Annotated in this window: 45 protein-coding genes, 1 tRNA gene and 1 pseudogene; 18 read left to right on the top strand and 29 right to left on the bottom strand. The window is 56.9% G+C overall.

Features of this window, described 5'->3' with window-relative positions; all coding sequences use genetic code 11:
* Positions 1 to 16: 16 nt before the first annotated feature.
* From BLW10_RS09115 to BLW10_RS09095, 6 genes and pseudogenes are all read right to left on the bottom strand, one after another.
* Positions 17 to 478, bottom strand: coding sequence for a Uma2 family endonuclease (locus BLW10_RS09115; RefSeq protein WP_091334104.1), 462 nt, complete (start codon positions 476 to 478; stop codon positions 17 to 19).
* The gene (mobB, locus tag BLW10_RS14285; RefSeq protein WP_245709297.1) at positions 466 to 1,002 is read right to left on the bottom strand and encodes a molybdopterin-guanine dinucleotide biosynthesis protein B; all 537 of its coding nucleotides are present in this window, start codon (positions 1,000 to 1,002) and stop codon (positions 466 to 468) included. The genes BLW10_RS09115 and mobB overlap by 13 nt, the downstream gene beginning before the upstream one ends.
* Positions 997 to 1,848, bottom strand: a pseudogene (locus BLW10_RS09110) (prephenate dehydrogenase); the annotation flags it as partial. The pseudogene BLW10_RS09110 and the gene mobB, both read right to left, overlap by 6 nt.
* 2 nt (positions 1,849 to 1,850) lie before the next feature.
* Positions 1,851 to 2,960 carry a histidinol-phosphate transaminase gene (gene hisC, locus BLW10_RS09105; protein WP_091334102.1) on the bottom strand — a complete coding sequence of 370 codons (1,110 nt, stop codon included), beginning with the start codon at positions 2,958 to 2,960 and terminating at the stop codon, positions 1,851 to 1,853.
* Between the two features lie 51 nt (positions 2,961 to 3,011).
* A complete protein-coding gene (gene pheA, locus BLW10_RS09100; protein ID WP_091334110.1) occupies positions 3,012 to 4,115 on the bottom strand; it encodes a prephenate dehydratase in 1,104 nt (367 codons plus the stop codon).
* Positions 4,116 to 4,158: 43 nt separating this feature from the next.
* Positions 4,159 to 5,328, bottom strand: coding sequence for a phosphoglycerate dehydrogenase (locus BLW10_RS09095; protein WP_091334101.1), 1,170 nt, complete (start codon positions 5,326 to 5,328; stop codon positions 4,159 to 4,161).
* A gap of 277 nt (positions 5,329 to 5,605) precedes the next feature.
* Between BLW10_RS09095 and BLW10_RS09090 the strand changes: the two genes are divergently transcribed.
* Positions 5,606 to 6,160, top strand: a complete 555-nt coding sequence (locus BLW10_RS09090; RefSeq protein WP_091334099.1) for a Spy/CpxP family protein refolding chaperone — start codon at positions 5,606 to 5,608, stop codon at positions 6,158 to 6,160.
* A gap of 190 nt (positions 6,161 to 6,350) precedes the next feature.
* On the opposite strand, the gene pssA is transcribed toward BLW10_RS09090, so the two are convergent.
* On the bottom strand, positions 6,351 to 7,097 hold the full coding sequence (gene pssA / locus BLW10_RS09085; RefSeq protein ID WP_091334098.1) for a CDP-diacylglycerol--serine O-phosphatidyltransferase: 747 nt from the start codon (positions 7,095 to 7,097) through the stop codon (positions 6,351 to 6,353).
* Between the two features lie 107 nt (positions 7,098 to 7,204).
* Between pssA and hoxE the strand changes: the two genes are divergently transcribed.
* Together hoxE and BLW10_RS09075 are read left to right on the top strand one after the other, a co-directional pair.
* Positions 7,205 to 7,717: a bidirectional hydrogenase complex protein HoxE gene (gene hoxE / locus BLW10_RS09080; protein ID WP_091334096.1), complete on the top strand. Its 513-nt coding sequence runs from the start codon at positions 7,205 to 7,207 to the stop codon at positions 7,715 to 7,717.
* Positions 7,718 to 7,725: 8 nt separating this feature from the next.
* Complete coding sequence (locus BLW10_RS09075; RefSeq protein WP_091334094.1) at positions 7,726 to 8,847, top strand: glycosyltransferase; 1,122 nt, start codon at positions 7,726 to 7,728, stop codon at positions 8,845 to 8,847.
* On the opposite strand, the gene BLW10_RS09070 is transcribed toward BLW10_RS09075, so the two are convergent.
* Genes BLW10_RS09070 through BLW10_RS09060 form a run of 3 tightly spaced genes read right to left on the bottom strand, consistent with a single transcriptional unit; the run spans position 8,813 to position 10,746 of the window.
* Positions 8,813 to 10,126, bottom strand: a complete 1,314-nt coding sequence (locus BLW10_RS09070) for a capsular polysaccharide export protein, LipB/KpsS family (RefSeq protein WP_091334092.1) — start codon at positions 10,124 to 10,126, stop codon at positions 8,813 to 8,815. The genes BLW10_RS09075 and BLW10_RS09070 overlap by 35 nt on opposite strands.
* Positions 10,127 to 10,157: 31 nt before the next feature.
* Positions 10,158 to 10,439 (bottom strand): helix-turn-helix domain-containing protein, encoded by a 282-nt coding sequence (locus BLW10_RS09065; protein ID WP_091334089.1) that lies wholly within the window; start codon positions 10,437 to 10,439, stop codon positions 10,158 to 10,160.
* Positions 10,429 to 10,746, bottom strand: a complete 318-nt coding sequence (locus BLW10_RS09060; RefSeq protein ID WP_091334087.1) for a type II toxin-antitoxin system RelE/ParE family toxin — start codon at positions 10,744 to 10,746, stop codon at positions 10,429 to 10,431. Before BLW10_RS09060 ends, BLW10_RS09065 begins: the two co-directional genes overlap by 11 nt.
* A 177-nt stretch (positions 10,747 to 10,923) precedes the next feature.
* Between BLW10_RS09060 and BLW10_RS09055 the strand changes: the two genes are divergently transcribed.
* Positions 10,924 to 12,171 carry an O-antigen ligase family protein gene (locus tag BLW10_RS09055; protein ID WP_091334085.1) on the top strand — a complete coding sequence of 416 codons (1,248 nt, stop codon included), beginning with the start codon at positions 10,924 to 10,926 and terminating at the stop codon, positions 12,169 to 12,171.
* A 140-nt stretch (positions 12,172 to 12,311) separates the two neighbouring features.
* Here BLW10_RS09055 and BLW10_RS09050 read toward each other — a convergent pair whose 3' ends face one another.
* Both BLW10_RS09050 and BLW10_RS09045 read right to left on the bottom strand, forming a co-directional pair.
* The gene (locus tag BLW10_RS09050) at positions 12,312 to 13,301 is read right to left on the bottom strand and encodes a response regulator (protein WP_091334083.1); all 990 of its coding nucleotides are present in this window, start codon (positions 13,299 to 13,301) and stop codon (positions 12,312 to 12,314) included.
* 3 nt (positions 13,302 to 13,304) lie between these two features.
* On the bottom strand, positions 13,305 to 16,391 hold the full coding sequence (locus BLW10_RS09045; protein ID WP_091334081.1) for a response regulator: 3,087 nt from the start codon (positions 16,389 to 16,391) through the stop codon (positions 13,305 to 13,307).
* A gap of 182 nt (positions 16,392 to 16,573) precedes the next feature.
* Between BLW10_RS09045 and BLW10_RS09040 the strand changes: the two genes are divergently transcribed.
* The 3 genes from BLW10_RS09040 to BLW10_RS09030 all read left to right on the top strand — a co-directional run bounded on the left by BLW10_RS09040 (position 16,574) and on the right by BLW10_RS09030 (position 20,303).
* On the top strand, positions 16,574 to 17,758 hold the full coding sequence (locus BLW10_RS09040) for a cation diffusion facilitator family transporter (protein ID WP_177169036.1): 1,185 nt from the start codon (positions 16,574 to 16,576) through the stop codon (positions 17,756 to 17,758).
* A 320-nt stretch (positions 17,759 to 18,078) separates the two neighbouring features.
* A complete protein-coding gene (glnA, locus tag BLW10_RS09035) occupies positions 18,079 to 19,482 on the top strand; it encodes a glutamate--ammonia ligase (protein WP_091334076.1) in 1,404 nt (467 codons plus the stop codon).
* 77 nt (positions 19,483 to 19,559) lie between these two features.
* Positions 19,560 to 20,303, top strand: coding sequence for a HesA/MoeB/ThiF family protein (locus tag BLW10_RS09030; RefSeq protein ID WP_091334074.1), 744 nt, complete (start codon positions 19,560 to 19,562; stop codon positions 20,301 to 20,303).
* 36 nt (positions 20,304 to 20,339) lie between these two features.
* Here the strand turns inward: BLW10_RS09030 and BLW10_RS09025 are convergent, their stop codons facing one another.
* From BLW10_RS09025 to crcB, 8 genes are all read right to left on the bottom strand, one after another.
* Entirely contained in the window at positions 20,340 to 20,765 is a 426-nt protein-coding gene (locus BLW10_RS09025) for a putative toxin-antitoxin system toxin component, PIN family (protein WP_177169035.1), read from the bottom strand.
* The gene (locus tag BLW10_RS09020) at positions 20,762 to 21,019 is read right to left on the bottom strand and encodes an AbrB/MazE/SpoVT family DNA-binding domain-containing protein (protein ID WP_245709295.1); all 258 of its coding nucleotides are present in this window, start codon (positions 21,017 to 21,019) and stop codon (positions 20,762 to 20,764) included. The genes BLW10_RS09025 and BLW10_RS09020 overlap by 4 nt, the downstream gene beginning before the upstream one ends.
* An 89-nt stretch (positions 21,020 to 21,108) precedes the next feature.
* Positions 21,109 to 21,546 carry an SUF system Fe-S cluster assembly protein gene (locus BLW10_RS09015; protein WP_091334072.1) on the bottom strand — a complete coding sequence of 146 codons (438 nt, stop codon included), beginning with the start codon at positions 21,544 to 21,546 and terminating at the stop codon, positions 21,109 to 21,111.
* 48 nt (positions 21,547 to 21,594) lie between these two features.
* Entirely contained in the window at positions 21,595 to 22,896 is a 1,302-nt protein-coding gene (sufD, locus tag BLW10_RS09010; protein ID WP_091334070.1) for a Fe-S cluster assembly protein SufD, read from the bottom strand.
* Positions 22,893 to 23,645 (bottom strand): Fe-S cluster assembly ATPase SufC, encoded by a 753-nt coding sequence (gene sufC / locus BLW10_RS09005; protein ID WP_091334068.1) that lies wholly within the window; start codon positions 23,643 to 23,645, stop codon positions 22,893 to 22,895. The genes sufD and sufC overlap by 4 nt, the downstream gene beginning before the upstream one ends.
* A 170-nt stretch (positions 23,646 to 23,815) precedes the next feature.
* Positions 23,816 to 25,261, bottom strand: a complete 1,446-nt coding sequence (gene sufB, locus BLW10_RS08995; protein WP_091334064.1) for a Fe-S cluster assembly protein SufB — start codon at positions 25,259 to 25,261, stop codon at positions 23,816 to 23,818.
* Between the two features lie 131 nt (positions 25,262 to 25,392).
* Entirely contained in the window at positions 25,393 to 25,722 is a 330-nt protein-coding gene (locus BLW10_RS08990; RefSeq protein WP_091334062.1) for a DUF190 domain-containing protein, read from the bottom strand.
* 58 nt (positions 25,723 to 25,780) lie between these two features.
* Positions 25,781 to 26,167, bottom strand: coding sequence for a fluoride efflux transporter CrcB (crcB, locus tag BLW10_RS08985; protein WP_218139710.1), 387 nt, complete (start codon positions 26,165 to 26,167; stop codon positions 25,781 to 25,783).
* Between the two features lie 114 nt (positions 26,168 to 26,281).
* Between crcB and BLW10_RS08980 the strand changes: the two genes are divergently transcribed.
* From BLW10_RS08980 to ntrC, 3 genes are all read left to right on the top strand, one after another.
* Entirely contained in the window at positions 26,282 to 26,800 is a 519-nt protein-coding gene (locus tag BLW10_RS08980) for a DUF4124 domain-containing protein (protein ID WP_091334060.1), read from the top strand.
* A gap of 148 nt (positions 26,801 to 26,948) precedes the next feature.
* On the top strand, positions 26,949 to 28,031 hold the full coding sequence (gene glnL / locus BLW10_RS08975) for a nitrogen regulation protein NR(II) (protein WP_091334059.1): 1,083 nt from the start codon (positions 26,949 to 26,951) through the stop codon (positions 28,029 to 28,031).
* On the top strand, positions 28,028 to 29,452 hold the full coding sequence (ntrC, locus tag BLW10_RS08970) for a nitrogen regulation protein NR(I) (RefSeq protein ID WP_091334057.1): 1,425 nt from the start codon (positions 28,028 to 28,030) through the stop codon (positions 29,450 to 29,452). The genes glnL and ntrC overlap by 4 nt, the downstream gene beginning before the upstream one ends.
* Positions 29,453 to 29,604: 152 nt before the next feature.
* Here the strand turns inward: ntrC and BLW10_RS08965 are convergent.
* From BLW10_RS08965 to rpsU, 5 genes are all read right to left on the bottom strand, one after another.
* A tRNA-Ile gene (locus BLW10_RS08965) sits at positions 29,605 to 29,680 on the bottom strand.
* A gap of 55 nt (positions 29,681 to 29,735) precedes the next feature.
* Positions 29,736 to 31,607 (bottom strand): RNA polymerase sigma factor RpoD, encoded by a 1,872-nt coding sequence (gene rpoD, locus BLW10_RS08960; RefSeq protein ID WP_091334056.1) that lies wholly within the window; start codon positions 31,605 to 31,607, stop codon positions 29,736 to 29,738.
* A gap of 188 nt (positions 31,608 to 31,795) precedes the next feature.
* Positions 31,796 to 33,544: a DNA primase gene (gene dnaG / locus BLW10_RS08955; RefSeq protein ID WP_091334054.1), complete on the bottom strand. Its 1,749-nt coding sequence runs from the start codon at positions 33,542 to 33,544 to the stop codon at positions 31,796 to 31,798.
* Between the two features lie 20 nt (positions 33,545 to 33,564).
* Positions 33,565 to 34,011 (bottom strand): GatB/YqeY domain-containing protein, encoded by a 447-nt coding sequence (locus tag BLW10_RS08950; protein WP_091334052.1) that lies wholly within the window; start codon positions 34,009 to 34,011, stop codon positions 33,565 to 33,567.
* 139 nt (positions 34,012 to 34,150) lie between these two features.
* Positions 34,151 to 34,366, bottom strand: coding sequence for a 30S ribosomal protein S21 (gene rpsU / locus BLW10_RS08945; protein WP_091334051.1), 216 nt, complete (start codon positions 34,364 to 34,366; stop codon positions 34,151 to 34,153).
* A 145-nt stretch (positions 34,367 to 34,511) separates the two neighbouring features.
* On the opposite strand from rpsU, the gene tsaD reads away from it, so the two are divergent.
* Entirely contained in the window at positions 34,512 to 35,540 is a 1,029-nt protein-coding gene (tsaD, locus tag BLW10_RS08940; protein ID WP_091334049.1) for a tRNA (adenosine(37)-N6)-threonylcarbamoyltransferase complex transferase subunit TsaD, read from the top strand.
* Here the strand turns inward: tsaD and BLW10_RS08935 are convergent.
* Both BLW10_RS08935 and plsY read right to left on the bottom strand, forming a co-directional pair.
* Positions 35,491 to 36,651: a PAS domain-containing sensor histidine kinase gene (locus BLW10_RS08935; protein ID WP_091334048.1), complete on the bottom strand. Its 1,161-nt coding sequence runs from the start codon at positions 36,649 to 36,651 to the stop codon at positions 35,491 to 35,493. The genes tsaD and BLW10_RS08935 overlap by 50 nt on opposite strands.
* 20 nt (positions 36,652 to 36,671) lie before the next feature.
* The gene (gene plsY / locus BLW10_RS08930) at positions 36,672 to 37,292 is read right to left on the bottom strand and encodes a glycerol-3-phosphate 1-O-acyltransferase PlsY (RefSeq protein ID WP_091334046.1); all 621 of its coding nucleotides are present in this window, start codon (positions 37,290 to 37,292) and stop codon (positions 36,672 to 36,674) included.
* 49 nt (positions 37,293 to 37,341) lie between these two features.
* Between plsY and folB the strand changes: the two genes are divergently transcribed.
* On the top strand, positions 37,342 to 37,701 hold the full coding sequence (gene folB / locus BLW10_RS08925; RefSeq protein WP_091334044.1) for a dihydroneopterin aldolase: 360 nt from the start codon (positions 37,342 to 37,344) through the stop codon (positions 37,699 to 37,701).
* A gap of 109 nt (positions 37,702 to 37,810) precedes the next feature.
* Here the strand turns inward: folB and BLW10_RS08920 are convergent, their stop codons facing one another.
* Positions 37,811 to 39,283, bottom strand: coding sequence for a 2Fe-2S iron-sulfur cluster-binding protein (locus tag BLW10_RS08920; RefSeq protein WP_091334043.1), 1,473 nt, complete (start codon positions 39,281 to 39,283; stop codon positions 37,811 to 37,813).
* 265 nt (positions 39,284 to 39,548) lie between these two features.
* Here BLW10_RS08920 and BLW10_RS08915 point away from each other — a divergent pair, with 265 nt between their 5' ends.
* From BLW10_RS08915 to BLW10_RS08890, 6 genes are all read left to right on the top strand, one after another.
* The gene (locus BLW10_RS08915; protein WP_091334041.1) at positions 39,549 to 40,178 is read left to right on the top strand and encodes a MotA/TolQ/ExbB proton channel family protein; all 630 of its coding nucleotides are present in this window, start codon (positions 39,549 to 39,551) and stop codon (positions 40,176 to 40,178) included.
* Entirely contained in the window at positions 40,175 to 40,603 is a 429-nt protein-coding gene (locus BLW10_RS08910; RefSeq protein WP_091334040.1) for an ExbD/TolR family protein, read from the top strand. The genes BLW10_RS08915 and BLW10_RS08910 overlap by 4 nt, the downstream gene beginning before the upstream one ends.
* Positions 40,600 to 42,357, top strand: coding sequence for a lipid A export permease/ATP-binding protein MsbA (gene msbA / locus BLW10_RS08905; RefSeq protein WP_091334038.1), 1,758 nt, complete (start codon positions 40,600 to 40,602; stop codon positions 42,355 to 42,357). The genes BLW10_RS08910 and msbA overlap by 4 nt, the downstream gene beginning before the upstream one ends.
* Positions 42,358 to 42,518: 161 nt before the next feature.
* Positions 42,519 to 42,809: a BrnT family toxin gene (locus BLW10_RS08900; protein ID WP_091334037.1), complete on the top strand. Its 291-nt coding sequence runs from the start codon at positions 42,519 to 42,521 to the stop codon at positions 42,807 to 42,809.
* On the top strand, positions 42,809 to 43,018 hold the full coding sequence (locus tag BLW10_RS08895; RefSeq protein ID WP_091334022.1) for a hypothetical protein: 210 nt from the start codon (positions 42,809 to 42,811) through the stop codon (positions 43,016 to 43,018). Before BLW10_RS08900 ends, BLW10_RS08895 begins: the two co-directional genes overlap by 1 nt.
* A gap of 124 nt (positions 43,019 to 43,142) precedes the next feature.
* Positions 43,143 to 43,376 (top strand): TA system antitoxin ParD family protein, encoded by a 234-nt coding sequence (locus BLW10_RS08890; protein WP_091334020.1) that lies wholly within the window; start codon positions 43,143 to 43,145, stop codon positions 43,374 to 43,376.
* A gap of 232 nt (positions 43,377 to 43,608) precedes the next feature.
* Here the strand turns inward: BLW10_RS08890 and BLW10_RS08880 are convergent, their stop codons facing one another.
* Positions 43,609 to 44,244, bottom strand: coding sequence for an SH3 domain-containing protein (locus BLW10_RS08880; RefSeq protein ID WP_091334018.1), 636 nt, complete (start codon positions 44,242 to 44,244; stop codon positions 43,609 to 43,611).
* Positions 44,245 to 44,455 lie beyond the last annotated feature (211 nt).

The raw sequence follows: 44,455 nt of genomic DNA, 5'->3' as shown, positions 1-44,455 counted from the left end.
CGCAATCTCGAATCACCTAGACCCACAGTGATTCAAGCTCTAGCGTCAATTCAATAAAGGGCGGTGCTTGCACGCGCTCTACGCCGCTGGCCTGAAGCACCGCACGCCACGCGCCAGCTTCCAGCGCATAGACCTCTAGCGAGTGTTCGAGCGGATCGACCAACCAGACATGCGCGACACCATAGTGCGGCATCCGCTCGCGTCGCCAACCAGCGAGATCGGGAACGGCAACCACTTGATCGCGCACGAAATGCACCTCGGGTTCGACCAGAATCCACCAACCGCCGGGGCCATCCTCGCCATCATCGTAGCCACGCCCAATAGTGCGGTCGAGACGCACCGCCGCCCGACCGTGCGGCCCAGTCGGGCGCGGTTGGGTGTGAAGCTGTCCGGCGAGCAGTTCGCCCGTCAGCCCGTCGGGGAGCGCGGCGAGCTGTTCGTAGAGTGTTAAGGAATCGGCAGCAGCTAACGCGGACATCTGGTTATAAATTCCATCAACCCATCCAAATCCGCCAACGAAAATACCGGCGGATGCGGCATAACCGGCGGCGGATCGTCAGTGACGAGCGCGATGATTTCAGGATCGTTCGGATATAAGGGCGGCTGACCCAATGCTGCACGATAGACCTCAATTTTGCGATAGTGCGCGTGCTTAAATCCCTCAACCAGCACCAAATCGAGCCGCTCGCGCTCGAACCGTGCCAGCATGGATTCCAGATCGGGATCTGTGCCTTTTTGCGTGTTCTCGACCTGCAACGCCCAACGCTCACGCGAGGCTAACAGCGTTTGCGCCGCACCCGCTGCCCGCAGTTCATAGCTATCTTTGCCGGGGCGATCCAGATCAAAACGATGATGCGCGTGCTTGAGATACCCGACGCGCTGCCCGCGTGCGTGCAATGCGGCAACTAAGCGCCGCAGCAGCGTCGTTTTGCCGCTGCCGCTCGGGGCGACAAATCCCACCACCGGAAGCTGCGCGGGTGCCGACGAGCGCGGCGGCGCGATTGAACGGTCGCGGGCGGCACGGGCGCGGGCAAAGATTTCATGCAATTGCTCGCCATCAGCGCGGCGGATGCTCTCGGCAAGATCGGTCATTTCGATGCTAAATCGCGCCAGCATCGCACTGAGCGCCTCGCGGTTCGCCAGACAGATGTCGCGCCACATCACCGGATTGCTGGAAGCAATGCGCGTAAAATCGCGGAAACCACCGGCGGCATAGCGGAAAATCTCATCATTTTCGCGCATCCGCGCCAGCGCATCGACCAACCCAAACGCCAGCATGTGCGGCAGATGACTGGTCGCAGCCAACACCTCATCATGATGCGCAACTGACATTTCCGTCACCTCGGCCCCGCACGCCTGCCACATCGCCGTTACCCGCGCCAGCGCATCGGGATCGGTCTCGGGCAATGGGGTCAGAATCACGCGGCGTTCGCGGTAGAGTTCAGCAAAGGACGCCTCAACGCCACTGTGTTCGGTGCCCGCAATCGGATGTCCGGGCACCAGACGCGGCGGCACGGCACCGAACACCGCTCGCGCATCTTCGATGACGCTGCATTTGACACTGCCCCCATCGGTGATGATCGCTTCGGGGTCTAAACTGTCACGCATCGCCGCCAACGCCCCGCGCATCGCGCCGAGCGGCACGGCTAAAAACACCAGATCCGCCCCGCGCACCGCCTCAGCCGGATCGTGGGTGATGTGATCGACCACGCCGAGCGCCCGAGCGCGTTCAAGATTCGCCAGCGAGCGCCCACAGCCGACAATCTCGCCGACTGCGCCCGCTGCCCGCAGTGCGCGTGCCAGCGAACCGCCGATCAGTCCGACCCCAATGATTGCCAGACGCTCGATCCTCACGCCAGCACATCCTCAAAAGCAGCGATAAAGCGGGCGTTCTCCGATTCCAGCCCAATGCTGATGCGCAAATGATTCGGCATCCCATAATTAGCCAGCGGGCGCACGATGACACCGCGTTTGAGCAGCGCATCATTGAGTGGCGCAGCCGGTCGGCCACAATCGACGGTCACGAAATTGCCGACCGACGGAATGTAGCTCAGGCCGAGTCGGGCAAAAGCGGTCGTCAATTGCTTCATGCCGGCTTGATTCAGCTCGACCGAGGCCCGCACATGCTCGCGGTCGTTGATCGCCGCCGTCGCTGCTACCTGCCCCAATGCGTTGACATTAAACGGCTGGCGCACACGGTTGAGCAGATCGGCGATACGTGGATCACTGAGCGCATAGCCGATGCGCAATGCTGCCAATCCGTGTGCTTTAGAGAAGGTGCGGGTGACGATCAGATTGGGGAATGTCTCAACCCAGTGTGTTGCATTGGGAAATTCCGGATCGGCAACATATTCGGTATAGGCTTCATCGACGACGACGATGCAGCGTTTTGGCAGCGAGCCGATGAACGATTTGAGCGGCCCGGCGGCTAACCAGGTGCCGGTCGGATTGTTCGGATTGGCGATCCATACTACGCGGGTGGCATCAGTGACCAGCGCGGCCATTGCGGTTAAATCGTGTCCAAAGTCACAGGCTTGCGCCATTCGCGCTCTAGCTCCAACCGATTGAATCGCCAGCGGATACACAGCAAACGCATGTTCCGAAAACACGGATTCGGTCTCGGGTTGCAAAAACACCCGCGCAATCAGATCGAGGACATCATTGGAGCCGTTGCCCAGCGTCACGGCGGCTGGTGACAGACCGTGATAATCAGCCAGCGTGCGGCGCAGCTCAAATCCGGCCCCATCGGGATAGCGGCCTAACTCAGACAACAACGCCGTCATGGCCTCGCGTGCGCGTAGCCCTGGCCCTAATGGATTTTCGTTTGAGGCCAGCTTGACCGAATCACGAATGCCGAGTTCGCGTTCCAGTTCCGAGACAGGCTTGCCGGGGACATAGGGCGTGAGTCCGGCAATCCAGGGTGCAGCGAGCGAAATAAACGGGTTTTCAGCTTGACTCATCAGCGAAATATCCAAATTTTCAAAAAGATGTTCGAGCGCAAAACTGCGCTTTTAGAGCACCGCAACCGGATACGACCCCAGCACTTTCAACAACAGCGCCTCCTGTTCAAGCGTCTGCAAAGCGTCGCTGACGGTCGGATCCTGACGATGACCGAGAATATCGACAAAAAACACATAATCCCAGATGCCGCGCCGCGACGGGCGCGACTCAATGCGCGTCATGCTCAGACCATGCGCCGCGAGCGGTGCGAGCAGCCGATGTAGCCCACCGGCCTGATTTTTACACGCAAGCAAGAGACTGGTTTTATCTTGACCGCTTGGCGGCGCATCCTGCTTGCCGATGACCAGAAAGCGCGTGGTGTTGCTCGGCTCGTCCTCGATGCACTCGGCGAGCACGTTGAGCTGATAAATCTCCGCCGCTTGCAAACCGGCGACGGCTGCCGCGTCGGGATCGGACACCACCAGCCGCGCCGCTTCTGCATTGCTGCTCACTGGCAAGCGTTCGGCGGTGGGGAGATGGCGGTCGAGCCATTCGCGGCATTGCGCCAGCGATTGCTGATGCGAATACACCCGCCGAATGCTGGCCAGATCGGGCGCGGTGCTCAAGAGCTGCTGATGCACGCGCAAACAGACCTCGCCGATAATCCGCAGCGGCGAGCTGATAAATGAATCGAGCGTATGGCTGACCACGCCTTCGGTTGAGTTCTCGACCGGCACCACGCCAAAATCACAGGCACCGGATTCGACTTCACGAAAAATCTCATCAATCGCCCCGAGGGCGTGAGTGATGACCGAATGCCCAAAATGCTTGATCGCGGCGGCCTGGGTAAAGGTACCGGCTGGCCCCAAAAAGGCGGCGGTGAGGGGCCGTTCGAGCGCCAAACACGCTGACATGATCTCGCGGAACAGCCGCGCCACCTCTTCATCATCGAGCGGCCCGCGATTGGCCGCTTTGATGCGCCGTAGAACGGCAACCTCGCGTTCGGGGCGGTAAAACTGCACGGCACCGCCCTGAGCACCAGTCTTAATGTGGGCGACCTGCTGGGCGCAGCGGGCACGCTCGCTAATCAACTGCAAGATTTCGAGATCAATGGCGTCGATGCGGTCGCGCACCGCTGCCAGTGCCTGTTGCTCTGAGTTGCCGTGCTCGCTCATGGCTTTTTTGCTCTCCTCATCGCTCACCTGCTCGCACCTGCACTCAACCACCGAGACAGCGCACCGAGAGCACGCCATCAATCGCCCGTAACCGCGCCAGCGTCGCTTCGGGGCACGGCTGATCGACATCAACTAAGGTCACGGCGACATCGCCCCGCGAGCGGTTGAGCATGTCGATGATATTCAGCCCAGCGGCGGCCAGATCGGTCGAAATCTGCCCGAGCATATTGGGCACATTGCTGTTGACAATCGCCAACCGCTGACCTTCGGTGCGCGGCAACTGGATGTCAGGGAAATTGACCGAATTGCTGATATTGCCATCTTCCAGATAATCGCGGATTTGATCGGCGACCATGATCGCGCAGTTATCCTCGGCCTCGCGGGTCGAAGCGCCCAGATGCGGCAGGGTGACAATGCGCGGATGATCTTTGAGGCGATTACTGGGGAAATCGCAGCAATAAGCGTAGAGTTGACCGGAATCGAGCGCGGCAATCACTGCTTCATCATCGAGAATACCTTGACGCGAAAAATTCAGCAGTATCGCGCCTTTGGGCAGAATGCGGATGCGCTCGGCGTTAATCATGTGGCGCGTTTGCTCAGTGAGCGGCACATGAAAGGTTACAAAATCCGCGCGCGTGAGCAGATCGTCGATGCTCAGGGCTTGCTTCACATCGCTGGCTAATTGCCACGCCCGCTGCACCGTGATCGTCGGGTCATAGCCGATGACGTGCATTCCGAGGGCGCGGGCGGCATTGGCGACCTTGACGCCGATTGCGCCCAGCCCGACGACGCCGAGCGTGCGTCCGGGTAGCTCAAATCCAGCGAAGCGTTTTTTACCGGCTTCAACCGCTTCATTGATCGCGGCATCATCGCCCTGCAAATCGCGGGAGAATTGCCAAGCTTGAGCGATATTACGCGCTGACAGTAGCATTCCAGCGAGCACCAATTCTTTGACCGCATTGGCATTGGCACCCGGGGCATTAAAGACCGCGACGCCGCGCTTGGTCATCTCGGCGACTGGCACATTATTAGTCCCAGCTCCGGCGCGTCCGATAGCTTGGACGGATTCGGGAATATCCATGTCGTGCATTTTGGCCGAGCGCACCAAGATCGCATCAGGATGGGCGATCTCGGAGGCGATTTCATAGCGATCACGCGGCAGCCGTTCCAAGCCGACCACAGAAATATTATTGAGCGTCTGGATTTTGAACATACGGGGTTGTGTCAAGCTCTGAATGGTGAGTGGGGGGAGCAGCGACCAGCAAACAGCAAACAGCGATACTAGCAGCAACTGCCAGCGGCTTGCAGTCCGCCCGCGCCAGCAGGTTCACGATCTTTGCCCATTCGCTGCACGGCAGATGCCCAATCTGTCAGTAAGCTGTCTGTCATCGGAGCCGCACCGCTCCTCACTTGGGTCAGCCGCTGTCAAGTCTCAGGCATGGCCCCATTATCAACCTGTTTGATTCCATCAACACCCAGAGGTCTACAGCATGAACCGTTCACTGATGCAGATGCGTCGTCCGGCTACTCAGGCGGCATTTGGTTTGATTCTCAGCGCCGCGCTGTTGAGCGTCGCACCGGCACACGCCTGTCCGAATGGCCCGGACGGACACGGCCCGCGCATGGATGTTGGCGCACAGGTCGAAACCATGACCAAGCAATTGAATTTAACCGAAGCGCAACAGCAGCAAGTTCGCGCTGTGCTGGAGAAAACCCGCGAAGCGCAGATGCAGTTGCGCCAGCAAAATCGCGTCCAGATCGACGCGATTCTGACCGATGAGCAAAAGGCCAAGCGCACCGAGCGACAGGCGAAAGCGGTCAATCGTCAGGTTGAGCGGATGACCGACCGGCTGGATTTGAGCAGCGAGCAAGCCGATCAGCTCAGAGCGTTATTCACCGAACAGCGCCAAACGCACGCGCTATCACCGGCACAGATGCACGAGAAGTTATCCGCTATTTTGAGTGCCGAGCAACTAGCGGAATTTGAACAAGGGCGCGGTAATGGCCAGCGCGGTGGCTCCGGGCACGCGGGCTGTAATTATTAAGGCGATTTTTAATCAATCAACCTAAATGATCCGGTTCATCCTGTCTATCATTCTTAACTGAATTTTTAGACAGGATGAACAAGATTTAACAGGATTGACAGGATTGATTAAATTATTATTTTAATTCTGTTAATCCTGTTAATCCTGAATCATCCTGTTAATCCTGTCTAATTTCTAATAATTGCTGTAATTATTCGCGCTGACGGCGTTCGCGGTTATGTCTGAGCCGGAGCAGTGTCCACAGCGGCCCAGAAATCGCGTAGGTCAACGCCATTAAAAACAGAACCAGCGGCGGATGAATATAGATCACGGCAAAGCCGAGCATCACCGCCACCGCTAATAAAAACGGCACGCGCCCCTGTAAATTGATCTGCTTAAAGCTGAAATAGCGGAAATTGCTCACCATCAGCAATCCCGCACCTGCGGTTAAAAACGCCGCCAGCCATGATACATCCTGCCCGGCAATGCCGAAATCATGCGCCGTCCAAATGCCCATCGCAATAATCGCAGCGGCGGGCGGACTGGCTAATCCTTGAAAATAGCGTTTATCGGCAATTCCGACTTGGGTATTAAATCGCGCCAAGCGTAGCGCAGCGGCGGCGGTGAAGATAAATGCCGCCAGCCAGCCGACCTTCCCTAATTCCCCCAGCGCCCAATGATAGGCCACTAGCGCCGGTGCCACGCCAAACGCGACCATATCCGACAAACTATCGTATTCGGCACCAAAGGCGCTTTGCGTATTGGTTAAACGGGCGATGCGTCCATCAAAACCGTCGAGCAGTTGCGCCGATAAAATGGCAATCGCTGCCGCTTCAAATCGCCCCTGGGTCGCGGCAAGCACGGCATAAAAACCGGCAAAGAGTGCAGCGGTCGTAAACAAATTGGGCAGCAAATAAATGCCGCGTCGGGTTTTGCGTGGAGCCGGAGTTTCGTCCATAGTATTCGGTATCGGTTAGCGAAGAGCGCGTGACGCGACATCATAGCAAGCCAGTCAGCCAGCCGCTGTCGTCCCCGCCGCTCAGAATATGGGTTTTTTATACGCTTATGACACAGCCGCCCGCCAGACCGCCCCTGCCCAGCGATGACAAACGCTGGAAGCTCGTCAATGCCACCATGCGCCGTCACGGTTATGCCGGTCATGCGCTGATTGAGACGTTACATAGCGTGCAAAATGCGTTCGGGTATCTCGACGATATCGCACTGCGCTTTGTGGCCGCTTCGCTCGACTTGCCGGTGAGCAAGGTGTTCGGCGTGGCGACCTTCTACCATATTTTTCAGCTCAAGCCGAAGGGTGCGCATCGCTGTGTGATTTGTACCGGTACCGCCTGTTATATCAAGGGCGCGAATAGCTTGATCGCCGGATTGCAGGCGCAATACGGCATCAATCCTGGCGAGACCACCGCCGATGATCGGCTGTCGCTGCTGACAGCACGCTGTGTCGGCGCGTGCGGCTTGGCACCAGCCGTTGTGGTCGATGGTGAGGTGTTGGGTAAGCAGACGGTGACCACGCTTGCGACCTATCTCGACACGCTTGGCACCGCGCCGCAATCGGCCTAGCGCCCGCCATGTCTGCCCCGCGCATCGCCGCGTTGTTTTCCACTTCCGGTCATAGCGGCGTGGATCGCTTGGCGCGGCAGTTGTTGCCGACGCTGGTACGGCGCGGCTATGCCGTCGATCTGCTCAAAGTGCGGGCGCATGGGCCGCATCTCGAACAGGTCGCCGACGCCCCGCGCATCATTGATCTCGGTACCGCGCACACGCTGTTGAGCCTACCGGCGGTGGTGCGCTATCTGCGCCGCGAGCGGCCAGCGGTGTTATTAGCCGATAAAGATCGCGTTAATCGGCTGGCGCTCGCCGCCCGCGCATTAGCCGGCACGCCAACGCGCCTGATTCTGCGTTCGGGGATCACCATTTCGGTTGATCTGGCAGCACGCGGTGCGCTCGAACGCTGGGTGCAGCGGCAGTCGATGGGCAAGCTCTATCGGTTTGCGGATGGCGTGCTGGTGCCGAGTGTCGGGGCCGCTGATGACATGGCGACGTATACCGGATTGGCGCGTGCGCATATCCACGCTCTCCCGCCGCCGGTGGTGCCTGCGGCCTTGTTCGACACCCCCCAACCGCGTCCCGATCATCCCTGGTTTGCGCCCGCTGCACCGCCGCTGATTCTCAGTGTTGGCGAGCTGAGTGCGCGGAAAGATTTTGCCACCCTGATTCAGGCCTTTGCCCAGCTTCGCGCCCAGCAACCGGCGCGGCTGATGATTCTCGGCGATGGGCGACAGCGTGAAGCCTTGCTGACGCTGGCAGCCGAGTTGGGCGTTGCCGAGGATGTCGCGTTGCCCGGCTTTGTGCCGCAGCCCTATGCGTATATGGCGCACGCGGCGCTGTTCGCGTTCGCCTCGCGCTGGGAAGGCTTGGGATTTGTGCTAATTGAGGCACTCGCAGTCGGCACGCCGGTCGTCTCGACCGACTGTCCGAGCGGGCCGCGTGAGATTTTAGATCGTGGGCGCTTTGGCCCCTTAGTTCCGGTCGGCGATGCGGCAGCATTAGCCGCAGCGATGCGGGCTACGCTCGCCAATCCAGTGCCGCGACCGCTGCTCCAGCAAGCAGCGCGACGCTTTGAGATCGAAACCGCGACCGACGCTTATCTGGCGATTATGGGCTTGCCGCCGACGCCAAGCGGTCGCTGATCGCGTCGGCGAATTGCTGCACCGATGACGGCGAAAAATCACGCCAATGCGCCCGCACCAAGCCCTCAAAATAGAGAAAATGCAGATAACGGGCGATAAATTCGCTATCGGGCGGCGTATTGAGCGCATGCTGAAGTTGCGTCAACAGCGCCTCACGCTGCCGCACTGGATGCACCAGCCGTTCATGCACATAAAGATTATCACCGAGCGTGACCACTGGTTTGCCGAAGATCAACGCCTCGATACCGACCGTCGAATTGATCGTCACCACCGCCTCAGCGCGTTGCACCAGCGTGCGCACATCGCCGCCACCGATCCACACCACTGCGGGCAGTTCGGCAGCAATAGGGTCATAGTCGGTTTTATTGAGATCCGCCGGATGCAGCTTGACAACCAAGCGGCGCGGTGGATCCAACGCCTGCACCGCCTGCGCCAGATCACGAATCGCCAGATCGAGTCGCGCCCCATAGAGCGGCGAATGCAGTTGTAATTGACTGTCTTGACGTACCTGAAGCGGAAAAAACACGAATCGCTCCGGTAATGCGGGGATCTGGCGCGGAATGCGGCGATTCAGCCGCACTGACGGGGAACGCGCCCGCCAATCGCGCCCCGCTTGAATCAGATAAGCCAGCGGCGAGGCCCGCACCCAACCGCCCGCCGGCGGACACTGTGGCGGCGGCTGACCAGCGCGATAGGCGGTCAGCACCGTATCCAATTCGTGCTGATGCGCGGGGCTAATCGGGCGCGTGGCAATAGCGTCGGCGTGTTCGGCCAGCCGCTGCGTGAGGCTGGATCGCGCATTGACGCCGAGCGCATCGAGCTGCAAGGTATTGGGCAGATAGCCATTTTCGGCAAACAGCACCGGCACATTCTGTGCTCGCGCTAACTGGGTGGCACTGGCGGCGGCCAGCCCAGAGCCGTTCCAGCACACCACGCCGGCTGGCTGAAGATCGGCAAAGAGTGCGGCCAGATCGCGGGCTAAATGCTGAAAAACGGGAGCATCGCCCGCGACCAGCGCCCGATCCGACGGCTGGCGCAACTGCGCCTCCAATGCGGCGCGATCCAGATGCGGAAGCGCGGCGGCGTGCGACGGCGTGCGCCATTCATGGCGGGCGGGATAGCATTCGCCGTGCAAACGCCGCAAGATACTGCGGCTTTTAACACGCGGTGCAAAAAAAACGGCGCGATAAGCTGGCGCTAAACCAGCGCCGACCGCCGCAAAGTATTGCGCTAGATTCGGGCCGGGGTCGATAAAAACGATGGCAGGGGCTGGGTTCATCGGTGTTAATTTTTCTAATCCTGCGCAAACATTAGATTAATTCACGCAAGGCTTCGGGATGATATTCAGCAACCTTAAACAAAGTCTGCGCCGCTTTACTCGGGCGGCGGCGTCCTTGTTCCCATTCTTGCAGGGTACGCACCGAGACACCAAGCAATTGGGCAAATTGCGCTTGCGATAAACCAGTTTTATGGCGTGCTTGTGCAGCGGATGAATACACAACAGTTCCCTGACCGGCTTTTAATTGGCGAATTGAGGCTAATAATTTTTCGCCAATTTCTTCGCCGGTGATAGTATCAGTGTTAGTGGACATCAATCAATTCCTCACGAATTGCTTTCAATATATGCGCTGGGATCGAACCGCGTTCTGTTTTGGCATAGATCACCAACAAATAAATCAGGCCATTCTCAAGCCGATTGTAATAAATTACCCGTGTTCCACCACGTTTTCCCATACCAGAACGTATCCAACGAACCTTGCGGCATCCGCCGGTATTTGGGATAACATCACCTGCCAGCGGATGAGCCGCCAGCCACGCACAAAAAGCACCGCGCTCAGCCTCAGACCAGATTAAGCGGGCATCTTCAGTAAACAGCGGTGTTTCGATAATTGTATACACAGCAATACTGTACGGCTAAGACGGATAAAAAGCAACTGGTCAGATACAGCTATTTGATCCGTTTCGCGCATGTTTTCTGGTCACAACGCTCCAGCTTCGTGACCACCTAATCAAATTAACTCAGATCAAATTTTATTTGATTCTGACAGACACCATTCTTCCAGACATCACCGAATCATGCATACTGTTTTTGATTTTTCTGGTTTAACGCGCCGCTTAACAGCGTTGCAACATTCTCCGCGCTGGCCAGCCATATTGATTGGACTATTTTTATTGCTCTTTGCCGTTCACGAAAGCTATCGCTTTGTGCTGGCAGTGCTGGCAGTCATCGGCTTGGTGCTCTGGATACGCAATCGCCAGCAGGCTTGGTCAAGCGGATTTAAATGGTATCTGGCGCTGTTTCTCTGTCTCTGGATTCCGATGCTGATTTCAGCCGTCGATGCCGAATCAGTGCGCTCAACCTTATCTGTCAGCCTGCGGTATTTGATTTATCTGCTGGCCGGTTATTTCATTATTGAGCGGCTGCCGCTGCGCTCACGGGCCGATACTATTCTTGCGGTTGTCTTAGCAATTTTGCTCTTCTGGATGGCAGATGGGATACTGCAACTGATAACCGGAGAAAATCTATTTGGCCGCAAAAGTTTTGAAGGCAATCGTTTAACTGGAATGCTCCCCGGCGTAAAACTCGGAATTGTTTTAGCAATTTTTTCGCCGGTGTTTTTTTATGGGCTGCATCGCTTTAATCGTGTGATCCCAGGGCTGTGGCTGATGCTGATTCCCTATTTTATTGTGATTTTGTATGGCGGAAGTCGCGTTTCTTGGATGCTCTTGGCGCTCGGTGTTGTGCTCTATTGGCTGGCATTGGGAGCGCAAACTCTGTGGTTTGATCGGCGGCGGGTGCTGATTCTGCTATCGCTGATTATGGTTGTCAGTCTCGGCAGTTTGCTGCAATCGGATTGGTTGCGCGACCGCGTAACCCAACTCTCTGGTTTGCTGTCGAATGATTATACGGCGTTTAATGTTGCCGTCAGTGATCGGCTGCCACATTGGTTAGGTGCGGCGCGGATGTTTGAGCAGAATCAAATCAATGGCATCGGTGCCAATGGCTTTGCTGATGCGTATTCACACTATTCGGGCGGTGATCCAATTCATCGCAGTCAGCCGCATTTATTCGTGCTTGAAGTCGCGGCTGAAACCGGCATTATTGGCTTAAGTGGCTATGCAATATTTTGCGTGCTGCTCTTAATGTTAATATGGCGCTTAAAACGTCAAGGTCAAGATGCGGTGCTGCCCTGGGCACTGACGCTATTTTTAGCTGCTTTTCCGTTGAGTGCCTCATTATCACTCTATGCGCATTTTATATCAGCGTTGATTTGGTATCTGGCGATGGTAGTCTGTGCGCTGCTTGTTGAGCGGCAAGGTTAGCTAAAATTGAAATAACATTTAGACAGGATTAACAGGATGTTTCAGGATGAACAGGATTTTTTTAGTTTTGAGCAGTACACACTGCATCGTGTTAATCTTGAAACATCCTGTTAATCCTGTCTAAAAATTTTAACGATGCTTTATGCACCCTCGCGCCGTTCCCATTCTGCTTTAATTTCCAAAATACGCGGTAAAATTTCGATAAAACACGTCATTAAACGCGGCTCGAATTGCTCACCGCTTGATACCTGCATGGTTGCCAACGTCTGTTCAATCGGCCACGCTTCTTTATAGGGGCGCTTCATCGTCAGTGCATCGAATACATCGGCAATGGCTACAATTCGCGCTGATTCGGGAATCGCTTCACCACTTAAGCCGTGCGGATAACCGCCGCCATTCCAATGCTCATGATGACAGAGCGCAATTTCAGCGGCGAGTTGAAAAATCGGCGCATCACTGCTGACTAAAATGTCATGCCCAAGCTGACTATGGGTGCGCATGATCGTCCATTCATCGGCATCTAATTTACCGGGCTTGCGCAAAATTGCATCAGGAATGCCAATCTTGCCAGTGTCGTGCATGGGTGCGGCTAATTCCAGCAATTCACAGCGCGACGCTGACCAACCAATCGCTTCAGCCAGTGCGCGTGCATACGCAGCCATGCGCCAAACGTGCATTCCGGTATCACTGTCATTGTAATGACCAGCTTTCGCCAGCATTGCCAGCGCATCACGATAGCTTTTATCAAGCTGTTTGGCTTGCACCAGTGATAAATGTGCCCGCACCCGTGCCCGCACAATGCCGGCACTCACTGGTTTGACTAAATAATCAACACAGCCGACCTCAAATCCGAGTTCTTCATCATCAAGTTCGGAGAGTGCGGTCACAAAAATCACCGGAATCGCTTCAGTCTGCGGATCGGCTTTGAGTGCGCGACAGACGCTATAGCCATCTAGCCCCGGCATTTCAATATCGAGCAGAATTAAATTCGGATGATGACGGCGGGCTAATTCCAGCGCATCCGCCCCATGCCGTGCAAATAACAGCGCATAATGCGGTTCGAGAATCTGGCGGAGCACAGCGAGATTCGCTGGCTCATCATCAACAATCAGTAAGCGAGCGGGCAACATGATTTACTCCGATTGTGAAAGCGCAAGATCCTGAATTAACGTCTGCATCAGTCCCTCAGCGGCGCGAAAATCAAAATCGCTCAAATAACCCTGGAGCGTCCGCAAACGGTTGTCGGCAATGGTGGCATGTAACTGCTCAATCAATGTTTCCGCTTGGCGTAAGTGCTGCTGTTGAATAGCGGCCAGCAGGCGGCTGTGTAAGGCAGCGATGGCGTCTGGCGTCAGCGGCTCGGCACGCGGCACTGTATGTACCGTGTCCGCCCAAGCGCGGATGCCGTAACAGACGCTGGCAATCGCTTCGCCCAATCCTTGCAAACGCGCCGGATCAATGGGGTCACCGCGCCGCACATCCTGTTCCAGATGACGCGCCAGAGCCGCGACCTGTGGCAGTGCCAGCGTTGTGGCCACCCCCGTGAGTTTATGCGCCAGCGCCGCCGCTGTAGCATGAGCGCCGCTATCGAGCGCAGCAGCAATCGCGGGCGCGTCATCGGCGTGACTGTCACGAAATTTGGCCAAATAGCCCTGATACACCTTCGGATCGCCCCAGCGTTCCAGCGCCGTGGCGGTGTCGATCCCGTACTCGCTGAGTGCATCGAGCGCCGGCGGTGCGGCGCTCGGCGGCAGTGCCCGAACAGTGGCGGCGGGCGGCGCGGCCGGGTCACACTTGACCCAACGTTCGATGCACTGCACCAAATGCGCCACTTCAAATGGCTTGGCGATAAAATCATTCATCCCTGCCGCCTGTGCCGCGTCCTGCATGGTACGGAATGCGCCAGCGGTGAGCGCGATGATCGGTAGCATCTCCCAGCGCGGGTCTTGGCGAATCAGGCGCGTGGCCGCATAGCCGTCGAGACGCGGCATCTGCACATCCATCAAAATAATGTCAGCACTGGTCGGATGCGTTGCCAGCCAAGCCAATGCTGCTTCGCCATCATCGGCGAGACTGACTTGAGCGCCGTGCTTGACCAAAATGCCCTGCGCAACCTCTTGATTGATCTCGCTGTCATCGACAACCAGCACATGCACGCCGGCCAGCGATTGCTGACGCGGTGTAGAGACCGGCGGTGACGGACGCCGATTAAACCGCTGCACCAGCGCATTGTAGAGCGCCGAGGGCGTCACTGGCTTATCAAGCAAGCCATCGAGATATTCAAAGCCAGGCTGACTGAGTAACTGCGGTCGATCCAGCGGACTGGCCATCAGCAACAGCAGCGGCAGCTTGGTGATGCCCCAAGCAATCAAATCGGAGCGCAGCGCCCACGCACTGCTGAGGCCATCTTCATCCGGCATCCGCCAATCAAACAGCACGGCATCATAAGACAGGATAGTATCAATGCGTTCCAGCAGCAGGGCGCGGGCCGCTGCACCGGAGTCAACCCAATCGACCTGCCAGCCAAACGCTTGCGCGGTGTGTTTGAGTGCCGCGCCCGCAGTCACGCAGTCATCAGCGACCAACAGCCGCAAGCCAATCCGCTCCCCAGGCAGCGGGTGGGCTTCGGGATCGCGGGGCAAAACCAGCGTAAACAAAAAGGTACTGCCCAAGCCGTGCGCACTCTCGACGCGCAGGTCACTGCCCATCAGTTGCACCAGTTGGGCGCTGATTGCTAATCCTAGCCCGGTGCCCCCAAAACGGCGGTTGATGCTGGTGTCGGCCTGACTGAAGGCGGCGAAGATTTCGCGCTGTTGCGCCGGATCAATGCCGATGCCGGTATCACGCACGGCAAATTGCAAGGTCACGCTGTCGGCGTTCTGTGCCAGACAGGTGATACGCAATTCCACCTCGCCGCAATCGGTGAATTTGATCGCGTTGCCGAGCAGATTGATGAGCACTTGGCGCAGGCGGGCGCTGTCGCCAATCAGATATTCGATTCCGTGTTCGGGCGGGTTGAGGATGAGTTCGAGCGGTTTGTTGCCCACAGCGGCATTCATAATGCCCGCCAGCGAATCGAGCAGTTCCGAGAGTCGAAAGGGCGAGGCTTCAATCTGGAGATGCCCGGCTTCGATCTTAGAAAAGTCGAGAATATCGTTAATCAGCGTTAGCAGTGAGGCACCGGCATTGTGAATCTTGCCCACCAGCTCACGCACATCCGGTTCCAGCGGATGTTGTTCGACCAAATAACAAAATCCCAACACGGCATGTAATGGCGTGCGAATCTCATGGCTCATATTGGCCAAAAATGCACTTTTCGCACGGTTGGCCGCTTCAGCCCGTTCCGCCAGCGCCCGCGCTTCCGCCGTTGCGGTGAGCAATTGATATTCGAGTTCGCGCCGCTGGGTAATATCGACCGAGATATTGGCGGTGGCAATCACCCGCCCGGCGCTGTCATGGATCGGATATTTTTTGGTCAGATAACAAAGATGTTGCCCATCACGGGTTAAGACTGGCTCTTCGCGCACCAGACTCGCACCCGGCGGCAGGCGCTGGGCTTCGAGTTCATCCTGCATGTACGAGCGCACCGGCTCAACGTCGGGCGACATGCCAAAAATCTCAGCATCGGTTTTGCCGATGAGTTCAGCTTCTGACGCATAACCGGCGGCTTTGGCAAAGCTGGGATTGGTCGCAATCACGCGCCGATCCAGATCTTTAATCACCATGATCGCATCACTGTGACGCACCACAGCGGAGAGCGCGGCCATTTGGCATTCCGCCTCGCGCTGGGCGGTGATGTCTAAGGTGACCCCAGTGATGCGCTGTGCCGTGCCCTGACAGTCGCGGATTAAGCGTCCGAGTGAGTGCAGCCAGTGAATGCTGCCATCAGGCCAGATGACGCGATACACATTGTCAAACTCACAGCCGTCAGTCAGCGTGCGTTGCGCTAAGGTCATGCCGTATTCGCGGTCATCGGGATGCACGCACTGCTGCACAGCGTCAATCGTGCCGCCGAAGTCCTCTGGTTTGAGTCCGAACAAGCGGGCGTGCGCACCGGCCCAAACCACGCGCCCGCTGGCCAGCTCCCAATCCCAGACCCCCATTTGTGCCGCGTGCAACGCCAGTTCAAGTTGTTCCTGACTGGCGCGTAAGGCATTGTTTTGTTGCTTGAGCAACGTCAGCGCCTCAGGGCTTGCGTCCTCTGGAAGGGAGATCGCCATTGTTCATCCTCGTTGAGCGATGGTTGCCGGATATCTCACAGGCATAATCCAAGCGAGCGCAGCATTAAACTAGCCTTTAATCCTAGATTGAGACACGGCTAAACACTGTGATGTCAGTCTCGATCTGCCTGCTTAAGCGTATACTATATGTCTGAAATTCCCAGACCAGAATGCCCCACAGCATGTCTCAGATTGCGTCCGCGTCCGCTATTGAACATACACCGGCCACTAAAGAACGGCGTCACGCGCTGGCCCATACCAGCATCGTGAGTGCTGTACTCAATTTGATTTTATCTGTAATCAAGATTGTGGCCGGTCTGCTCGGTCACTCGCAGGCATTGGTTGCCGACGGCATTCACTCGCTGTCGGATTTGCTCTCCGATGTGTTGGTGTATGTCGCCGGTCATCACGCCACCCAACAACCCGATCAAGATCACCCTTACGGCCATGCCCGCTATGAAACGGTGGCCACGCTGGCGCTCGGTGTTTTGCTGCTGCTGGTGGCGCTGGGCATCGGCTGGGATGCCGCGCAACGGCTGTTTGAACCCAGCGCCCTGCTCCAACCGGATACGCTGGCGCTGGCGGCGACGCTGGTGTCAATCGGGGTGAAAGAATGGCTCTACTGGTGGACACTCAGCTATGCCAAGCGGGTGCGTTCGGATTTGCTCCGCGCTAACGCTTGGCATCATCGCAGTGATGCGATTTCTTCGATTGTCGTGTTGATCGGCATTCTGGGCACGTTGGCTGGACTGCCGTATCTGGATGCGATTGCCGCCTGTATCGTCGCATTGATGATCGCGCATATTGCGTGGGGGCTGGGCTGGGGGGCGGTCACAGAATTGGTTGATACCGGACTGGAAGCCGACCGCATCGCCGAGGTCACGCGCACGATTCGCTCGGTCGGCGGCGTGCGTGATATTCACATGCTGCGCACACGGCGCTTAGGTGGCGGCGTTTCGGCAGATGTGCATGTGCTGGTTGATGCCGAAATCAGCGTCTCCGAAGGGCACATGATTAGCGTGCTGGTTGAACAGCGGCTCAAACGCGAAATCTCCGATATGACCGATGTGACGGTGCATATCGACCCCGAAGATGACGCCGAGCAACCCTCAGTTGCGCCACTGCCGTTACGCGCCGAAGCCCTCGCCCGTCTCGATGCGCTGTGGTCAGCTCTGCCTGCGGCCCAGCAGCGCCAGCGCGTGCTGTTGCACTATCTCGGCGGGCGGATTCATGTGGAAGTGGTCTTGCCGCTGGCGGCCTGTCAGTTGCACGGTGTCGATCCAGCGCACCTGAGCGCCGCTCTAGCCGCCGCCGTGCGCGAAGAGACCATCTTCGGACAGGTGCGGGTGCATTTTAGCGCGATCTGAACGCAGTGCCGCGATGCGTGCGCTGTTTTGGTGCAAGGTGAGCGCGGCGCTGTCCATTTGGGTGCGGTGGTCAGTGTCCAGCTCTTAGCGGCCAGCCGCCAGCGGTCGGTTGCTGAGGTGTCCGCATCACCGATCCCCCGCCATTCAAGCTATGATAGCGCGAGGCGACACCGCCGCTCGATGGGCGTGCAGCCAAGAGGCTTGATTTTGGCGCGTTCGTTGCTTTCTGGGCGCGACGCCAAGCAGCGCACCGCGCATTCACCAACCGTTTGGGTGGTGAAACGGTTTTGTATAGTTATCACGTAGCGGAGACAGCTCGAATGACTGATGTCATTAAAATGATCCAAGAACATGAAGTGAAATTCGTCGATTTTCGCTTCACCGACACCCGTGGCAAAGAGCAGCATGTCTCGGTGCCAGCGCACACGGTCGATGAGGATGTGTTCAAGGATGGCAAGATGTTCGACGGTTCGTCGATTTCCGGCTGGAAAGGCATCGAAGCCTCCGACATGGTGCTGATGCCCGAAGCCAGCACGGCGGTGATGGATCCGTTCGCCGATGAAGCCACGCTGATTCTCCGCTGCGACATTCTGGAGCCGGACACCATGCAGGGCTATGAGCGCGATCCGCGTTCGGTTGCCAAGCGTGCTGAAGCCTATCTGAAGTCCACCGGCATCGCCGATACCGCGTTTTTCGGGCCAGAGCCAGAGTTCTTTATCCTCGACGATGTGCGTTGGGGTGCGGACATGAGCGGCTGTTTTTATAAGGTCGATTCCGAAGAAGCCGGCTGGAACTCCGAGCGCGTGTTCCCCGATGGCAATATGGGGCATCGGCCGGGCATCAAGGGCGGTTATTTTCCGGTGCCGCCGGTCGATTCGCTCAACGATCTGCGGGCGGCCATGTGCTTAACGCTCGAAGAAATGGGCGTGCCGGTCGAGGTGCATCATCACGAAGTGGCCACTGCGGGTCAGTGCGAAATCGGCACCAAGTTCAGCACCTTAGTTGAGCGGGCTGACTGGACGCAGATTCTCAAGTACGTGGTGCAGAACGTCGCGCACGCTTACGGCAAGACCGTGACCTTTATGCCTAAACCGCTGGTCGGCGACAACGGCAGCGGGATGCACGTCCATCAATCGCTGGCCAAAGACGGTCAGAACCTGTTTGCTGGTGACAAGTACGGCGGTCTGTCCGATCTGGCGCTGTACTACATCGGCGGCATCATCAAGCACGCTCGGGCGCTGAACGCGATCACCAACGCTTCGACCAATTCGTACAAGCGGCTGGTGCCCGGCTTTGAAGCGCCGGTTATGCTGGCGTATTCGGCGCGTAACCGTTCGGCGTCGATCCGCATTCCGCATGTGGCCAGCCCGAAGGCGCGGCGCATCGAAGTGCGCTTCCCCGATGCCACCGCGAATCCGTATCTGGCATTTACGGCGATGATGATGGCCGGTCTCGACGGTATTCAGAACAAGATCCATCCGGGCGATGCGATGGACAAGGATCTCTACGATCTGCCGCGTGAAGAGGCCAAAGCGATCCCGACCGTGTGCCATTCGCTCGACATGGCGCTGGATTATCTCGACCAAGATCGCGCCTTCTTGACTGCCGGTGGCGTGTTCACCGACGATCTGATCGACGCCTACATTGAACTCAAGATGAAAGAAGTCACGCGCATTCGCATGACCACCCATCCGGTTGAGTTCGATCTGTACTACAGCCTCTAAGCTGTAGCCGCTGTTTGTCTGGTCACGAAGCTGCGGCTTCGTGATCATCCCGCCCGCTCTCCATCCTCTCTCTCCCAATGCTTGACGCCGATCTGCTCCGCTACAGCCGTCATATTCTGCTGCCGCAATTCGGCATCGCCGGTCACGAACGCCTGCGGGCGGCTACAGTGCTGATTGTCGGCTTAGGTGGGCTTGGTTCGCCGGTCGCGCTCTATCTGGCTGCCGCCGGGGTTGGGCGTTTACTGTTAGCTGACTTCGACAGCGTTGAGCTATCGAATCTGCAACGACAAATTGTGCATCACACCGATCACATCGGCCTGACCAAAGCGGAGTCAGCACGGCGCACGCTCCACGCGCTCAATTCAGATGTCGAATTGATTGCCGTTGAACGGGCTTTGACCGCTGAGACACTGGCCGCGCAGTTAGCGGGCGTTGATCTCGTCGTCGAATGCAGCGATAACTTTGCGACCCGTTTTGCCGTGAATGCCGCTTGCTATGCGGCGCGGATTCCATTGGTATCAGGCGCGGCGATTCGTTTAGAAGGGCAGGTCACGGCATTCACTGGTCAGCCGGGCGGCCCGTGCTATCGCTGTTTGTATCCAGAAACGGACGGAGCCGAAGAGACGACCTGCACGGCGACGGGTGTGCTGGCGCCGGTGGTTGGGATCATCGGCAGCGTGCAAGCGACCGAAGCGATCAAGATTTTGGCTGGACTCGGCGCACCGCTATTCGGTCGCCTGCTGTTGCTGGATGCGTTCCAGATGGATTGGCGCACGGTGCGGTTGCGGGCCGATCCGCTGTGTCCGGTGTGTGGCGGTTAAGCTGCCAGCTTTCAGCCGCCAGCATCCAGCCCAGCGTCACTGCTGTTCTAGCCAATCAGCAAACTCGGCTACTGTTAGGATAGGAATATGGAACTGTTCTTTGACTGCTTGAATATCCCCATCGCCACTCACCAACGCATCTGCGCCAGCAACAGCGGCGAGCACGAGAAATATAACATCGTCAGGATCACGGATATGAGGCAGTCCATTTGGCGTATGCTCGATCTTGACTGTCTCAACATAGGGCACAAATTCAGCTAATAGGCACTCTTGCTCTGCACGGCTCAGTTTGAATTTTGGATAGTTCAATACTCTTAGAAGTTCTCTAACCGTGTCATAGCTGGCGAGTGCCACAAATCGATTCGTTTGCCAAGCCGCCCGCAACCACGCAAATTTACTCCGCGAGAAGATCAGTGCTGAAACCAAGCAGTTGGTATCAAGCACAACACGCGGCAGACTCACGCGCCTTTTCTCGCCCAAGCAATCGCCTCATCTACGTCGTCCGGTGTGATCCCTAAGGCGTCTAGCTTAGCCCATACTGCTTCAGTACGCTGTAATCGAACCGGCGTTAACACAATTTTGCCTTCCTGAACGGCGATATCATAATAATCAGCTTCACCAACGCTCTGAACGATGGTTTTTGGCAAAGTAATTTGGTTTTTGCGCGTGCGTTTAGCCAACATAAAAACATCCAAAAATAATGCGGTCAGGATCAAATCCTAGCAGCAATTCGCACGAAACATACTTTGCGTTCTCGTGAAGAAGCGTTCTTGCTAAACGTCGATCTCTAGCCGCTCCCCAAAACTCACATCAACCCCAACTGCAACCGCGCTTCATCGCTCATATTGTCAGCATTCCAGGGCGGATCCCAGACCAGTTGCACGCTGACCTGTCCGACGCCTTCGACCCGCTCCACGGCGCTCTTGACCATCAGCGGCATCATGCCCGCCACCGGACAGCCGGGCGCGGTGAGCGTCATATCAACCGCGACATTGCCATTCAGCGCAATATCGATGCGGTAGATCAACCCCAGATCGTAGATGTTGACCGGAATCTCAGGATCGTGGACGCCGCGCAGTGACGCAATAATCGGCTCACGCAATTCTTCAGCGTCCATGCGCTCAACGGCCACCTCGACCACTTCCCCATCATCCTCAGGCCGTGCCGCTGCGTCCGCTGCGGGTGTCGCGGAATCGTCCTTACGGCGGCTAAAAAAATCGGCAAAACGCGCCAGTCTGTTCATACTCAATCCTCCGCGATTGACACACGCGGTTTAAATCCATCGGTCGCATCAACCCAGCCGCTGCGCGACAGCCTCGGCGACTTGCTCGCGCACCGCTTCAGCGCCAAGCTGGTCGAGGATCTCGGCGGCAAATCCCAGACACAGCATCCGCTGTGCCCGCGCTGCGTCAATGCCGCGTGAGCGCAGATAAAACAGCATTTCCGGCTCAATCTGACCGACGGTGGTACCGTGACTGCACTTGACATCATCGGCATAGATTTCAAGCTGCGGTTTGGTGTCGATTTCGGCCTGTTCGGAGAGCATCAGATTGCGGTTCGACATGGCCGCATCGCTCTTCTGCGCGTGCTTGGCGACCAGTACCCGCCCATCAAATACCGCCCGCCCAGCGCCGGTCAGCAAGCCTTTGAACTGCTCTTCACTGCGGCAATTGGGCACGGCGTGTTCGACATCGAGATGATAGTCGAGCAACTGCCCATCGCCCGCGAGATACAGCCCGTGCAAGAGACATTCAGCCTGTTCACCGCGAAAGCGCGTGTTCAGATCCGTCCGCGCCCAGCGTGCGCCCAGCCCGATATTCACGCCCACATAACGACTGTTGGCATCCTGAACTAGATACAAACTGGTGAGATGAAAAGCGTTGCGGCTCTCCATCTGCAACCGTTCGTGTTTGAGCACTGCATCGCGTCCAAGCAGCACTTCTACCACCGCATTGGTGCAATACAGCGACGCGCCGAGGCTGACATATCGCTCGATCAGCGTCGCCTGCGCCCCCGCTTCCAGATACACTAAATGACGCGGATGGGCGACACGCGGCTCATCCAATTCAACTGAAAGATGAATCAGCTCGACCGGACGTTCGAGCAAAGTGCCGCGTTCCAGCCACAGCACCAGACCATCATCCAGACCAGCGGTGTTGAGCAGCGCAAAAAACGCGCCCGACTCGCCGCGTGCCGTATCGAGCTGACCGCGTAACGACTCGGGATCACGGTCGAGCCAGTCGCGCAAACCGCCGATGCGCACACCCGCTGGCAGCGCGTCCAGCGTCGAGAGTTCCGGCGCAAAACGCCCGTTGACCAGCACCACGCGATGCGCGTCCAGTCCGGCGATCAACACTGCGTCGAGATCCTCAGCTTGCAGCGCATCTAACGGTTCGTCGATGGCGCTGAAATCCTGTTCGAGCAAGCCTTTGAGACTGGTGTAGCGCCACGCCTCTTCTTTGGAATGTGGCAGCGGCTGGGCACTCACACGCACCCGAGCGGCGCGGCGCTGTTCCAACAGCCAATCAGGAGCCGGCGTGTCATCGGGCGCACTCAACCAGTGTTCAAGACCACTGTGCAGGGGCGCATTCATGCCGCCAACTCCGCATCAATCCAACCGTAGCCTTTTTCTTCTAATTCCAGTGCCAATTCTTTCCCGCCGGAGCGAATAATGCGGCCCCGCGCTAACACATGCACATAATCGGGCTGAATATAATCCAGCAATCGCTGATAATGGGTGACGACAATCATTGAGCGTTCCGGCGAGCGCAGGGCATTGACGCCTTCAGCGACCACGCGCAGCGCGTCAATATCTAAGCCGGAATCCGTTTCATCGAGGATTGCAAGTTTGGGTTCTAACAGCGCCATCTGAAAGATTTCATTGCGCTTTTTTTCGCCACCGGAAAACCCAGCATTGACAGCCCGCTTTAATAACGAATCATCGAGATGGAGAATCTTGAGTTTTTCTTTAATCAAGCGCAAAAATGATACGGCATCGAGTTCGGGTTCGCCGCGTGCCTTGCGAAGGCTATTGAGTGCCGCTTTGAGAAAATAGGTGTTATTGACGCCGGGCAATTCAACCGGATATTGAAAGGCGAGAAATAGGCCAAGCTGGGCGCGGACTTCGGGTTCCAATGTCAGCAGATCTTGACCCTCAAACAATACCGAACCAGCAGTAACGGTATAGCCATCGCGCCCTGAGAGCACATGCGACAGCGTGCTTTTGCCCGAGCCATTCGGCCCCATGATCGCATGTATCTCGCCTGGCCCGACTTTTAGATCTAAGCCCTTGAGGATTTCTTTATCACCGACAGTGGCCCGCAGGCCGGTTACGGAAAGCATGACAATTCTCCAGCAATCAATTCGATTCGGGTCGCGGGCGAGTTTTTGTTGGTTATTAACCGCACAGGCGCGAAGAACACAAAGTATTTTAAAACAAATTTAAAAGTTGTTTTCTTTGCGTCCTTTGCGCCTGTGCGGTTCAAAAACATGCGGTTCAATAAAAAAATCATTCACCCAACTGCGCCTTCTAAGCTAATGCTCAGAAGTTTTTGGGCCTCGACCGCAAATTCCATCGGTAATTCATTGAAGACTTCTTTGCAGAAGCCATTGACGATCATCGATACCGCATCTTCTTCCGTCAGGCCACGCGAGCGGCAATAGAAAAGCTGGTCATCGCTGATCTTAGAAGTCGTCGCTTCGTGCTCCATTTTCGCCGAGGGATTTTTGACCTCGATATAGGGCACGGTATTGGCGCTACAGCGGTCGCCAATTAACAGCGAATCGCATTGTGTGTGATTGCGTGCGCCTTCAGCACGTCGCCCAATGCGCACCAAGCCACGATAGGTTTGTTGGCCTTCGCCCGCTGAAATCCCTTTAGAGACAATCGTCGAGCGGGTATTTTTGCCAAGATGAATCATTTTGGTGCCGGTATCCGCCTGTTGACGACCTTTGGTCACGGCGACGGAATAAAACTCGCCGACGGCTTCATCACCACGCAGAATACAACTGGGATATTTCCATGTAATCGCCGATCCAGTTTCGACTTGCGTCCAGGAAATCTTAGAGCGGGCGCCGCGACAGTCACCGCGTTTCGTAACAAAATTATAAATACCGCCGACGCCGCGTTCATCGCCTGGATACCAATTTTGCACCGTCGAATATTTGATTTCAGCATCGTCCATTGCGATCAATTCCACAACAGCCGCGTGTAATTGATTTTCGTCACGCTGGGGCGCAGTGCAACCTTCTAAATAGCTGACATAGCTTCCGGCTTCAGCGACAATCAAGGTGCGCTCAAATTGGCCGGTATTGCGGGCATTGATGCGGAAATAGGTGCTTAATTCCATCGGGCAGCGCACGCCTTTTGGCACATAAACAAAGGTGCCATCACTGAATACGGCGGCATTAAGACAGGCATAGAAATTATCGGTATAGGGCACTACACTGCCGAGATAGGGTTTCACTAGATCGGGATAATCGCGCAGAGCTTCGGAAATCGAGCAGAAAATAACGCCGGCCTCGGCAAGCGTTGAACGAAAGGTCGTCGCTACCGAAACGCTATCGAATACCGCATCGACAGCAATGCCAGCGAGTGCTTTTTGTTCTTCAATTGGAATGCCGAGTTTATTGTAGGTTTCGAGCAGCACCGGGTCGATTTCATCGAGACTTTTTGGCGCATCTTCGGGGCGTTTCGGTGCGGAATAATATGAAATTGCTTGAAAATCAATTTTCGGATAATTCACTGCTGCCCATTCCGGTTCACGCAATGTCAGCCAATGCCGATAGGCTTTGAGCCGCTGCGCGGTCATAAACTCCGGTTCGCCCTTGCGCTGGGAGATGGCACGCACGACCTGTTCATCGAGTCCGGGCGGCAGGGTGTCGGACTCAATCTCGGTCGTAAAGCCGTGCGCGTATTCCGATTTAACGATGTCTTCGACGGCTGAGGCTCCGGTCATGGCTGCGCTCCTAGCTCCGTGTTCTTGAGTAATTTTCTGGGTTTTCGATATGCGACCGCCGGAACTGAAATCCAACTCCCCGGAACGCGCCTCGATGAGCGTTCGATTATATTCCGACTTTTTAACTTTGACTAAGGCTCACGGCCCGCGCCGGTCACACCGGATTCCACCGGCAGCTTGATGTAGAACAGATCTAGCCCCTGTTGACCGAGATGGGCGAGAAATCGCTGCGCTTCGTCTTCGCTGACAACAAAGCCGACCTCGACCGGCAGGTCGCCCGATAGCTCGAAAAATCGCTCTTCGTGTAAGCGCCCATGTCGCCCAAAACCGGCCAGCGCCCGAAATGCCGAGCCGCCTTGCAACCCAAAGGCTTTGGCTTCTTCGAGTAACCATTCGTAGATCAGGGTGTGACGATGGCGGCGGCTCTCGGCGACATAGAATTTCAAAAAACAGGTGGACATGGTTTGCAGACTCCAAAAATGGCGGCAAAGATGACGTTTCGAGTGCGTTGAGTGGGTGTTACGCCCGCGCCAGCAGCAGATGCACCAGCCAGATCCCAAGCGCGGTCATCGTCAATGATCCGAGTAAATGTGCGCCAATCGCGGCCAAGCCCCACAGCAGTTCACCTTTTGATAAAAGGGTCACAACTTCGGCAGAAAAGGTCGAAAAAGTAGTCAAACCGCCGAGAAAGCCGGTGATGACGAATAAGCGAAGCTCTGGCGGCAGACTCGGATGACGGCTGATCCAAGCAAGCGCCACGCCGATGAGCAAACCGCCGAGCAGATTGGCCGTCAGCGTGCCGAGTGGCAGACTCGGGATGAGCGCGTTGAGTCGTAAACCGAGCGCCCAGCGCAGTAATGCGCCGAGTCCGGCTCCGCTGGCAATGGCGATGATCGAGAGCATCATAAGTTTTGGCTTCCAGCTATCAGCTTGTTTAGATGGAAGAACAGCGGGCGATTGTACGCAGTTTGATAGCCAACAGTTGTCGTGAATGGTGCGCTTAGGCTAGTCTTTACCGCCATGCGAAATCCTGTTCCCCTGCTGCTGTGCGTGCTTTTTGGCTCCTCAGCCAGCGCCGAGATTTACCGTTGGACTGACGCCGACGGGCGCGTGTATTTTTCCGACCGTCTAGCTCCGAACGCCGAGCGGGTTGATGTCCGCGTCGATGCCGCACCGAGCCGCGCCACCGCGACCATACTCGGCCCGCAATCACCGGATGAAGCCTATCGCGGCCCCTATGCCGCACTCGATATTCTCAGCCCAGCAGCCGATGCCACACTGACCGCAGATGCTGCAGGCGTGCCGATTAGCTTACAAATTGATCCGGCAGTAATCGACGGCCATCGCCTGTTTTTGCGCCTCGATGACAGCGAACTTGCGGTCGAAGCCAATCAAACACAATTCAAACTCACCGGCTTAGGTGCCGGACAACATCGGCTCCAACTGCAAATTAAGGGCGCAGAAGATCGCCTCGTCGCACAATCGGCTCCGCGCACCATTCAAATTCGCCAACCGCGCACGCCCGGCCAACTGCCCTAAGCAGCGGCATCATAACCAGTCGCACAACCCTAAATTGGCGCTGTATTTGCTTACGGGTCGCCACACATCGCCGCCACCGAACCACAGGCTGCACGCTGATAGCCCGATGCTGGCGGCTGGTAGCTGAAAGCTGGAAGCTGATCGCTCCATGACCACACCCACTCACGCGCCCCGCCCCAGCTTAGAGCGTCGGATTCTCGATCATCTCAACACCGCCGTGATGCTGTTTGATGCCGCATTGCGCCTCAAATATCTCAATCCCGCCGCCGAGATGTTATTCGAGGTCAGCGCCCGTCATCTGGTCGGCCAGCCCGCCGCGAACCTGTTGCCCTGCCCCGATGCACAGGTCGAAGCGCGTTTTAGCGCCGCCCTCGCCTCCGGTCATCCATTCACGGAACGCGAGATCAACATCACCATCAGCGAAGGCTGCACTAAAACCGTCAACTGCACCGTGTTGCCGTTGCACCATTTTGATGCAGAGCCGGAAATTTTGGTCGAACTCTATCAAGTTGATCGGCAACTGCGCATCACCCGCGAAGAACAACTGTTATCGCAACATCAGGCCACGCAAGCCCTGCTGCGCGGACTGGCGCACGAGATCAAAAATCCACTCGGCGGGCTGCGCGGCGCGGCGCAACTGCTCGAACGCGAACTGCCCGACGCCGCCCTGTGCGAATACACGCGCATCATCATCGACGAAGCCGACCGCTTGCAGGCACTGATGACGCGCATGATCGGCCCGCATCGCCTGCCGCGCCGCACGCCGGTGAATATTCACGATGTGCTAGAGCATGTGCGCACCCTGATTTTGGCCGAATCGCCGCGTGGCCCAACCGTTCACCGCGATTATGATCCGAGCATTCCCGATTTTATTGCCGATCAAGATCGACTCATTCAGGCGCTGCTCAATTTAGCGCGTAATGCTGCGACCGCTGCTGGCCCGCGTGGTTGTTTACAATTACGCACGCGGGTGCTACGTCAATTCACCATCGGCAATCGGCGGCATAAATTAGTGCTACAAGTGCAAGTGCGTGATAATGGTTCGGGTATTCCCGACGAAATCCGCGACCGCATTTTTTATCCAATGGTTTCCGGTCGTCCAGATGGCACCGGCCTCGGACTTTCGATTGCTCAAGAACTGATTAATCAGCATGGCGGGTTAATTGAGTGCGAGAGTCAACCCGGGGATACGATTTTTTATGTTTATTTACCGCTGGAGCCAGCGTTATGACTCGCGCACCGAATATCTGGGTGATTGACGATGACCGCTCAATTCGCTGGGTGTTAGAACGGGCACTACGTAAAGCTGATATGCACGTCACCTGTTTTGCGAATGGTGATGGCATTCTCGAATCCCTACAGCATGAACAGCCGGATGTGATTTTGACCGATATTCGGATGCCGGGCATTGACGGACTAGAATTATTGCGCCAAGTCACAAGCCGTTATCCCGGATTGCCGGTGATTATTATGACCGCGCATTCGGATCTCGATAGCGCCGTCGCCGCATTTCAAGATGGAGCCTTTGAATATTTACCCAAACCCTTTGATTTAGATGAAGCCGTGTCGCAAGTTAGCCGCGCTTGTCGCCGTGGGCGCGAAGAGCGTGCAGAAGAAGTCAGCGTCACCCGAGGGCCAGATATCATCGGCGAAGCGCCGGCAATGCAGGATGTATTTCGGGCGATTGGACGGCTGGCGCGTTCTAATATCACCGTATTGATAAATGGCGAATCCGGCACCGGCAAAGAACTCGTCGCTCAAGCATTGCACCGCCATAGCCCGCGCAGTGGACGGCCATTTATTGCGCTCAATATGGCGGCCATTCCACGCGATTTACTCGAATCAGAACTCTTTGGCCACGAACGCGGCTCATTTACGGGCGCTCAAGCACGACGCGAGGGCCGTTTTGAACAGGCCAATGGCGGCACGCTCTTTCTCGATGAAATCGGTGATATGCCAGCGGAATTACAAACGCGGCTGCTGCGCGTATTGGCTGATGGCGAGTTTTATCGTATCGGCGGCGTGGCACCGATTCGCGTTGATGTACGCATTATTGCCGCGACGCATCAGCATCTCGAACAGTTGGTGCAGGCTGGGCGCTTTCGTGAAGATTTATTTCATCGACTCAATGTCATCCGCATTCAATTACCGGCGCTGCGTAACCGCAGTGAAGATATTCCCGTGTTAATGCGGCATTTTTTAGCGCAAGCAGCGCGGGAATTAAGTTGTGAGACTAAAAGTCTGTCACCGGCAGCTATTGAGCAATTACAACGCTTTGATTGGCCCGGCAATGTGCGGCAATTAGAAAATATCGCCCGCTGGCTAACTGTGATGGCCTCTGGCACGCATATTCATGCCGAAGATTTGCCGCCGGAATTACAGACTAATCGCTTGATTGAAACGGTACGTGATCCGTCGTGGGAACAGGGTTTACGTCGCTGGGCACAACAGCAACTTAAAGATGGACGCGATGCCTTACTCGATCACGCGCTGCCAACTTTTGAACGCATCTTGATTCAAACTGCGCTCGAACACACCGGCGGACGCCGCCAAGATGCGGCGCGATTATTGGGCTGGGGACGCAATACGCTGACCCGCAAATTGAAAGAATTGCGATTAGAGCCGGAATTGAGCGGCGAAGATGAAAATTAAACTGCAAAGGCGCACAGGATACAAGGTAATTAAAAAATAAGCTGTTTTTAGATGAGGTTGAGGAACGATTTAGATGGATAATAGGGTCTGGTCTATAGGTGACTCAAACGAAAAACGGCCTAGCCGATTGCTCGCCTAAGCCGTTATTTTGATGGTGCCCTGGGAGGGATTTGAACCCCCGACCAAGCGATTATGAGTCGCCTGCACTAACCGCTGTGCTACCAGGGCGCATGACCGATAGGATTATACCAAGTCTGTGCCGTCCTTGGCAGCAGCGCAATGCTTACTCGTTATCGAGAAAACTGCGCAATTTATCCGAGCGTGTCGGGTGACGGAGCTTGCGCAGGGCTTTGGCTTCAATCTGGCGAATGCGTTCGCGGGTGACATCGAATTGTTTGCCGACCTCTTCGAGCGTGTGGTCGGTGTTCATGTCGATGCCAAACCGCATCCGCAACACTTTCGCTTCGCGTGAGGTCAGGCTGGCGAGCATATTTTGCGTCGCTTCGCGCAACCCTTCAGCGGTCGCGGAATCAAGCGGCGAAATCACGCCTGAATCTTCAATAAAATCACCGAGATGCGAGTCTTCATCATCACCAATCGGCGTTTCCATTGAAATTGGCTCTTTGGCGATCTTTAAGACCTTGCGCACCTTATCTTCCGGCATATCCATGCGGGCGGCCAATTCTTCCGGCGTGGCCTCGCGGCCCATTTCCTGAATCATTTGGCGCGAGATGCGATTGAGCTTATTGATCGTCTCAATCATGTGTACCGGAATACGAATGGTGCGGGCTTGATCGGCTATCGAGCGCGTAATCGCTTGGCGAATCCACCAGGTTGCATAGGTGGAGAATTTATAGCCGCGACGATATTCAAATTTATCGACCGCTTTCATTAAGCCGATATTGCCTTCTTGGATCAAATCGAGGAATTGCAGTCCGCGATTGGTATATTTTTTGGCAATCGAAATCACCAACCGCAAATTGGCCTCGACCATTTCTTTTTTAGCGCGGCGGGCTTTCGCCTCACCAATCGACATCTTGCGATTAACATCCTTGATTTCGCTGATGGTGAGGATATTTTCGCGCTCAATATCTTGCAACTTGCGTTGAGCGCGTTGAATATCGGGCGCTACTGCCTGCAAGCGGGCGCTAAACGGCCGTTTGCTATTCATCAGCGCATCGAGCCATGCCGAATTGGTCTCATTGGTCGGGAAGGTCTCGATAAATTCTTTGCGTGCCATGCCCGCCTGTTCGACGCACAGGTGCATGATGGCGCGTTCTTGGGCGCGAATGCGCTCAATCGTTGCCCGCAGAATTTCAGCAAGTTCCTGAAATACCGGCGCGACGAGCTTAAATTGCAAAAACACTTCGGAGACGGCCTGCATCGCCTCGCGTGAGCGTTCATCGTCGCGTCCGTAGGCTTCAAGCGCCGCTTTTAAGGTCTGATACCGCTCGCGTAGCAGATTCGCACGTCGCGCTGCATCGTCGGGATCGGGGCCGGTATCGACTTCAACCGCCGTTTCGTCGTCATCATCGCTATCAAGATGATCCGCCGCTTCGACTTCCAGTTCGTTCTTGTCGGCTTCGGCGCTAGGCTCGGTGCTCGACATCACCTCAGGCGCAGCGGCGGCGGTTTCATCAAGTGGTTCATCATTGAACCCGGAGATGACATCGGTCAGGCGTGTTTCTTCCCGATCCACGCGATCAAAAATCCCAATCAGCTTCTCAATCGAGCGCGGATAGACCGACAGGGCATTGAGCACCTGATTGAGGCCTTCTTCGATGCGCTTGGCAATCTTCAGCTCACCATCGCGCGTCAACAGCTCGACTGTACCCATTTCGCGCATATACATGCGCACTGGATCGGTCGTGCGACCGAACTCACTGTCCACATTGGCCAGCGCGGCGGCGGCGGCTTCAGCGGCCTCGTCGTCGGACACGGCACTATCACTGAGCGTCTGATCGATGGCATCCGGAGGGGTCTCCTGGACGATGATGCCCATGTCGTTGATCATCCGCACGATGTCTTCGATCTGTTCAGTCTCAACAATGCTCGCCGGCAGGTGGTCATTGACCTCGGTGTAGGTCAAATAACCCTGTTCTTTACCTTTGGCGATCAGTTGCTTCAGTTGAGACTGCTGCTGTTCTTGATCCATGGGGTACCTTGATCTGGATGCGGCCAAAGTCGGTTCAAAAGCGAACTACGTAGTTTAGCACGTCTCTCGCGTGTCAGCGAGAGCGGATGCGTTAATCCATTCGCAGCGCCGTGCTCGACCGACGCGGGGCGCGGGTGGGTCGGCACTGCTGTTGAATACAGCATACATAGATGATCCGGGCGAAAAAGCTAGTCCGGTTGCGGTTCGCGCACGCTCCAGTCGTGTTGCGCGAGCTGGGCGCGTTCTTCGGGCGTCCAATCGCTCGGACGGCGTTTGTTGAGCAGGTGTCGCCATTCGGTTTCGCGCACGCTGTTATTGAGACGTTCGAGAGCGTCGATCAACTCCGCTTCTGCCCCGGATGCGTCGAGATCGCGCAAAAAAGGCGCAATGCTCAACTGTTGCAGATAGCCAAAATGCGGATGCTCGCGCCAGTGTTCCAGCAGGCGGGCGGTGGACAGATCCGGCGTCGCGCCGAGCCGGTCAAGCACGCCGATGAGCACATCAATGCCGCGCTGTGTAGAGCGTTTCCAGTCGGCATTGAGCGCCAGCGCGTGAGGCGCTAAGTCGGGGCGGTCGAGCAAGAGAGCAATCGCTTGCGCGACTAAACTCGGGCGTGCGGGCTGGGCACGCTGCGCGGCTAACCGTCGCCGAGCGGCGCTGGCCGACGGCGGGCGCGGCGGCGGTGCGCCGGTGTAATCAGCTAGGCGCTGCAACAGTAGCTCGCGGTAGAGTCCGGGCGGCAGGCGCTCAAGATAGGGTTGCAACTGACTGGCAAAGCGGGCGCGACCATCGAGCGTGGTGGTGTCCTGATCGGCGCTCAGATGCTCAAACAAAAAGTCTGACAGCGGTTGCGCCTGTGCTAACCGAGCGCGAAAGCCCTCGGCTCCATCGCGCCGCACCAGCGTATCGGGATCATCGCCCTCGGGCAGAAACAAAAAGCGCAGCGCCTGATGTCCGGTCGCCAGCGGCAGCGCAGTTTCTAACGCTTTCCACGCGGCGGCACGGCCAGCGCGGTCGCCGTCAAAACAAAACACAATCTCAGGTGCGAGCTTGAGCAACTGGCTAAGATGCTCGGGCGTGGTCGCGGTGCCGAGTGTGGCAACCGCGTTGGTGATGCCGAACTGCGCCAGCGCGATCACGTCAAGATAACCCTCGACCACAATCAGCGCCGCAAAGGTGCGATTGGCCCGCTGTGCTTCGTAGAGTCCGTAGAGAGCGCGACCTTTGTGAAAAATCGGCGTTTCGGGCGAATTGAGATATTTCGGTTTACCTTCGCCGATGATCCGCCCGCCAAAGCCGATGATCCGCCCGCGTCGATCACGGATCGGAAACAGCACGCGGTCGCGGAATTTGTCATACACCTGCCCCTCGCGCTCGCTAATCAATCCAGCGGTCTGCAATCGCGCTCGCGCCGCCGCATCGCTGCCGAATTGATTGAGCAGCGGATTGCCGTGCGCTGGGGCATAGCCGAGACCAAACCGCGCCGCGATCTCGCCACTGAGACCGCGCCCCTTGAGATAGGCAACGGCACGCGGCGCGTCAGGATGCTCACGCAGTTGACGGCGATAATAGGCCGCGACCGCATCGAGCAGGCGATAGAGCGGACTGTAATCCGGTGCCGACTGCGCGGCATCACCGTCGTGCGGCAGCTCCAGTCCAGCGCGTTCGGCCAGCTCTTCGACCGCTTCGCGAAACGCGAGTCGGTCGTACTCCATCAAAAAGCCGATGGCGTTACCGTGTGCGCCACAGCCAAAGCAGTGATAAAACTGCTTGATCGGACTGACATAAAACGACGGCGTTTTTTCGACATGAAACGGGCACTGCGCCTGAAATTCGCGCCCGGCTTTGCGCAACTGGAGACGCGAGCCGATGAGTTCGACAAGATCGGTTCGCGCCAGGAGCTGATCGATCCATTCCGGCGGCAGGCGACCAGCCATACGCGGCGCCTCGGTTGACCTCAGGCCGCGCCCAAACGCTGCTTAACCAGTGCGCTGACGGCTCCCATATCGGCGCGGCCCTGAAGCTGAGGGCGCAGGATGTTCATCACCTTGCCCATGTCGCTCACGGCGGCGGCACCCGAGGCGCTGACGGCGGCGTCGATGAGCGCGGCAATTGCGTCCGCACTCAGTGCCGCTGGTAAATAGTCTTGAATCACCCCGATCTCGAAACGCTCGACCTCGGCCAAATCCTCGCGTCCGGCGCTGGCATAGTGGCTGATCGAATCGCGCCGCTGCTTGACCATTTTGTCAAGCACCGCCAGCGTTTGGGTGTCATCGAGCGTGATGCGTTCATCGACTTCGCGCTGCTTGATCGCGGCCAGCATCAGCCGAATCACGCCGAGTCGCGGCTTGTCTCCCGCCTTCATGGCGGTTTTCATGTCATCCTGAATGCGTGACTTGAGCATACCGAGGGTTTTGTTTTGTGCTGTGTAAGTAAGAGAGCGGGGAGAACGGCGAGCGGCAGGCGGTCGAGCAGGCAAGCGATGGAGGTGGCCGATCAATGCAATGCGGATGTATCGGCCAATCCCTGAACGTGCGCGACCCTCAGTACGGACGTTCCCAGCGGCGGGCTTCGCGCTGGAGCTTTTTCTGATGACGCTTAACGGCCGCCGCTTTCTTGCGCTTGCGCTCAGAGGTTGGCTTTTCGTAGAACTCACGCCGGCGAACCTCGGCGAGCACGCCGGCTTTTTCGCAGGAACGCTTAAAACGCCGCATAGCGACTTCAAATGGCTCGTTTTCTTTGACGCGAACGTTGGGCATAGGACGGAATCCCTGGCTGTCTCCGGTTGATGGGTGGGGTCGAGGTAAAAAAGATTGCGAAGTATAGCGCATGGTCGATTGGCCGCGCAAAGGCTATGATGCGTGCCCTGAACTGACGGTGGGCTAAAACGGCGTGGATACGACGATGCGCGTGCTGGGAATTGAAACCTCGTGCGATGAAACGGGGATTGCGGTGTATGAACATGGGCGCGGCTTGCTGGCGCAGGCGGTGTATTCGCAGATTGCGCTTCATGCCGAATACGGCGGCGTGGTGCCCGAACTGGCTTCTCGCGATCATATCCGCAAAACCTTGCCGTTGATTCAACAAGTGCTCGCTGAGGCGGGATTAACGCGGGCGCAGCTCGACGGCGTGGCCTATACCGCTGGCCCGGGACTGATTGGGGCGCTGCTGGTTGGGGCGGCGCTGGGGCGGTCGCTGGCTTGGGCGTGGCAGGTGCCAGCGATTGGCGTCCACCATCTGGAAGGGCATCTACTCGCGCCGCTGCTGGAAGATCCCGCGCCTGCGTTTCCATTTGTGGCGCTGCTGGTCTCCGGTGGGCACACGCAGTTAGTCGAGGTGCGAGGCATCGGGCGCTATCGCTTGCTGGGTGAATCGCTCGATGATGCGGCCGGTGAAGCATTCGATAAAACAGCCAAGATTCTCGGCTTGCCCTATCCCGGCGGGCCGGAGCTGGCGCGGCTGGCCGAACGCGGCGATCCCGAACGGTTCCGTTTTCCGCGTCCGATGACGGATCGCCCAGGGCTGGAGTTTAGCTTCAGCGGCCTCAAAACTTTTACGCTGAACACGGTGCAGACAGAACTGCCACGCGCTGCCGATCCTGAACAAACTCGCGCTGACATCGCCCGCGCTTTTGAAGAAGCGGTGGTCGAAACGCTGGTGATTAAATGTCGGCGGGCGCTGCGTGCAACCGGGCATCAGCGGCTGATTTTGGCCGGTGGTGTGAGCGCGAATCAGCGGCTACGAGCGCGGATGAATCAGGCGATCACCGCCGAGGGCGGCCAGACCTTTTATCCGCGTCCGGCGCTCTGCACCGATAATGGCGCGATGATCGCCTTTGCTGGCTGTCAGCGGCTGTTAGCCGGTCAGAACGAGCCGTTGCTGTTCACGCCCCGCGCCCGCTGGCCGTTAGAGCAGTTGGCACCGGCAGCGTGAGATGAAATACTGCGCCGCTGCGCGGAGCCGGTTCTGCCCAGAGGCGTCCGCCGTGATCTTCAGCAATGGCGCGGCTGATCGCCAGCCCGAGTCCTAAACCCGCTTCACGGTTAGATTCAAAAATATCGAAGATCGCCGCATGACGGCCGGGCGGCAGTCCGGGCCCGGTATCGCTGACGCGGCATTCGATTTCGCCGCGCCCCAGTAGCACCTCAATCATCACCTCGCGGCGCGTGCAGTGCGCGGTGTCAATCGCCTGCACCGCGTTGCAAATCAAGTTGACTAACACCTGCTCGATTTGCACCGGATCGCCTTCGATCTCCGGCAAGTGCTCGGGCACGCTGAGTTCGAGCTTGACCTGACGGTCGGTGGCGAACCACTGCACCAGATCGAGACTGCGTTTCAAAATCGGCTCAATCGCGGTGCGCACGCGCTGCATGGTGCGTCCGCGCAAAAACGCCCGCAGGCGTTCCATGATGTCGCCAGCGCGATGCACCTGATCGTCGATCTGTTGCAGCACCTCAACCAGCCGTTCGGGGTCAGCCGCTGGGCCGATGGCAAGCTGACGGGCGGCGCTACAGTAAAAACTCGCCGAACTCAGCGGTTGCAGTAGTTCGTGAATCAGTGACGAAGCGAGTACGCCGACGGCATTGAGCCGCGCCACCTGCGCCAGCGCATCACGGGCACGGCGGGCAGCTTCTTCGGCCAGACGGCGTTCGGTAATATCGAGATAAGCGACGACCGCTCCGGCAGCAGCGCCTTCCAACGGAAACACGCGCATCAACAGCCAATAGCGGCGCGTCTGCGTCTGGCAGGCATATTCGAGCGTAAACAGGGCGCGACGCCGTTGCAGCACCTCTTCGATCCCGCGCACCGCCGCTTGCACCGTGCTCGACGGGGTGTCGCTCGACCGGCGCACCGCCGCGAGCACATTCGGTGCTGAGGGAAGCGGCGGATCGCTGCCGCCCTGCTCGGCGGAAAACTCACGCCAAGCGCGATTGACGGCGATCAACCGTCCCTGTTGATCGAGCACGACAATCAGCGAGGGCAGGGCGTCGAGCACGGATTGATGTAGATGATCGCGGCCCAGAGTGGGAACACTCGCCGTCATGGTGTCAGCGAGGCGCTCAGTTAGCGGTCGGCATCGGCATTGGCATCGCTCGCGCTGGTGCCGATGCGGTTTTCGGTGCCGTTGAGCAGATTGCGGATGTTACTGCGATGCCGCCAAATCAACAGGCCGGTGATAATTAACTGCATTCCAATCAAGGCTTTAACATCCCAAAATAGCCAGACGAATAGCGGTGCCAATGCCATCGAAATCAGCCCTGAGAGCGAGGAGATTTTCAGCACTTTGGCCACAAACAGCCACACCGCCGCTACGCAGAGTCCAATCGGCCAGTCGAGGCCGAACTGTACCCCGAGCGCGGTGGCTACGCCCTTGCCACCCTGAAAGCGGAAAAAGATCGGGTAGAGATGCCCGATAAACGCCGCCAAACCAATCGCGGCCAAAATCAACGGACTGACGCTGAACGCATGACCGGCCAGCATCGGCAGCACGCCCTTGAGACTGTCGCCGACGAGCGTGATCGCGGCAGCTTTTTTGCCACCGATCCGCAGCACATTGGTCGCGCCTGGATTATTCGATCCCTGCGTGCGCGGATCGGGCAGGCCCATGAGCCGACAGACGATGATGGCGCTCGACACCGAACCGAGCAAATAGGCCGCGAGGATGAGCAGTGAGGCTGTAATCATGGGTTAATATCTGAGGCTGAAAACGGGACACGAGGCTTAAAACTGTATCATGCCTGACATCGTCTTTATTCGCGGTCTGCGTCTGGAAACCTGCATCGGCATTCACGCTTGGGAGCAGCAAACGCGGCGGCCGGTGATTCTGGATCTCGAAATGGCCAGCGATGTTGCCCGCGCTGCGGCCAGCGATCAGATCGGCGATGCGCTCGATTATGCGGCAGTCACGGCGTGTTTGACTGAAATCGTGACCCAGAATCAGCATCAATTAGTCGAGACGCTGGCCGAACAGTGCGCGGCACAGGTGATGCGCAAATTTGGGGTAACGTGGCTGCGACTGCGCGTCAACAAGCCCGGGGCGGTCGGAGATGGGGTGGATGTGGGGGTGGTGATTGAGCGGGGGGGCTTGGAATAGTTCCGTGTTTGAATTGTTTTATGTAACCGCACAGGCGCACAGGACACGAAGATTTTTTAAAAAATACTTAAAAAAACTTTGCGCTCTTTGCGTCTGTGCGATTCAAACCTCAATTTCCCATACCCTCAGTCGCAATCCGTTCTGCGGCAACGCCGAGCCTGAGCAGCGCCGTCTGTGTTGCGCTGACGGCGTCAACTGGCCCGGCGATATAAAAACGCGCTTGCATCGGATCGGCGAGATCAGCGTTGAGCAGCGCCATGAGATCTTCAACCCGCCCGCTCACCAATGGCGTAAAGCTGAAATGATCCAACGCATCGCGCAACGCCCGCACCCACTGCACCTGATGATGCGCCTCGGGGTAGCGCGTATCCCAATAAAGCTGAAACGATTCGATGTGGTCAATCGAAACGGCATGTTCGATCAAACTTTTGATCGGCGCGATGCCGTCGCCGTGCGCAATGAAGATCGCCGGCTCGGTTGCTTCATCGCGGAGCACAAAACGTCCCAGCGGGCCGCTGACGGTCACGAGCTGTCCGGGCCGCACGCTGTTGAACACGGCGTGCGAGAAGGCATCCGTATCACGCCGCACATAAAACCACAGCTGTCGTCCATTACACGGACAGCTTGCTATCGACAGCTCCTGCGCTGCGCCGTTTTCTAGGGTCAGGATCGCCCGCTGTCCGGCCATAAAGCGTAGTGTTTGGGTGCGCGGGGTTTGCAGATTGAGCGCGAGCAAATCCGGCCCCAAGCGTTCGACCTGACGCAAACTGGCGCGGATCATTTGATAGGGGAGATCCTCGACTCGCTGCGCTTCTGCTGCTTCGAGCACCAAATCTGTCACCGCCGTATGCGAGCAGGTCAGGATGTAGCCCATCGCTTTTTCGCGTTCGCTAATCACATAGTCATGTTCACGCAGTCGCCAGGTTTCGCCGCTGACCACCCGCGCTTTGCAATCGCCGCAATTGCCGCTGGCGCAGCCGTAATTGAGCGTTAGACCGGCACGCACTGAGGCGTCGAGAATGGATTCATTTCCTTCGACAAAAAAGTCGTGTCCGCTGGGGATCAGTTTGACGTTGGCGGCCATGAGTCGCAAAAAAGCATCTTGAACAATGAGTTGCGCATGTTGATCGGGATTGGCAGCGGCGGCCAATCGCGCCTGTTCGCCGCCGAGCCAGTCGCGTAGCGCCAGCAGCGAGGCATCCAGTTGCGCACGCGGCAGGCGACAGAGGGCATCAAGCTGCTCGCCGATCTGATCGAGTAACGCCAGCGCCGCGTCGAGTCGCAGCGCCCGCTCGGCCAGTCCCGCACTCAGTCCTTGCAGCCGCGATAGCAACACATCGGGATCGGGCAGCGTTGTTTCGCCCGCCTGGTTGAGCTTGGGATGCGCGAGCGTTTTGATGCGCGTGGTGCGTTCGAGCGCGTCGTCGTTCGCCAGCGTTACGCTCGGATAGGCGCGGAGCAGATCGCTGACCGCGACGGCACCTTCAAAGGTCGGAATCTCGCCGCGTCGGATGCGGGCTTGCAGTTCAGCGCGGGTGACGCCGGCGAGTCGGGCGGCGCGTGACAGGCTTAAATAATCCATGTGTCAATCCTGCTGTGAGGGCCTGCTGTAAGGGCGGCGGGGGTGCGTGCTAGATGGTGAGACAAATGGTTATGCCGCCTGCGGTTTTAAATCCACCTGCGCCCTGCCGAACGGTGCGCACTGTCGTCGCGTGCGAACCGCTTCGGGTATGATCGCGGTCTCAGTGCCGCATTGGACGATTGCGTCTGCTGGATCTACTTGATCTTGCTTGAATCCGATCTTCAATGGCGGTTGCGGTCATATACACATAATCAAGGCTTTACCCGTGCTTGAACTTCTTTATGCCGGTGGCTGGCTGATGGTGCCGATCCTCGCCTGCTCCGTTCTGGCGACTGCGATTGTGATTGAACGCGCTTGGATGCTGCGGCGGCGGCGCATTCTGCCGGAACGCTTGGTCGAGCGCATTTGGCGCTTGCATCACGAACAGCGCCTCACGGATGACGCGATTGCCCAAATCCGCGACGGCTCACCACTCGGGCGCTTGCTCGCCGCTGGGCTGGTCAATCGTCACCATTCGCATGAGGTGATGAAAGAAGCGATCAACGACGCCGGTCGTCATGTGGTCGCGCATCTTGAACGTTTTCTCAACACGCTGGGAACCATCGCCGCGATTGCGCCGCTGCTCGGATTGCTGGGCACGGTGTTCGGCATGATCGACATTTTCGGCGTCATTGTCGAAGCCGGTACCGGCAATGCCGCCGTGCTCGCTGGCGGCATCTCTAAAGCCTTGATTACCACCGCTGCGGGTCTATCGGTGGCGATTCCGGCACTGATGTTCCAGCGCTTTTTTGACAGCCGTGTCAGTCAACTCGCGCTCGATATGGAAGAGCAAGCCTTGCGTCTCGTCGAAGTGCTTCACGGCGAGCGCGAGGCGAGCGGAGAGCCGCCACAATGAATCTACGTCCGCGTCGCCGTGCGCCGGTTGACATCAATCTGGCCCCGTTGATTGATGTCGTCTTTTTGCTGCTGATCTTTTTTATGGTTTCGACGACCTTCAAGGATGAGGCGCGATTGCGTGTGCAACTGCCCCAAGCACAGGGCGAGGATATTCCGGCGGCTGAACCGGCGATGATCCAGATTGTGATTGATCGCGCCGGACGTTTTTTTGTCGATGATCGGGAACTCAGCGACACCCGCCCCGCAACCTTAGTGCGGGTGTTGACCGAACGACGCGGTGAACAGACGGAACTGCCAGTGCTGATTCAAGCCGATGCCGAGACGCCACATCAAGCGGTGATGACGGCGATGGATGCCGCCAGTCAAGCCGGACTGACGCGGCTCGCGTTCGCGGCGACGCGCAGCGACACGGCTCCGCGATGACGCAGGATATTGTGCTGTCCTCCGCGCAGGCGCGGGTGGTCTATCGGCGACTGCTCGGCTATGTCCGACCCTATTGGCGACTGTTCGGACTGTCACTGTTCGGCATGTTCATCTTTGCGCTGACCGAGCCGCTATTTGCTGCGCTGATGAAACCGCTGGTCGATGGCAGCTTCGTCAAGCGCGATCTGGAACTGGTGCAGCTCATGCCCTGGCTGTTAGTCGCGCTATTTGTGGTGCGCGGCATCGCCAGCTTTGTGAATACCTATTTTTTGAGCTGGGTCGGGCGGCGCGTGGTCGCCGATCTGCGTCAAGAAATGTTCGAGCATCTGCTGCGTGCCCCGACGCGCTTTTATGACACCCAGGGTTCCGGGCATATCCTCGCCAAGCTGACCTATAACGTCGAGAATGTCGCCAATGCCGCGACCTCAGCGGTTACGACCATCGTGCGCGACGGTTTTACCGTACTCGGACTGATGGTCTACATGCTCTATCTCAATGCCGGGCTATCGCTGATTTTTCTCGTCATCGGGCCGGTGATGGCCGGTGCGATCAAGTACGCCACCAAACGCTTTCGGCGGCATAGTCGGCGGATTCAAGATCGCGTCGGCGATCTGACCCATGTCGCGCAAGAGGTGATCGACGGTCAGCGGCTGGTCAAGGCGTTCGGCGGTCAGGCGCGAGAGTGGCAGCGGTTTCACGCGATCAACGAAAAAACCCGTTCCTTGCAGATGAAGATGATCGCCACCGAAGCGGCGAGCGTGCCGCTGGTGCAGTTGATCTCAGCGGCGGCGATTGCGGTGGTGGTCTATCTCTCGACCATGCAGGGACTGAGGGACAATCTCTCAGTCGGCACCTTTATGTCGTTTGTGGTGGCGATGGGGCTGTTGCTGCCGCCGGTCAAGCGGCTGGCCAGTGTCAACGGTCAGTTGCAGCGCGGTATTATCGCGGCGGAAAGTCTCTTTGAGTTAATCGACGCCGAGACCGAAGCCGACAACGGCACGCAGGTGCTGGAACGGGCGGTGGGGCGGATCGAATATCGCGGCGTCAGTCATCAGTATGCGCCCGACAAAACGCCCGCCATACAGGGCTTAGATCTGGTCATCGCGCCGGGCGAAACCATCGCCTTAGTTGGGCATTCGGGCAGCGGCAAAAGCACCATTGCCAATCTGTTGCCGCGTTTTTACGATCCGACTGACGGTGACATCTGGCTCGACGGTCAGTCAATCCGCACGCTGACGCTGGCCAGTTTGCGGGCGCAGATTTCGCTGGTCAGTCAAGATGTGGTGCTATTTAACGACACGATTGCCAACAATATCGCCTACGGTCGCACCACGCCCATCGACCGCGCCGCGCTGGAACAGGTTGCCGCCAGTGCCCAGGCGCTTGATTTTATTCAAGCACTGCCGCTCGGATTTGAGACGCTGATTGGAGATCGCGGCGTGTTGCTCTCCGGCGGGCAACGGCAACGGCTGGCGATTGCCCGCGCCATGCTCAAGGATGCGCCGATTCTGATTTTGGATGAAGCGACCTCGGCGCTCGATACCGAATCGGAGCGGCATATTCAGGCGGCGCTGGAAATTCTGATGGCCAAGCGCACGACGCTGGTGATTGCCCATCGGCTTTCGACTATTGAACGCGCAGATCGGATTCTGGTGTTACAGGATGGGCGGATTGTCGAGCAGGGGCGGCATCCGGAATTGCTGGCGCTCGATGGCTATTATGCGCGGCTGCATCGGTTGCAGTTTTGTCAGTGAATGATGTGCTAGTTATTTGGTCACGAAGCTCTAGCTTCGTCACCAGAAAAGCCTTCTTGCTGGAAGCTGAACGCTGGCGGCTGGCCGCTCCCCTAAGGAATTAAACGGCTCAGATTTGGTTTAATTCTTAAAACCGAATCTTTAATTAGGAACTACGTAGTATGAAGTTTGAGTGGGATCCTAAAAAAGAAGTAATAAACATTCAGAAGCATGGTATTACATTTGAGCAAGCATCATATGTGTTCGCAGATCCATATGCTCTAAATCGGTATGACGATGAACGTTCTGACGAAGAAGACAGATGGTTGTTGCTTGGGAAATCAATGAACGAAGTACTACTCGTCGTAGTACATACATTCAAAGACCAAGACGGTATAGAGCTAATAAGAATTATCAGTGCTCGCAAGGCGAGCGGGAATGAAATCAATGAATACCAAAGAAGGCATCCATAATGAAAGATGAATATGATTTTAGTGGTGCAGAGCAAGGCAAGTTCTATCGGCCAATCGAAGAGCTTGATATTCCAATTTACCTTGATAAAGAAGTAAAGGCTTATTTTATTGAAAGACTTAAAAGCAAGGAGCAGGTGTTCTCGCTAAATCAAGTCGTCAATGCGTTGCTGAAGAAAGACATTGAAATTTCAAACCAATTAAGTAATTAACAATTAAACGGTTAAAATAACTAAATGAGTCAGGGTTCGGTTTATCTGGTGACGAAGCTCTGGCTTCGTGACCAGCGGCGAATTGAGCTAAAAATCATTGATGCTGCAATGAGAGGATTATTCTATGAGCACGGTTTCTGTTCGTATTGATGCAACGTTGGTCAATACTGCACGCACAGCGGCTCAAGCCGAATTTCGCACGCTGCAAGGCCAAATTGAATTCTGGGCTAAGGTGGGACGTGCGGCGCTTGATAATCCCGATTTGCCCGCATCGTTTATTGCAGAATGTCTGATAGCAATGAAGGAGCCGCGTGAGGATACGATGCCATTTGTGTCGCGCTCTGGGCAGCAGGCATGAGTTGGGATGTTCGTCAGGTTACACGCGAGAGGACGCCGTGCAGTTGATTTATCTCGAAGCCGTCGGCCCGCATGAGAATTTTTACCGCGATCTCAAGCGTGCTTGAATTATCTGTCGTAGATCGTTTACAACGCTAGAGCGCGAGAATACAGTAATTTTCTGGCAACAAAGCAGGAGCTTCGTTACCAGAAAAGCCTTCTTGCTGGAAGCTGAACGCTGGCGGCTGGCAGCTTTAATTAGCACTATTCAGATTTAATAGCTCGTCAATTGGAATGCGACCATTAAAGTTCGGATAGAGTTGTAACCAAATCTCGCTTGGTGATGTGAGCGTTTTGATCTGAATTTCGGTACGGTTAGCTGGCCCCCAGCAAAACTGCTCGACTAATTTTTCAGTGCCGCTTAAATCATCTTCACCGTCGCTGGTGCGAATTTCGCCATAACGCAAGCGATTATCAATGTTGCACCGATCAGACAGAAAAAACATCACCATTGCATCATGGTTGGGTAAATCATGATTGATTACCCATTGATGTTTAAATAGATCAGGTATCGCGGATGATGCGGTGTTAGCTGTCGCCTGTGGCACCAAATACGCATCAAACACCCAACCGCGTTGTTTCTGATAGGTGGTGCGACACCAGCGGCCAGTTACAGAATCTATTGTTTCCGGTAACTGACATTCGTCGAGCGTTATCACCGTTCCATGCGGAATTTTCAAATAGCGTTTGCCGCTACTAATCGTCGGTTGACTGCGAAGCGATAAAAAACCATCACTCGGCGCATTGACTATCCACTGTTCTGATGCCGCGCAGATCCCTGATGCAACGAACAGACTAAACGCAGATACAGCAATCAAGGTGTGTTGCATTATTTGTTCCTCACGCTATTTATAGCAAGGATGAAGCTGGATCAACAGATTCGGGTTGATCGGTGAGTGCGCGAAAATTTTTTATGGAACCAGTATAGCCATGAGGTTTTCTAGTCACGAAGTTCTAGCTTCGTGACGAAAAAAGCACCGCCCTTTATTGAATTGACGTTAGAGCTTGAATCACTGTGGGTCTAGGTGATTCGAGATTGCT

It is taken from the genome of Allochromatium warmingii (assembly GCF_900107145.1).
Classification (GTDB): domain Bacteria; phylum Pseudomonadota; class Gammaproteobacteria; order Chromatiales; family Chromatiaceae; genus Thermochromatium; species Thermochromatium warmingii.
The sequence above is the reverse complement of the archived record's forward strand: the minus strand, read 5'-3'. Positions and strand labels throughout refer to the sequence as shown.

What these genes read in the sequence shown, in the direction of transcription:
- BLW10_RS09045 (WP_091334081.1), bottom strand. Translation starts at nt 16,391, where the DNA reads ATGGCGATCTCCCTTCCAGAGGACGCAAGCCCTGAGGCGCTGACGTTG.
- ntrC (WP_091334057.1), top strand. Translation starts at nt 28,028, where the DNA reads ATGACTCGCGCACCGAATATCTGGGTGATTGACGATGACCGCTCAATT.
- crcB (WP_218139710.1), bottom strand. Translation starts at nt 26,167, where the DNA reads ATGATGCTCTCGATCATCGCCATTGCCAGCGGAGCCGGACTCGGCGCA.
- glnA (WP_091334076.1), top strand. Translation starts at nt 18,079, where the DNA reads ATGACTGATGTCATTAAAATGATCCAAGAACATGAAGTGAAATTCGTC.
- plsY (WP_091334046.1), bottom strand. Translation starts at nt 37,292, where the DNA reads ATGATTACAGCCTCACTGCTCATCCTCGCGGCCTATTTGCTCGGTTCG.
- BLW10_RS09040 (WP_177169036.1), top strand. Translation starts at nt 16,574, where the DNA reads ATGTCTCAGATTGCGTCCGCGTCCGCTATTGAACATACACCGGCCACT.
- BLW10_RS08890 (WP_091334020.1), top strand. Translation starts at nt 43,143, where the DNA reads ATGAGCACGGTTTCTGTTCGTATTGATGCAACGTTGGTCAATACTGCA.
- BLW10_RS09015 (WP_091334072.1), bottom strand. Translation starts at nt 21,546, where the DNA reads ATGAACAGACTGGCGCGTTTTGCCGATTTTTTTAGCCGCCGTAAGGAC.
- BLW10_RS08920 (WP_091334043.1), bottom strand. Translation starts at nt 39,283, where the DNA reads ATGGATTATTTAAGCCTGTCACGCGCCGCCCGACTCGCCGGCGTCACC.
- BLW10_RS09090 (WP_091334099.1), top strand. Translation starts at nt 5,606, where the DNA reads ATGAACCGTTCACTGATGCAGATGCGTCGTCCGGCTACTCAGGCGGCA.
- pssA (WP_091334098.1), bottom strand. Translation starts at nt 7,097, where the DNA reads ATGGACGAAACTCCGGCTCCACGCAAAACCCGACGCGGCATTTATTTG.
- glnL (WP_091334059.1), top strand. Translation starts at nt 26,949, where the DNA reads ATGACCACACCCACTCACGCGCCCCGCCCCAGCTTAGAGCGTCGGATT.
- BLW10_RS08980 (WP_091334060.1), top strand. Translation starts at nt 26,282, where the DNA reads ATGCGAAATCCTGTTCCCCTGCTGCTGTGCGTGCTTTTTGGCTCCTCA.
- tsaD (WP_091334049.1), top strand. Translation starts at nt 34,512, where the DNA reads ATGCGCGTGCTGGGAATTGAAACCTCGTGCGATGAAACGGGGATTGCG.
- BLW10_RS09055 (WP_091334085.1), top strand. Translation starts at nt 10,924, where the DNA reads ATGCATACTGTTTTTGATTTTTCTGGTTTAACGCGCCGCTTAACAGCG.
- BLW10_RS08950 (WP_091334052.1), bottom strand. Translation starts at nt 34,011, where the DNA reads ATGCTCAAGTCACGCATTCAGGATGACATGAAAACCGCCATGAAGGCG.
- rpsU (WP_091334051.1), bottom strand. Translation starts at nt 34,366, where the DNA reads ATGCCCAACGTTCGCGTCAAAGAAAACGAGCCATTTGAAGTCGCTATG.
- BLW10_RS09095 (WP_091334101.1), bottom strand. Translation starts at nt 5,328, where the DNA reads ATGTTCAAAATCCAGACGCTCAATAATATTTCTGTGGTCGGCTTGGAA.
- BLW10_RS08895 (WP_091334022.1), top strand. Translation starts at nt 42,809, where the DNA reads ATGAAAGATGAATATGATTTTAGTGGTGCAGAGCAAGGCAAGTTCTAT.
- rpoD (WP_091334056.1), bottom strand. Translation starts at nt 31,607, where the DNA reads ATGGATCAAGAACAGCAGCAGTCTCAACTGAAGCAACTGATCGCCAAA.
- msbA (WP_091334038.1), top strand. Translation starts at nt 40,600, where the DNA reads ATGACGCAGGATATTGTGCTGTCCTCCGCGCAGGCGCGGGTGGTCTAT.
- BLW10_RS08900 (WP_091334037.1), top strand. Translation starts at nt 42,519, where the DNA reads ATGAAGTTTGAGTGGGATCCTAAAAAAGAAGTAATAAACATTCAGAAG.
- BLW10_RS09115 (WP_091334104.1), bottom strand. Translation starts at nt 478, where the DNA reads ATGTCCGCGTTAGCTGCTGCCGATTCCTTAACACTCTACGAACAGCTC.
- dnaG (WP_091334054.1), bottom strand. Translation starts at nt 33,544, where the DNA reads ATGGCTGGTCGCCTGCCGCCGGAATGGATCGATCAGCTCCTGGCGCGA.
- sufB (WP_091334064.1), bottom strand. Translation starts at nt 25,261, where the DNA reads ATGACCGGAGCCTCAGCCGTCGAAGACATCGTTAAATCGGAATACGCG.
- BLW10_RS09030 (WP_091334074.1), top strand. Translation starts at nt 19,560, where the DNA reads ATGCTTGACGCCGATCTGCTCCGCTACAGCCGTCATATTCTGCTGCCG.
- BLW10_RS08880 (WP_091334018.1), bottom strand. Translation starts at nt 44,244, where the DNA reads ATGCAACACACCTTGATTGCTGTATCTGCGTTTAGTCTGTTCGTTGCA.
- BLW10_RS09050 (WP_091334083.1), bottom strand. Translation starts at nt 13,301, where the DNA reads ATGTTGCCCGCTCGCTTACTGATTGTTGATGATGAGCCAGCGAATCTC.
- folB (WP_091334044.1), top strand. Translation starts at nt 37,342, where the DNA reads ATGCCTGACATCGTCTTTATTCGCGGTCTGCGTCTGGAAACCTGCATC.
- hoxE (WP_091334096.1), top strand. Translation starts at nt 7,205, where the DNA reads ATGACACAGCCGCCCGCCAGACCGCCCCTGCCCAGCGATGACAAACGC.
- BLW10_RS09070 (WP_091334092.1), bottom strand. Translation starts at nt 10,126, where the DNA reads ATGAACCCAGCCCCTGCCATCGTTTTTATCGACCCCGGCCCGAATCTA.
- BLW10_RS09075 (WP_091334094.1), top strand. Translation starts at nt 7,726, where the DNA reads ATGTCTGCCCCGCGCATCGCCGCGTTGTTTTCCACTTCCGGTCATAGC.
- BLW10_RS09065 (WP_091334089.1), bottom strand. Translation starts at nt 10,439, where the DNA reads ATGTCCACTAACACTGATACTATCACCGGCGAAGAAATTGGCGAAAAA.
- BLW10_RS08935 (WP_091334048.1), bottom strand. Translation starts at nt 36,651, where the DNA reads ATGACGGCGAGTGTTCCCACTCTGGGCCGCGATCATCTACATCAATCC.
- BLW10_RS08910 (WP_091334040.1), top strand. Translation starts at nt 40,175, where the DNA reads ATGAATCTACGTCCGCGTCGCCGTGCGCCGGTTGACATCAATCTGGCC.
- pheA (WP_091334110.1), bottom strand. Translation starts at nt 4,115, where the DNA reads ATGAGCGAGCACGGCAACTCAGAGCAACAGGCACTGGCAGCGGTGCGC.
- BLW10_RS08990 (WP_091334062.1), bottom strand. Translation starts at nt 25,722, where the DNA reads ATGTCCACCTGTTTTTTGAAATTCTATGTCGCCGAGAGCCGCCGCCAT.
- sufD (WP_091334070.1), bottom strand. Translation starts at nt 22,896, where the DNA reads ATGAATGCGCCCCTGCACAGTGGTCTTGAACACTGGTTGAGTGCGCCC.
- sufC (WP_091334068.1), bottom strand. Translation starts at nt 23,645, where the DNA reads ATGCTTTCCGTAACCGGCCTGCGGGCCACTGTCGGTGATAAAGAAATC.
- hisC (WP_091334102.1), bottom strand. Translation starts at nt 2,960, where the DNA reads ATGAGTCAAGCTGAAAACCCGTTTATTTCGCTCGCTGCACCCTGGATT.